Here is a 57,671-nt window from a genome sequence, read left to right on the forward strand (position 1 = left end):
TTTTTTACGATAAATACACGCCCTGCAAGCACAGGAAGCAATGAGTCTCATACAACTTGGGTTGGAACTAACCTCATCTTCTCCCACCCTATTGACGGTACCAGTTATCAACTTTATTACCATATTTCATTAAAAAGCATTATTTTTAATGTCATTAGCTATAACTTATGGCTAATGACTGGCATGCTTATCATGATCTTTTTTGCTTTGCTGATTATGCTCTTTATCCGTAAACGCCTGATTTCTCCCAATACAAATATGCTGCAAGAACTGAATTTTAATGAAGCACTGACTAGCGATATTATCAGTCATATTTCGTACGGCATTTTAGTTTACGACTTTAACACTAACAAAAAAATTCTGAGCAATGATATTGCTAATCAACTATTACCTTCCATGGATCTGGTTCACATTAAAGAAATGGCCATGGAAAATCATGATGTTATTCAAGTTTCTATCGAAAATATTGTCTATGAAGTTGTTCTTGTCGATAACATATCAAAATCCAATACAGTTCTCTTCATTATTACGGATAAAGATAAAGAAGCATTAACCCAAAAACGCCAAGAATTAGCGAATCGCGAATACAAAAAAAATATTCATATGCGTAAAGCTGTATTTGAGAATATGTGTAGTGAAATATTGCCTTCACTAATTAAAGTTGATAATCAATTAACCAAACTATCCGAAATTGCCAATATAAATAATCGTGCATTTATTTTAGAAATTGAAAATCAGCTTTTTCATATTAATCGCTGGTTTAAAAATATTAACTTATTAAATCAACTTGAGTCTCAAACTGACCCCGTAAAAACAGAGAACGTTTCTATCAGTAACCTTGTGAGTCAATTTTTAAAACAAAACTTATCGCAGTGTAATAACAAAGGGTTAGCGCTTTATTTTCATAATAATCTCAATCCAGATTCGCTTATCGTGGCTAATCTGGATTATTTAAAGCAATTAATACAGCTAATTTGGGATTATTCTATTGCAACAACCTCTTTTGGAAAAATTTCATTCACGTTATCTTATAATGCTAGTAAAAATATCATCTTACTGAATATTAGAGACAGTGGGACTGGCGTAAGTAATCAAGAACTGAGTAATTTGCAAAGTCCTTTTACTGGACAGATTTTAAATTCCTCTAACTTTACACGTTCAGGTATAACATTTTATTTATGCAAACTACTGGTAAAAAAAATGAATGGTGCTTTTTCTATTCGTTCTAGTGATGCAATCGGCACTCATTATGAAATTACGCTACCTGCAGCTAAAGAGTTACTAGTTAAAGACTACCCGGCTTTATTGGAAGATGTTTGTATACGCTTAAACATACATAATGCAGATATTTCACGGATTGTTAGGAATATATTAACTAATTATGGAGCAGAATATTTGGACTTAAGTGAGAGTTCCCCTCATACCAACTGGGATCTCTTGATAATTGATAATAATGAGGAATATTTTGAAAATATTGTTAAAGTAAATGGTACTCTTTCAGGAATAAACCAATTACAACCTCATTACATCGAAGCTAACTATAATTTTGCTGATGAATTAATTGATGCCATCTCATTACTGATCGAAAACACGGATCATGAACATGAGCATTCTAATAATCTGATTTTTCACAATGTTGATGACCAAACGGTTTCACGAACCTCGAATGAATCAATAGAAGATGCAATTGCAAGTTATCAATTAATACTAGCAAATAGTGGATATCGAGATTTGTTTATCACAACAGTACCGATAGATATTAATAAACTGTATAATAGTGAAAGTGTTGAGGATTTGACCGAATTGAAAAACACTGCACATCGTTTAAAAGGAGTTTTTGCTATACTCGAATTTACTTTTCTTCATAAGCTTTGTGAAGATTTGGAGCGTTACATAGCAGATGAAAACGGATTGGAAATAAAAAATTGCATTAGCATGCTGGATAATTCAGTCAAAAAACTAATGCCAGAAGGTAACCAATAATATGAATAACCTAAATGTCATTGTTGCCGATGATCACCCTATCGTTCTTTTCGGCATCAGAAAATCACTTGAACAAATTGAATGGGTGAATATCGTAGGGGAATTTGAGGACTCAACCTCTTTGATTAATAACTTAGCACGCTTAAATGCAGACGTGCTAGTTACTGATTTATCAATGCCAGGTGATAAATATGGCGATGGTATTACTTTAATCAAATACATCAAACGGCATTATCCTGATCTATCAATCATTGTTCTCACAATGAACAATAACCCAGCCATTCTTAGCGCAATATTAGAGCTGGATATTGAAGGGATTGTGTTAAAACAAGGCGCACCAGCTGATTTACCTAAAGCTTTAGCCGCTTTACAGAAAGGCAAAAAATTCACGCCAGAAAGTGTGAGTAAGCTACTGGAAAAAGTCAATGCAAGTGGCTACGGCGATAAACGCTTATCACCAAAAGAAAGTGAAGTACTACGTTTATTTGCTGAAGGCTTTTTAGTCACTGAAATTGCGAAAAAACTTAACCGTAGCATAAAAACGATCAGTAGCCAGAAAAAATCAGCCATGCTGAAATTAGGCGTTGAAAATGATATTGCGCTGCTAAATTACCTTTCTTCTGTAAGTATTGATAACTCGCCTTCAGAGTGAGTTTCATTTCAATGATAAGACTACACCAATAAAAACCCAGTTATGGGTTTTTATTTTTGCATTCATCTTTAAGTATATTTAACAGTAGCGCGTCAGGGTCTCTCGTAAAATTGCAATTGTTGTTGGTTTTGACAAACAATCATTCATTCCTGCATTAATACAGCGTTGCTTTTCTTCTGCCATTGCATTAGCAGTTAATGCGATAACGGGTAAGCTAAACTCTAAGCGCCGCAGTTCTTTTGCCAGCTGATAACCATCCATATTTGGCATATTTACATCCGTTAAAACAATATCAACGTGATGATTATTTAGATATTTTAGTGCATCTAATCCATCTATTGCAGTGCCTGTAGTAAAACCGATAGACGCTAATTGTTCACTCAATAATGCTCGGTTAATTGGGTGGTCATCGACAATTAACACATGGTATTCACCAAACGAATTATCAGCAACCAATGGTTGATTTGCTATATTATTTTTCTGCGATTGCTCAATCGTTTTCATGATGACTTTATCAATTAAAACAGGCAACTTATCTAATTGATATGTATTATAAATCCATTGGTGTGATTTTATTTCGTGAAGTTCACCGGCATAAAAACTTGATAACTGGATATGATCTTCACAGGTTATACCTCCGGTATACTCATAATCGGTTATTAGCAGGTCATAATTTTGTGTTTTATCAATCGAGTGATGACCCACAACCGTAAATTGCTCATGACTTAACAAGCGTAAAAGAAAATTCATTAAAAATTCATTTCGGCACGAGATAGCAATACGATAATGTGCACGATATTCTGGAATGTTTTTCTTAATATATTCTTGACCATATAAAGGAATACGAATAGTAAATGAGCTACCAAGCCCAATTTGGGAATTGACCTCAATATCACCATCCATGAGGTTAATCAGTTTTTCACAAATCGCTAATCCTAACCCTGTTCCTTTATGACCGATATTATTTTGGTCATGAACTTGAAAAAATGGGTCAAACAACTGCATGACCACTGCATGGGTCATTCCAATTCCTGAATCACGTATTTCAATCTTTAAATAATTCTCATCTTTCCAAACATACAGCAATACAAAGCCTGATTCTGTAAATTTAATACTGTTATTAACAATATTAGAAACCACTTGTTGTAAACGCACAGAATCGTTCAAAATGAGATCAGGAATGTTAGGTTCAATATAAGAATATAATGATATTTTTTTCTTAGACACTAATGGCAAGTAGTTCGCTAATACGAACTCAAAAACTTCACGACAATTAAACAGTTTGCTTTCTATTTTCAACTGCTTAGATTCAATTTTTGAAAAGTCCAAAATATCACTAATAATCTGTAATAAAAGCGACGATGAGTTATCCATAGTGGAAACCAAACGTGTCGCTTTCTCAGATAACTCATAACGTTGTAGCAATTCTATGTTACCAATAATGCCATATAACGGTGTTCTTAATTCATGGCTTACTGTCGCTAAGAACATCGACTTAGCATGGTTCGCTTGTTCCGCTGCATCGGCTACATCTTGCAACGATTTTTCCATTTGAACACGAATACTGATGTCCACTAATACACAAATAGCGACATCTTCATTCTGATAACGAGAGTTTACAAAGCTAATTTGTAAATGTGTGCCATTGGTTGTCACCACATCAATATAATTGCTCGTTTTTTGGCGAATGATTGTTAATATTCGCTGTTTATCATCTTCATTTAATAGCCGGAAATAGTCATGAGCTAATTCATTACTAAGGATATTACCTCCATCGGTTAATCTTAAAATGATGATACCGACAGGTGCTGATGCCACTATTTTGTGATTGAATTGTTCATGCTCTTCAAGCCGTATCGCGGTGTTCTCTGCAGGTTCTAGCATTTTCCTTTCAAGTAACCAAATTAAAAAGAAAATTAGCCCACCCGTAAAAATATTAAGGACAATACCGTAAAAAATAGTATTTTCTAAACTAGTTAATATTTCAGACGTCGCAATGGAGAAAATGACCGTAATTTGAGAGGGCAGTAAGCGTTTTTTGAAGATTAATTTTGAATAATCTGAGTTAAAACCAAAGAATGAAGGCTCTGAAATATTGAGTAACGCTGAGCTCTTAGGGTTGATATCGATAGGAGAATATAAAACAGGCTGGTTATAGTCGTTAATTATTAGTATTTCGATAGCTTTATTTCGGCGTATATTGAATTGATTCAAGTTAATTGAACGTTCTAACCCAATAAACGCAGGCAGCATGTTATCGTGCTTGATTGCCTGAATTAAGTAAACTTGCCCATAATCTGGCTGTGCACCATGCATAATTGTAAATAAATTGCGCTCTTTTCCTTGTAACCTCAAGCCTTGGTAAGTCCGCACACTTTCATAGCTGACTTTTTTGAGTATTTCGATATCAGATATTGTTGAGCGGATCGGATAATCCACCATACAATAACTTCTTGAACCAACTAAAAAGACATGGTTTAAAGCTTGAGGTGCAGCAATACTCTCTTTCCAAAAGTAATTCAGTTGTTCAAAAGCCTGCAAGTAATTCTCTGCTCTATCCCTAAAATAATCACAATCCGTATTCGGCGTTAATTTATAGAAAGAGTAATTAGATGCGTTCGGTAATTCGAGAAATTTACTTGGAAGATTCTTTACTTCTGTCGATTCTTGTAGCTTTACTCGATATAGCTCAGTCATTGACTGGATAGAATTAAGTGTCGCTCCGGTTTGTTGGATATAGGCTTGCAGGTTTTCATAACCCGAATAGAACTGTTGACGAATGTCCGATTTGTATTCATTAAATTGCGAATAAAGGAAGAATAAAGTAATAAAAACGCCCATACCCCACAACATCAAGCCGAGGATACGAAATAAATCCCGAGAAAGTCTAAGTGATGTTTTAAACGAGGGTAAATATCTCAAGCGCTTTCCTGTATATTCGATACTATGACCGCTAATTATACTCGATTACATGATAAAAAAGCGACTAACATGAAAAGTATTAAAATTAAGACATTAAGGTTAGAAACTAAAACGGGCAGCTAATTACGCTACCCGTTCATTAAATTAAACGCGATGATTACTCTTGATCGTCGATATTTGCATCATCAACACCATTTTCTTCAGTGTTTTCATTTGCAATCTCATCATCATTGTTTTCATCGTCATCTGTTTCAGCAACGCGCTGCAAACCAACAACTTTTTCATCTTCAGCGGTTCTAATCAAGGTAACACCTTGAGTATTACGCCCAACGACGCTCACTTCAGACACCCGTGTACGAACTAATGTGCCGGCATCCGTGATCATCATGATTTGGTCTGTTTCATCAACCTGAATCGCGCCAACTACATTCCCGTTTCGCTCACTCACTTTAATGGAGATAACCCCTTGAGTTGCACGAGATTTAGTTGGGTATTCAGCTTCTTCAGTACGTTTACCGTAACCATTTTCTGTCACAGTTAAGATATGCCCTTCTCCACGTGGAATAATCAAAGAAACGACTTTGTCGTTATCCATTAATTTAATACCACGTACACCTGTTGCGGTACGTCCCATAGGACGAACGGCATCTTCAGCGAAGCGCACAACTTTACCCTGAGCTGAAAACAGCATGACTTCGTTTGAACCATCTGTTAAATCAACACCAATCAGTTCATCACCGTCATTCAAGTTCACCGCAATAATACCGGCACTTCTTGGGCGACTAAACTCTTGTAAAGGCGTTTTCTTCACAGTACCACTCGCCGTTGCCATGAAGACGTTGTAACCCTCTTCATATTCACGTACAGGTAAGATGGCCGTAATACGCTCATCTTGTTCTAGTGGTAATAAGTTAACAATTGGGCGACCACGAGCGCCACGGCTCGCTTCTGGTAATTGGTAAACTTTCATCCAATATAACCGACCACGGCTTGAGAAACACAAGATGGTGTCATGTGTATTGGCGACCAATAATCGTTCAATGAAGTCTTCGTCTTTAGTTCTTGCCGCAGACTTACCTTTACCACCACGGCGCTGTGCTTCGTAATCAGACAGAGGCTGATATTTCACATAACCTTGATGAGATAATGTCACCACTACATCTTCTTGGTTGATCAAATCTTCAATATTGATGTCTGCGGTATTTTCTGTAATTTCTGTACGACGAGGGTCGTTGTAAGTATCACGAATAATTTCTAACTCTTCGCGAATCACTTCCATCAAACGTTCAGGGCTGCGTAAAATAAACAGTAAAGCTTCAATTTGCACTAGAAGTTCACGGTACTCTTCCAGTAATTTTTCGTGCTCAAGGCCCGTTAATTTTTGGAGGCGTAAGTCCAAAATAGCTTGGGCTTGTTGTTCAGTCAGGAAATATTGCCCTTCATGCACACCAAACTGAGGCTCTAACCACTCAGGACGAGCGGCGTCATCACCCGCGCGTTCTAGCATCGCAGCAACATTACCCAGATCCCAAGAGCGTGCAATTAGCCCTGCTTTTGCTTCGGCAGGCGTTGGTGCTTTACGGATCAGTTCAATAATTGGGTCAATATTAGCCAAGGCGATTGCTAATGCTTCAAGGATATGAGCACGGTCACGCGCTTTGCGTAATTCAAAAATCGTACGACGAGTGACAACTTCACGACGGTGACGCACAAAAGCAGCAATGATATCTTTTAAATTCAGTATTTTGGGTTGCCCTTGATGTAGAGCTACCATATTGATACCAAAAGAAACTTGCAATTGGGTCAATGAATATAAGTTGTTTAGTACAACTTCACCCACCGCATCGCGTTTAACTTCAATAACAATGCGCATACCGTCTTTATCCGACTCGTCACGCAGTGCACTGATACCTTCAACGCGTTTGTCTTTAACTAATTCTGCAATTTTTTCAATCAAGCGAGCTTTATTCACTTGATAAGGGATTTCGCTGACAATAATGGTTTCACGACCATTTTTCTCATCGACTTCCACTTCAGCGCTTGCACGGATATAGACCTTGCCACGCCCTGTACGATATGCATCAATAATCCCACGACGGCCGTTGATAATCGCCGCTGTAGGGAAGTCAGGCCCTGGAATGTGCTCCATTAAGCCTTCAATACTGATGTCTTCATCTTCTATATAGGCAAGACAACCGCTAATCACTTCCCCTAAATTGTGAGGTGGAATATTGGTTGCCATCCCAACAGCAATACCTGACGACCCATTAACCAAAAGGTTGGGGATTTTCGTCGGCATAACTTCAGGAATTTGCTCTGTTCCATCATAGTTTGGAACGAAATCAACGGTTTCTTTTTCAAGGTCAGCCAGTAGCTCATGGGCAATTTTCGCCATACGGATTTCCGTATAACGCATTGCCGCTGCGGAGTCTCCGTCAACTGAACCGAAGTTTCCCTGACCATCAACCAGCATGTAACGCATTGAGAAAGGCTGTGCTAGACGAACGATTGTCTCGTAAACAGCGCTATCACCATGTGGATGGTATTTACCGATGACGTCCCCAACAATACGGGCAGATTTTTTATAGGGTTTATTCCAATCATTTCCCAATACATTCATCGCAAACAGTACTCTGCGGTGTACTGGCTTCAGTCCATCTCGAACATCTGGAAGTGCACGGCCGACAATAACGGACATTGCATAATCCAAATACGAACTTTTAAGCTCTTCTTCGATATTAACTGGTGTGATTTCTCTGGCAATCTCGCTCATGGAACCACTGTCCCTCATAACTTCGGATTCAAAGAGTAGAACTATACCACAATTCGCCAATTTAATAAAAATAAGAGACGGGTATTTGTCTTCCAAGCTATGTATAATAGCGGAAAATTAAGTTTATGTGTCCGAAACTTGAGGGTTTATCAATTAATAACTGCAATAATTGCATTGTTGTTTATATTTTAGCCATCAATTCTTATCGGACCGCTATCTCCCCCTACTGAACATAGTTTAAATATAATTATCGTTAATAGGCTTTAGGGAATAGGTTAAAAATAGGAGCTTCTTTGTATGAATGACACCCAAACCCCAACGTACCTTAACGTCGATAAGCAAGAGATCGAGAAATTTGAGTCCATCGCTTCGCGTTGGTGGGACTTAGAAGGTGAATTTGCCCCACTACACCGCATCAACCCTTTACGTTTAGGTTATATTATGCAGCGTGTAGACGGTGTTTTCGGTAAAAAAATTCTTGATGTTGGTTGTGGCGGTGGCATTTTATCCGAAAGTATGGCGCGTGAAGGTGCAGAAGTCACCGGCCTTGATATGGGGGCTGAACCCTTAATGGTCGCACGCTTACATTCTCTTGAGTCCGGTATTCCGGTTGAATATGTCCAAGAAACCGTCGAACAGCACGCAGACAAGCACCCTCAAGCCTATGATGTTGTCACATGTATGGAGATGCTTGAACATGTTCCGGACCCTCAGTCTGTCGTTAGAGCTTGCGCTAAATTAGTGAAACCGGGTGGACACGTGATTTTTTCAACCATTAACCGTAACAAAAAAGCATGGTTAATGGCTGTTGTCGCCGCTGAATATATTATGAAAATCGTGCCTAAAGGGACTCATGATGCCAACAAATTTATTCGCCCTTCTGAGTTAATTGGCTGGATTGACGGAACACCACTGAAAGATAAACATATCATAGGGTTACACTTCAACCCATTAACGGATAAATTCTGGCTAGGGCCAAATGTTGATGTAAATTATATGCTGCATACTGTGAGCGAATAGTCATTCAGTCGTGAAAAGAATAAATCACAAGCAGTACGTTTAAGAAAGCAGCAAACGATCGCAGTTTACAAAATTTATTTTAGTCCTCATGTCGGAAGCATTTTTTTTATTAATGCCTTTTACCATGCAGCTTACCGACATGATCTGTTTTCTTATCCAACCAGTTATCCACAAGATCCCTCTAATTTGTTCACTTGATAAAATCACATATTAACATTATCTTGTTATGGTATTCTAAACAAACTACTACATATAGTGGTACAAGCAAACATAACACTACTAGCCTCATGGCATTACACCATGAGCTTTTTTATGTTTTTTTAACCCATTTGTAGTTCAACCAAGGTGTACTTGCTCATGAACCAGAGTCTGTTAGTCACAAAGCGTGATGGACATAAAGAACGCATTGATCTCGACAAAATCCACAAGGTAATAACCTGGGCCGCGGAAGGCCTAAGTAACGTATCCGTTTCTCAAGTGGAGTTACGTTCACAGATTCAGTTTTATGATGGGATCAGAACTTCTGACATTCACGAAACGATGATCAAAGCAGCAGCAGATTTAATTACGGGTGATACACCTGATTACCAATACTTAGCTGCACGTCTTGCTATTTTTAACTTACGCAAGAAAGCCTATGGCCAGTTTGAACCGCCTGCATTATATAAGCATGTTAAACACCTCGTCGAAATGGGGAAATATGACAAGCATTTGCTGGAAGACTACTCTGAAGCAGAGTTCGAGCAAATGGATAGCTTTATAGACCATTGGCGTGATATGAATTTTTCCTATGCTGCGGTAAAACAGCTTGAAGGAAAATATTTAGTTCAAAACCGTGTTACCGGTGAAATTTATGAAAGCGCACAGTTTTTATACATTTTAGTTGCTGCTTGCCTGTTTTCACATTACCCAAAAGAGACGCGTCTCGATTATATTCGCCGTTTCTATGACGCCGTTTCAACATTCAAAATTTCATTACCTACGCCAATTATGGCTGGGGTACGTACTCCTACACGTCAATTCAGCTCTTGTGTACTGATTGAGTGTGGTGACAGCTTAGATTCCATCAATGCCACTTCAAGCGCAATTGTGAAATATGTCTCACAGCGTGCAGGTATTGGGGTAAATGCAGGCCGCATTCGTGCATTAGGCAGCCCAATTCGTGGTGGTGAAGCGTTCCACACTGGTTGTATTCCGTTCTATAAACACTTCCAAACTGCGGTGAAATCTTGTTCGCAAGGTGGCGTTCGTGGTGGTGCTGCAACCTTGTTCTACCCTATTTGGCACCTTGAAGTTGAAAGTTTATTGGTACTGAAAAATAATCGTGGGGTTGAAGGTAACCGTGTTCGCCATATGGATTACGGTGTGCAACTCAACAAGTTAATGTATGAGCGTTTGATTAAAAACCAAGATATTACATTATTCAGTCCATCAGACGTTCCAGGTCTTTATGATGCATTTTTCGCTGATCAAGACGAATTTGAACGTTTATATGTGAAATACGAACAAGATGAAAATATTCGCAAATCCAGTGTTAAAGCGGTTGAGCTATTTTCATTAATGATGCAAGAACGTGCGTCTACTGGCCGAATCTATATTCAAAACGTTGACCACTGTAATACACATAGCCCATTTGACCCACAGGTTGCCCCTGTTCGTCAGTCAAACTTATGTTTAGAAATTGCACTGCCAACTAAGCCATTAAATAACATTAATGACGAGAACGGTGAAATTGCGCTGTGTACATTATCGGCATTTAACTTAGGGGCGATTGATAGCCTAGATGAATTAGAAGAGCTGGCAATATTAGCTGTTCGTGCTCTTGATGCACTGCTTGACTACCAAGATTACCCAATCATTGCGGCGAAGCAAGGCTCAATGGGGCGTCGTACACTCGGTATTGGGGTGATTAACTACGCTTATTATCTCGCGAAGCACGGTGTTCGTTATTCTGACGGTAGTGCGAACAACTTAACGCACAAAACATTCGAAGCCATTCAGTATTATCTATTAAAAGCCTCGAATGAGTTAGCAAAAGAGCAAGGTGCTTGCCCATGGTTCAATGAAACAACTTATGCACAAGGCGTTTTACCTATCGATACCTATAAAAAAGAGCTCGATAAGTTAACTAATGAACCATTGCATTACGATTGGGAAGCTTTACGCCAAGATATTAAACAACATGGTCTGCGTAACTCGACTCTGTCTGCATTGATGCCTTCAGAGACATCATCACAGATTTCTAACGCAACCAATGGTATTGAACCACCACGTGGTTATATCAGTATTAAAGCCTCTAAAGATGGTATTTTGCGTCAAGTAGTGCCAGATTACGAAAATCTGAAAGGCGCATACGAGCTACTATGGCAAATGCCTTCAAACAGTGGCTATTTACAACTCGTTGGTATCATGCAGAAATTTATCGACCAATCGATTTCTGCTAACACAAACTATGACCCGACTCGTTTTGAGAGCGGCAAAGTACCAATGAACCAATTGCTAAAAGATTTATTGCTCGCCTATAAGTTTGGTGTGAAAACACTTTACTACCATAACACCCGCGATGGGGCGGAAGATGTTCAGGGCGATCTGGAAGAAGTTGTTGAGTCAGCGGATTCCGATTGCGAAGGCGGCGCGTGTAAAATTTAATAGGAATTGTTATGTCACATACATATACAACATTTTCACAGAAAAAAAATGACCAAATGCTGGAGCCGATGTTTTTCGGCCAACCAGTTAACGTGGCACGCTATGATCAGCAAAAGTACCCTATTTTTGAAAAGCTGATTGAAAAACAATTGTCGTTTTTCTGGCGCCCTGAAGAAGTTGACGTATCTCGCGACCGTATTGACTATAACGCGTTGCCAGATCACGAAAAACATATTTTTATCAGTAATCTGAAATACCAAACGCTGCTGGACTCTATTCAGGGCCGCAGCCCTAATGTGGCATTATTGCCGCTGATTTCGATTCCTGAACTGGAAACTTGGGTTGAAACGTGGGCGTTTTCTGAAACTATCCACTCACGTTCATATACACACATTATTCGTAATATTGTGAATGACCCAGCCATTATTTTTGACGATATCGTTGAAAATGAAGAAATTTTAAAACGTGCTAAAGATATTTCTGGTTTTTACGATGACCTGATCGAAATGACCAATTACTATCATATGTTTGGTGAAGGCACGCATACTTGTAACGGCAAACAAGTCACTGTTTCTCTACGTCAATTGAAGAAACAGCTGTATCTGTGCCTAATGAGCGTCAATGCGCTCGAAGCCATTCGTTTCTATGTTAGCTTTGCCTGTTCATTTGCGTTTGCTGAACGCGAACTGATGGAAGGAAATGCTAAAATCATCAAGCTAATCGCACGTGATGAAGCGCTGCACTTAACGGGAACACAACACATGTTGAACCTGTTGCGCTCAGGGCAAGATGACCCAGAAATGGCCGAAATCGCGGCAGAGTGCGAACAAGAGTGTTATGACCTGTTCGTTCAAGCAGCAGAGCAAGAAAAAGAGTGGGCTGACTATTTATTCAGCGAAGGCTCTATGATTGGTTTAAATAAAGATATTTTATGCCAATATGTTGAATATATTACTAACATTCGCATGCAAGCTGTTGGCCTGAAATTGCCATTTGAAGCACGTTCAAACCCAATTCCATGGATCAACGCATGGTTGGTGTCTGATAACGTACAAGTTGCGCCTCAAGAGGTTGAAGTGAGTTCTTATTTAGTCGGCCAAATTGACTCTCAAGTCGATACCGACGATTTGAGCGACTTCGAACTGTAAGTATGGCAAGCCATAAAATCACCCTGCGGTTAACGCAGGGTGTTCAAGTCCCCTACCATACCGAAGTTCACTCCTGTTTGCTGGAAGCCTTAGAAGACAGCCGTATTCCTGTAGAATATCAATGTCGTGAAGGTTACTGCGGTTCGTGCCGAGTGACATTATTGCATGGTAAAGTGGGTTATAAACAAAAACCCATCGCATTTGTACAAGATGGAGAGATCCTTCCCTGCTGCTGCCATCCGCTATCGGATATTGAAATCGGTTAATCTAAAATAGGTGATTGCACAGCGGTTTATCCGTTACCTGTGCAATCACTTTTTATTCACTTACTTTATTGATTATAAATAACCATATAAACCTGCAAATACCCAGCCAAACACACAAGACACGCCCACCCCAATTAACCCCGGAAGAATGAAACTGTGGTTGATAACAAATTTACCAATACGCGTTGTTCCAGAACGGTCAAATTGAATTGCCGCAAGATCACTTGGATAAGTCGGTAAAATGTAGTAACCATAACACGCAGGCGCAGAAGCGATAATATAGGCAGGGTCAACACCAATACCTAATGCAATTGGCACAACAGCGGCTAGTGCAGCGGCTTGAGAGTTAACAAACTTAGAAACTAATAACAAGATGACGGCATAAGCCCAAGGGAAATCTTTCACTAAAGAACCTAACGTTCCTTTAATTTCATCCATGTGTGCGCCGAACATGGTTTCCGCCATCCAAGCGATACCATACACCGCCACGATAGCAATCATCCCTGAACGGAATACTTCATTCTTTGAAATTTGCCCAGGATTGGTCTTACAGATAATGATAATTAGCGCACCCGCTAATAACATAAACATCTGGATGACTAAAACCATAGATAACGGCTTACCATTAACTAGCGGCCTTAGTTCAGAGAATGCGCCAAGTAGTGCAACAACTGCGATAGAGGCTAAAAAAATCCACATCGCGACCCAGTTAATTTTCGGTAACTTTGTATTTAGCAGTGTCACACTGTCACCATAAACATAATCATGGTTTTCAGGGACTGATATAAACTCTTGGAATACAGGGTCTTTATCGAGATCTTTACCTCTAAACCAACTGAAAATACCAATAGCTAAAATACCAATTAACGTTGATGGGATAGTAATTGCTAATAAATCCAAAAATTCGAGTGACTTACCATTGATTGTCACACCATTTAGCATTGCTACTAGTGAAACAACCGCGACTGAAACCGGACTGGCGATAATCCCCATTTGTGCGCCAATACTACTCGCGGCCATCGGTCTTTCTGGACGGATATTATTTTTAATCGCCGCATCGTAGATGATAGGTAAAATCGTATATACCACATGCCCTGTACCACACAAAATGGTTAAGATACATGTCACAAAAGGTGCCACAATAGAAATGTACTTAGGGTTTTTCCGCAGTAGTCGTTCTGCAATTTGCAGCATGACATCTAAACCGCCTGATGCTTGTAACGTCGCTGATGCGGCAACAACAGCAATGATAACAAGCATAACATCAACAGGCGGTTTTCCAGGCGGTAAACCAAAACCAAAAACTAAGATAACTAGGCCAACACCACCTAATAGCCCGAGTGCCATTCCCCCTTTTTTTGCTCCATAGAATAAGCAAACAAGGATAATGGCGAGTTGAATCATAAAGTCCATAGTTCCATCCTTTATATATATGTTTGCATATATTATCGGGATGATTTTCAAGCATTAATTTGATTTATGATAACTTCAAAATCAATTTAGTTTTATTTTTTATGCTTTTATTTTGACCTCATCACATAATTTACATTAAGTAACTGACATACTGTACAGTTAGCTGCCATTTTAATAAAAATCAACTAATTACCACACCTTTTTTAACAAACCACCCCATTTAAATTTACCTTTAGTCACTATAAATCATCATTTTTTCTTCACTTAATTAACCCTGATTATTGTCTTTAGTTTCGCTATCTACTTGATTATCAGTGTAAACTTATAATTACACCAGCTGTAATTTACATTTGACAGCGAACTTTCGATCGCATAATCTGCATCACTTGTTAATTATTGAAATTCAATCAGAGGAACTTGTGAAGAATCGTACGCTTGGCAGTGTGTTAATCGTTGCAGGGACAACAATAGGTGCAGGGATGTTGGCAATGCCACTTGCCGCTGCAGGAGTCGGTTTCACAGGCATCGTTTGCTTGCTTGTTGGATTATGGATGTTAATGAGTTATACCTCATTGCTATTAGTCGAAGTGTATCAGCATAACCCTGCAAATATGGGTCTAGGCTCCGTCGCTAAAAAATATCTGGGTCCTGTTGGCCAAATAGTGACTGGGCTCAGTATGCTGCTATTAATGTATGCATTAACAACCGCTTACATCGGTGGTGCAGGCGTATTAATTTCAGATAGCCTGTCTTCTTGGTGGGGAATTAACATTTCAACCAACACTGCCATTATCGCATTTACTATTATTGGTGGTGCAGTCGTGTGCATTGGCACACATTCAGTCGATTTTATTAACCGTATTTTATTTACAGCAAAAACGATTTTTTTGGTCATCATGCTCGTTGTGATGATGCCACATGCTGAAGCGGTAAACTTAAGCACTATGCCGATTGAAAAAGGCCTTGTTTTGGCCGCAGTGCCCGTTATTTTTACCTCTTTTGGTTTTCATGGTAGCGTACCGAGTTTAGTTAACTATATGAATGGAGATGTACGTAAATTACGTATGATTTTCATTACCGGAAGTGCAATTCCTTTAGTAGCTTATATTCTATGGCAAATCGCTACGTTAGGTTCTATTCCATCACACACCTTTATCGGGATCCTAGCGCAGGAGTCTGGCCTTAATGGATTACTCACCGCAATTCGCGATGTTGTTGCTACACCTCGAGTCAATATTGCCGTCAGCCTATTTATGGATTTAGCGTTAGCCACGTCTTTCTTAGGTGTTGCATTGGGTTTATTTGATTACCTCGCAGATTTGTTCAAGCGTAGCAACCATTTTATCGGTCGTGCACAAACAGGCTTGCTTACCTTTGTTCCGCCATTATTGGCCGCCCTATTCTTTAGTAGTTTCGTACAAGCATTAACTTATGCCGCTGTCGCGCTCTCAGTCTTAGCACTGATTATTCCTGCACTGTTAACCCTACGTGTACGTAAATTAGAAACTCAAGGTGGGTATCAAGTTAAAGGCGGTACACCTATTTTAGCCTTAGTGTTGGCATGTGGTGTGGCAGTAATCGCTATCCAATTTTCGATTGTTGCCGGATTTTTACCAAACGTTGGCTAAACTATTCGCTTATTAATAATATTCTAAAGATATAAAAAAACCGCCAAACGTAGTATTTGGCGGTTTTTTCGAGATTCAAACGGTTAAATCTAATAAATGATAAATTTAACAATCTTAGAATGAAAGGCCAGCCCCTACATACCAGCCATCGGCAACTTTATCGCTACTATTGCCATGAGTTCCTTTCATTTCAATCAAGCGATAACCTGCATCAATAGATAAAGGTTTAAATACGGTATAACGTGCACCCGCTTTCGCTTCGACATAAGACTTGCTACCTGAGGTCAATGACTCAGGAGCACCATAGGCTTCACCATAAATATTTAATGAAGGCATAGCCTGCCAATTTAACCCACCACCAACCGCTAATGCAGCACCACTACTATTGTGATCCGGTGATAAATATAACCCTTTACCCCCGACAAATGCAGAGAAAGGCCCAACAGGTAAACCAAATGTGGCACCAATACTACCCGTTTGCCCATCATGGTCACTACGAGCCCAAGAACCGTTAAATGCTAACCCTGCATTTTGGTTACCTAGCCCTGCAGACAGCTCAGTAAAATGTTCACCCGCTTGTGCACTGACTGAAACTGCATGGGCAGTACCTACGAACAATGGTGACATCGCTGCTGCTAATAATAATAGTTTGCGCATTATTTTATCCTCTTGATATTATTACCTATGGATACTACGCGAATTTCACCCTATTTTCAGCCATTCTTACCTAGATTTACGCTATAGCCTTTATAAAAGCCGACTTTATTCATTACAAAATTTCACAAATCAAAAATTTTAGTGCGAAAAAGTGCGATGAATGCCGTTTTTTTCACGGGTAATCACAGTAATTGGTTATATTAATTAGATAATCAATTCCATAATAACTATACTGAATTACAAGTTTATTGTAGTCCTGTTTTTTATTTTTTACAAAATATTAACTTATTAGTTAGGTTTGTGTAGTCCATTAATCCAAACAAAGGAGCATTGTGATGAAAAAGAAAGGCCTTACTACCGCCTCAGGCGCCCCGGTCGCCAATAATAATAATGTGATGACAGCAGGTAAACGTGGCCCAATGTTATTACAGGATGTTTGGTTTTTAGAGAAACTTGCCCATTTTGACCGTGAAGTGATCCCTGAAAGACGCATGCACGCAAAAGGTTCTGGCGCTTTTGGTACGTTTACTGTAACTCATGATATTAGCCGCTATACTCGCGCAAAAATTTTCTCTGAAATAGGGAAAAAAACTGAAATGTTTGCTCGCTTCTCTACCGTTGCAGGTGAGCGCGGGGCTGCCGACGCAGAACGTGATATTCGTGGTTTCGCATTAAAATTTTATACTGAAGAAGGCAACTGGGATATGGTGGGTAACAACACCCCTGTGTTCTATTTCCGCGACCCATTAAAATTCCCTGATTTAAACCACGTAGTTAAGCGCGACCCTCGCTCTAACCTGCGTACAATGGAACATAAATGGGCCTTTTTCTCTCAGTTACCAGAATCTTTACACCAGTTAACCATTGATGCTAGTGACCGTGGTATACCACAAAGTTACCGTCATATGCACGGGTTTGGTAGCCACACTTATAGTTTCATCAACAGTAATAATGAACGCTTCTGGGTTAAATTCCATTTCCGTTGCCAACAAGGTATTCAGAATCTGTCTGATGAACAAGCAGAGCAATTAGTCGGTAAAGATAGAGAAAGTTCACAACGCGATCTGTTTGAATCCATTGAGAAAGGGGATTTCCCACGCTGGAATTTGCAAGTGCAAATTATGCCAGAGAAAGAGGCCTCTCAAGTTCCTTATAACCCATTTGACTTAACCAAAGTTTGGCCGCACAAAGATTATCCATTAATTGATGTCGGTTATTTTGAACTTAATCGTAACCCAGACAACTACTTTGCTGACGTAGAACAAGCGGCGTTTAGCCCAGCTAACGTGGTTCCGGGTATTGGCTTCTCACCAGATAGAATGTTACAAGGCCGTTTATTCTCCTATGGAGATGCCCATCGTTATCGCCTTGGGGTTAACCACCACCAAATCCCAGTGAATGCCCCACGTTGCCCATTCCATAATTACCACCGTGATGGCGCAATGCGCGTTGACGGTAATAGCGGCAACCATGTGACCTATGAGCCAAATGAAGCCGGCTTATTCCAAGAGCAACCTGACTTTAGCGAACCGCCATTATCTATTGAAGGTGCCGCTGACCATTGGGATCACCGCGAAGACCAAGATTACTTCAGCCAACCACGTGCATTATATGAGTTATTAGATGATGCCGAGCACCAACGTATGTTTAAACGTATTGCGGGCGAACTGATTGACGCGACAGAAGCCACTCAAGTGCGCCAAATCGAGTTATTTAAACAAGTTCACCCAGAATACGGCGCTGGTGTTGAAAAAGCATTAAAAGCACTAAAATAGTGTAATTTATTAAGTGGTGGGAATAACCCCACCACTATTTCACCCTATTCCTGCATTCTAGCTAACAACCACTTTTTCACTTGTTGTCTCGACACTTTTATTCCCCCAGCTTTCAATTCAGGGTCTAAATAATAAAAGGCCATAGGATATTGGTATGGTGCGAGTTTATCTTTTAGCCAATCCGCCAGCTGATGTAAACCTACGGACTCATTTGCTTCAATAACCGCGACAGGGCGTTGCCCAAATTGCACATCATCAATGGGGATAATAAAACTTTGGCTGATATCAGGGTATGAATTGATGACTGACTCGATATCTTCTGGTTGAACACATTCCCCACCACTGATAAATAAATTATCTAAACGACCAAGGATCTGATACTCGCCATCAATAAATGCTCCTTTATCGTTGGTTTTAAACCAGTTATCTAGGCAATTTAAAGGGTGAATTTGCCCATCAAACCAATAACCAAGCGCTTGGCTGTCTGATTGGATTTGAATTTCACCACCCACAAGACGAATTTGCTTACCTTTTAAGGGTAAACCAACGCCTTTCTTGCCATCTGCCCGTTTAGCACAAACTGTAGAAGCCATTTCTGTCATCCCATAGCCACTCCAACACGCAATTCCATGTTGTTGTGCCAAGTCCGTGAGTGTTGAAGGGATACTGGCTCCGCCCAATAAAACGGCTTTCAACGCTATATTCGCCATTGAGTTATCATTCAATAAACGCCATAGCTGGGTCGGCACCAAAGAGGCATGAGTCACCCCATGTAATGCCTGGGCTAAAGGGAGATTTTTTACCGCAAGTGCGCCGCCTTGCAAAAGCCAACGCCAAACAATACCCTGACCAGATACATGGAATAACGGCAGCGAGAGTAACCAACAATCATCTTGCTGGTAATTCATCATATTAACAACACCGGCAGCGCTATTGAGGTGAGCTGCAACACTGTGAACGGCGGCTTTAGGTAGACCTGTCGACCCCGATGTTAAAATCAACGTAGCAGGCTGCTGAATAGCCTCTTGAAAAACAACCGGAGCAACCTTTTCATCACCAATAAAATGATAATAGAGTTGATAATCTAAATGGCGATAATTGGCTAATAAATTTGATTCATCAGTAAAATCAATGGCTGCGCTAACATTAAGATGAGGCAGTAATTCTGCTAATAACCGTTCTGGGAGGCGGGGATTTAACGGTAAGACACGAGCGCCACACGCAATAAGTGCCAGTTGACTCAATAATAATTCAACTGAATTTTTCCCACGCAAAACGATACACTGCCCTTGTGTTACACCTTGCATTAAAAAGTAAGTTTTAAGGTCAGTAACTTGTTGGCTTACGCTTTCCCAAGTCATACTTTGGGACTCAGTTACAAGGGCGATCGCATTGGGACGAAGATTGGCCCAGTGTTGCCAAGGCCAATCTTTAAAGTTATCTAGTTCTGCCATACAAGCGTTAAATCATCTAACTGCTGGAGCGGAATATCACATTGAGGCCAAGGCCGTATCAATTGAGATTGAATAAGTGATACCGTATCTAAGCCTGGAATGGTATTTGGCGTTAGCCAATGTGCTACACGAGCAAGTTGCGTTAAACCAAAGCTACTTTCAATGGATGAACTGATCACGGCTTGTAATCCTAAGCGATGCGCTTCTTCTACTAAGTAGCGGCAATAAGATAAGCTGCCTGTCAGTGTTGGTTTAATTACAATCGCAGAAACGCCTTCCTGCGCCTCAACCATAAAGCCTTCTTCTCGTACACTTTCATCCCAAGCGATACTAATGCCGGTATCCGCTGCAAATTGCAGTGACTCTTCACGGGTTTTGCACGGCTCTTCTAAGAATGCGATACGGTCACGGTAGTCTGGGTTAACATATTTAGCAAAACCGTCAGCTTTTGTTCGAGTCCAACTGCGATTCGCATCCAAGCGCAGTTTCAGTTCTGTAACGGCCTCTAGTAATAAGTTAACCACCATGCCATCACGCACAGCTTCATAGAGCCCAACTTTTACCTTTGCAACCTTTTCGCCTTCCATTGCATCAAGGCTCAAAATGAGGTCATCAGGGTCACCACTGCACAGTGGTGCTTTGCGATAATCAGCCTCTTTCGGTAGCTCCCCTGTTAACTCCGCTAGAGCACAGCTACAGCCAAAAGCAACAGAGGGTAGTAGACTATTAGAAATTTTGCCTTCTTTCACCCATTCATTCATTCGCTTAATAGTTTCGGCGGTTGCTTCTTCTAATGTTTCACGACTGAATTCAGGTAGAGGCGAAATTTCTCCCCAACCTTCATTATCCCCATCTTGTAAACACACTAAAAGCCCATCACGAGTTTTTAGTCGCTGATAACGAAGGATAACGCCTGCCTCCATTGGCAGGCTGAACGAATAAATACGGGCTTTACGCATTATGGATTACGCTTATATTTAGAGAAGTCTGGAGCACGTTTTTCATTAAAGGCATTACGACCTTCTTGCCCTTCATCTGTCATATAGAACAGCATAGTGGCATTACCGGCTAATTCTTGCAGGCCAGCCTGACCATCACAATCCGCATTTAATGCCGCTTTTAAGCAACGTAATGCCATTGGACTATTTTCTAGCATTTCACGGCACCAACGCACGGTTTCTTTTTCAAGATCTGCGTATGGGACAACTGTGTTAACCAAGCCCATATCTAATGCTTCTTGTGCATTGTATTGGCGGCATAAAAACCAGATTTCACGCGCCTTTTTCTGTCCAACGATACGCGCCATATAGGATGCGCCCCAGCCGCCATCAAATGAACCGACTTTTGGCCCAGTTTGACCAAATATTGCGTTATCCGCAGCAATAGTCAGGTCACACATCATATGTAACACATGGCCACCACCAATTGAGAAACCTGCGACCATCGCAACCACAGGTTTTGGGCAAGTCCGAATTTGGCGTTGAAAATCTAATACGTTAAGGTGATGCGTACCGCTTTCATCACGGTACCCGCCGTAGTCACCACGGATTTTTTGGTCGCCGCCTGCACAGAAAGCTTTTTCGCCCTCACCCGTTAGAATGATAGTACCAATGTGGTCATCATAACGTGCATCTGACAGTGCTTGGATCATTTCTTTCACGGTTTGTGGACGAAAAGCATTACGCACTTCTGGACGGTTAATCGTAATTTTAGCAATTCCTTCAGGAGATTTATGATAGCGAATATCTTCAAACCCTGTAGAGCAATCTTGCCATTCAATTGGTGCGTATAATTTTTCTTCGCTTGGATAAATCATTATCAGATTCCTTTAACCACAGTGTGATAAAAAATGGTGTAGTGCAGTTGCAAAGCCCATGGGGTTTTCCCGATGTGCATTATGCCCTGCATTTTCAATCAGCGTTAACGGCAAAACATATTGTTGCGAAACGCTTCGAAACTTTTGATCCTTTTCGCCACAAAAATAACGATAAGGACAGATTAATTGATGCAATTTGTCCGCCAAAAAAGGTTGCTTTGCTAATGATGTGTTTTCTAGCATAGCAGCAATGCTGTGCGGGTTATTTTGTCCACGTAACTGAATTAACTGTTGGCGCTGAGTGGCCGACAAATCAGCAAATACAGTTTGTTGATACCAGTCATCTAACACTTTTTCAATGGGTTCTGAACGAAAACGTTGCGCCCATGCCTCATCATTAGCAGCTCGAGCAACACGTTCTTGTTCATTGGCTAACCCCACATTCCCGCCTTCAATTACTAAACCTAATAGCCCGTTAGGCTGATAGTGACAGGCAAAATGCATTGCGAGCCGAGCACCGAGTGAATAGCCAACCAAGTAGTATTCATTAATTTGATGATACTGTAAAAGCTCGCTGAGTTGTTGATCAAAATGTGAAAAACTCTGGCATGGCTCTGAATGAGAACCGCCATGACCTGGCAAATCCACAGCTAATGATGGAAAAGTCCGTGTTTGATCAATCACGGGTGACCAGTCATCCGCACTGCCTAACAAACCATGCAACCAAATGATCCAAGGAGCCGATGAGGTAGAATGATGTCGATGAGCGGATAACATTACAATTCCACAACTTCATTAAGCAGCTGTTTTAAAGTACGCGCGCCTTCATCGCTTGCCACCTGTAATTCCACCAACAATGTTCCTTGCTGACTATGCCAAAATTGTTGAACAGTATTTTTTAGTGTTCCCCAATCTGTCGGCGCACAATATTGTAAGCCAAACATTTTCGCAGCAGGCTCGAAACTGACATTTTGCGGCATACAGTAATAATTTTGCCTTGCTTCGTCTGGTGTGGGGAGCATAGAGAAAATTTGCCCGCCATTGTTATTCACGATGATTAGGACTGTCGGTGCTGAAGGTTCTCGCAACAGCGCCAAACTATTCAAATCGTATAAGGCAGAAATATCCCCAACAATAGCTAATGTTGGACGAGCTGTTGCTCGTTGCACTCCCGCCATGGTAGAAATCAGACCATCAATACCACTTGCGCCGCGGTTGCTATATACCGGATAGCCTAATGGAAGTTGTGCGAGTGCATCCACCAAACGAACAATTAAGCTATTTCCAACAAATAGTTGACCTCGTGGTGAGAGTAGTTCTGGCAATTGAAATGCAACCGCCGCTTCGGAAAACTGGTCATGTAACTGTTGGTGTACATGGTGTTGGGCTTTTTGCGCTAACGTCTGCAGAGATTCACACCACAAACTTCTCGGCTGTGCAGGATGGTTGTCCAGCCAACCTTTAATTGAACAGGTTAACTTTCTTCCCCTATGATTAGCTGGGTCTAGCCGTTGAGGTATCGAGTCGATAATCCAATACTCTTGCGGTTCACAATTGGCTTGCCATTGTAATAGCCGTTTTCCTGTTAAGCTTGAACCAAACTGGACAACTAATTCTGCATGTTTTAAAACCTGTTGAGCATCGGGATGCTGAAGCCATAAATCTGCGCAAGGGTATGGCTGGCCTGTTTGAGATAACACATCACCTATAACTGGCCATCCGAGTTCTTGAGCCCATTTAGCAACGAGCTCCCCTTCACTCGCACTCATTCTACCGGCAAGCACAACGCCTTTTTTTTGCCGCCAAAAATACCAATCTGCCACTAGAGCGACAGAATGAGTTAACGGTTCAGTGAGCCACGGGTGGCTCGAATTCCACCATTCCCCAAGGGTTTTCTGCCATTCATGTTCCCCATCCATATCACCATATAGTGGCTCAGCAAATGGGCAGTTGATATGAAATGCACCATGGCGTAACTGGTTCATGCCATTATCAATAGCGGTTACCAACCATTTAGCTGAAATATCTTGTGTCGGCCTTGGCAACATTAATGATTGAGCAGGATGAGATGCAAAAATATGCGTCTGCCGAATAGCCTGATTAGCACCGCAATCAATCAATTCAGGGGGCCTATCTGCGGTGAGAAAAATAACTTTTTCTCCAGTTAGTCCAGCTTCTATCAATGATGGATAAAGGTTTGCAACCGCAGTCCCTGACGTCACAATGACACCTACTGGCTCATTGCTGGCTTTTGCCAATCCAAGTGCCAGATGACCCAAACCACGCTCATCGAAATGGGTGTGACAATGTAATTTGGCGTTATTGATGGCAGCCAGAGTCAAAGGCGTCGAACGAGAGCCTGGCGCAATACAGATATGTTTCATTCCGTGGCGAGATAGTGCTTCAATAATCACTTCAGCCCAACGGAGATTAAAAGCAGAATTCGACATAATATGCTCAGCAAATTATTAGTTATCAACTAGTTTAGACTGGCTGAAATAAATTTCTTGATCTCAGAACAATTTTTGGTGAACTAATTGAAATAAAAGAAAATAACCATTTTAACTTTATGGTTTTTCGTTATTTCCAAACAAAGATTTAAGCCCCGCCGCTTTATTTTCAATTTCTATCCACTCTTGCTCTGGGTCTGAGCCACTGACAATGCCCGCACCTGAATATAATGAGACATGCGCACCTTCTATTTGTGCACAACGTAGAGATACCGCAAATTCACTTTTATTTAAGCTAATAAACCCGCCAGTTCCTGCATACCAGCCACGAGAAAAGGGTTCATTACTTGCTAAAAATTGCCGTGCAACTTTGCGAGGTAAACCACATACGGCAGCGGTAGGTTGAAGACGTTGTAAGCAATCGCTATCAGAAGGATTGATTAATGTCGCAACAATAGAGCGATAAAGGTGTTGGATTTTTCTCAAGCGGATCACTTTTGCTGATGATACGTCAACTCCCGTCACTGCACCTTGTAATTGTTGGCAAATATCATCCACAACGACTAAATTTTCGTGTTGGTTCTTTTTATCTTCCATCAACCACTTAGCATACTCCGCAGCGACGGCGTCATCAGGGTCATTAGCGACAGTTCCCGCTAAGGCCTCAGAATTCAGTTGTTCATTTTGCCGTAAATATAAACGTTCCGGAGTCGAAGAGATGAACCCTGACTGTGCGTTGAAGGCCATCATAAAATGGTAACAATGATGATTCACCTGCTGGCTTTGGGCTAAAAACTCAGCAACCGCAATGGGTTTAGACAGGGTGAGTTTTGTTTCCCTTGCCATCACCACTTTTTCCATCTTCCCTGACTTCATGTCATCAATAGCGCAATTTAATAAACGACACCATTCATCATGCGTAGGAATATGTTCTTGTGCAGTAATATTGGCATTCAATGTCAATCTCACATGAGAAGCCGGCTTCAATTGCTGTAAAAGATGAATAGCATTCAAGCGGTCTTCTTCCCCCTCAATATTGACGCTAACACTAATTGTCGAACGTAATCGATGAATTTCAATGCGGGGCAAAAAACAAAAAGTTGCTTGGCGTTTTATCTCTTCAGGAATGCCCGTTCCAACCGCATTCCAGCCATTAAGCCCCCATAGGCGCATCTCTGGCATATCAGGATACTGGGATAAAAAAACTTGTGCCGTATCTATCGAATCAAAGGATTTCACCATACCAAGAGCACTGCATTCCTCGGCACCAGTGCGTTGATACCAATAAAATTGAGGATAACTTTGCTGTGCCGACATCCATGAAAGTCCAGGAAAGGAGGTTTGTGCATCTAATTGCCAAACTAAACGAGTAAACTCTTGATTTTTTAGTGTCAATGTAGACAAATGGTCCAAAATTTCAGTTATCAATTGATCAATTTTTTTATAGTTCACTTTAGATTCCCACTGCTACATCACACAAATTCACTACGGTTATTATATAGCGCAATACAATTTTTTAATACATTGATGACTAACAGTAAATGCTATACCGCCCATTCAGCACTAAAAGTAGATTACCTGCAATTAAGAGATTGCTTTTAGTACTTCGCTATAATTATTTTTTATGGCTCAAATGACGATAGCCAAGAGCAGCTGTGTCAAAATAAACCTGTTATCACTCACTAATAGTGACCTTCAGGCTGTTGATAGTATAGCTTATTATGTATATTACATAGCACTCCATTCATTTAATTAATAGAAAATGTGATTTTATCCCCTTTAATCTTTGCTTCTTTCTCGAAACTGCATCATTTTTACCCAATGAAAATTTCATTTTGAAACATAGTGATATGTCAGCTTTAAACCCATGTTCCATTGCAAGCCTTTTTAATTCAAAACAAAAAAATTATCGTATATTTTAATTAATATCATATTCTTATTAGTTATTTTATTTAGCACCACTATAGATAATTTTCAAATAAAAATAATAGAGAATAATATTTAAAACACATATTAAATTATTCAAAATGCTATTTTTTAGCTCTGATTTTCATTTTTTAATATAAAACTTTCAGTCAATTTCTAGTAGGTTAACAAATATGAACTTTATATTTTTATTTGCAATAAATAGGTAATTTAACCATGCAACAGTACTAAGAAAAATAAGCATTCAATCTTTAACTTAATCAATGTGGAATTTAAAATGAATACAAAAGATAATTACGATAGAATTATTGAAAAAGAACATATAGGCCATACAACCTTAGCTTTATTAACTAATCAAGACACACTTTCAGCCCGTGAAGTCGGTATTTTCACATTAGATGATTTAATTAGCATACATCGCCACGTTTACTTTTCTCTTTCTTTGCCTTGGAAAAAAAATGATATTCTAAAATGGTTTGGTATTACCTCATCAACAACCTTGCCAATCGATACAAATGAACTAATTGGTACCATTATCAATATTCGTGAACATGCCAATAGCTGGGATAACGTTGAACAACATGTTAAAGAACAATCTGTCAATCTATCTCTAGTTAGCCGAAACATTATACAAACAGGTGGGCAAATTATTGAATATATAAACCATATGCCTATTTTGAAAAAAGTGTCTGAGAGTTTGAATGATTTTAGTGAACATGAACTAGATGAAATATATTATCAAAATGATGACCAGCAAATAGCTACCGAGCTAACTAATATCTTACAATTAATTAGGGATGATATTAAAGACCAATCTATTAAGACAAGTAATATTAAAAATATCATTTCTGATTTCCGCGTACATATTACAGGAGGTTATTTATCTAATTATCAACATGTTGAATCATTGCTATTCAATGTTAAAGGGTTATATAAACAACTTGATCCCACTAATAATGAAACAACCGATTCCTATTTACAAGAATCACTTAAAATAAAAAAACAAGAACTCCAGCAATTAGAACTCGAGTATTCACACTTTGTGAAACTCAGTTTTACGGGTTTAGTTGGTGGTGTCATCGGCCTCATTATCACTGGAGGGATTTTTGGCTCAAAGGCTGAAAAAATTCGGGCAAAAAAGAATGAAACATTAACAGAAATAAAATCAATTAGTGACCAAATCAACAAAGAAAAATTTGTCCAAAAAGTTATTTTTGATATTCAAATCAATCTCCATAAAATTGATAGTTTATTTAAAGATGCCCGGTTAGCCGTTGACCACTTAGATTATATGTGGCTAGTCCTCCTAACCGAAATAACTCAATCAATCGAGGTTTTCAAAAAAATCAATAACGCTGAAAAACTTATTCAGTTCATTACTCATTTTAAACGTGCTATTACATCTTGGTATACCATTCAAGAATACTCGACACATTTAATAAAGTTATTTGATGAAATTCAACCAAATAACACTCCCCCTCAATAAAAGGTACTAATATGCAAGATAAGCTTGATTTACCCATACTCCCCCCTATTGATATTTATCAATTGAGGCATATGTCAAACGAAATTTCCGCATTTAATAAAAACATAATACATTATGATTTTATTATCCATGGAAAAATACAAAAAATAGCCAGTAAATCTTTTAATATCAATGAAATAATCAGAAACTCAATACCGAAACTTAAAATAAAATTAAATTATATTTTAAAAAGCGAATTAAATAATGAAAATATCAACATACCTGATGAAATCTTAGTTAAAAGCTTCATTGAAGATTTAATTGATTTCAAGTTAGAATTAGAAAGAATAATTACCAAATTCAGTTATACCACTGATTCTTTATCACTCATTCATTTAGAAGAAAGCAATCAGCACAAACTACATCAATATACTGAGCAGAAAGAACTTCTAGTCACATCCAAAAATAGCAAAACTCTAAAAATAGATGAAATCAATCAACAGCACTCCGTTATCATCGCAGCAGAAGATATTATATTAAAATCTAAAATTACCGATTTCTTAAAGAAACATTTGTTAAATGACGAATTAATTGACTCAATTGATATGCCAACAAATAAAAAACAAATATTAAAATCAGCCGTTGCCTTTATTAAAAATTTATTATCAGTCATTGATGATGGTTTGGAATTTGCGCAACTTGTCGAGGTCAGATTAGATTTAGGTAATCAAATTTTAGAATTAAAAGAAGAAGTTAACCATATTGATAAAACAATATTTAAGCTTTCTCAGCTCATGCTATTAGCTGACCAAATAACCACTATAGATTCGCATAAATTGTCAATTATTACTCAGATAAGCTTAATTAAAGATTATTGGTTGCAATGGTGTCATTTTATTAATGAAAAATCGTCTGAAAAAATGTTGAATATTCAAAAAATTAACTTAGCAAGTCAGGTACTCATGTCTTTCTTAGACGATATGGAATATCAATATCAACGCCAGTTACCCGATTAAAAAAAACCGGCTACTTAGAAGTAACCGGTTTATTAGCAATAGGAAATTTTGGCCTATTAGTTAATCACAGCAAGCGCTGTTGATGTCATATCAATAAGTGGTTGTGGCCATACACCAAAGACGATAACAGCAATGGCGCAAATAACAGCAACAACAGTTCCTAACGTTGCTTTTTCAGGGCCTGTATAACGTTCTGCATGTTCTGCATCACGACTATATAGGCTAGCCATAAAGCTTAGGTAGTAATATAAACCAATAGCACTACCTACCACTACAGCCCCCGTTAGCCACCATAACTCTGCATTCACTGCGGATGCAATCACATAGAATTTACCAATAAACCCTAATGTAATTGGAATACCAGCTAATGAAAGCATCATTACCGTCATTACCATTGCAAGAATTGGCTTATGCCAAAATAGCCCGCGGAATGCACTAAAGTCATCCTGATCATCACCACGGTAAGGGCTTGAAACGATACTCACAACACCAAATGCCCCTAAACTCGCAAACAAGTAACCCACTAAGTAGATTGCGATAGTGACTTGTGACGCAACAGGGTCGATACGTAACGCAACAGGGTCGATACGTAACGCAACAAGAGCGACCAGTAAATAACCCATATGTGAGATAGATGAGTAACCCAGTAAGCGTTTTGCACTTTTTTGTGTGATAGCCAGTAAGTTACCAAACAGGATAGATGCAATAGCAATCACAGAAATCACAATCGCTAACGTATTGCTATTGGCGATTGGTGCTTCCAGAAAAATACGCACTAATACTGCGAAGATAGCGATTTTACTACCGGTTGCTAAGAAGGCTGACACTGGTGCTGGCGCACCTTGGTAAACGTCTGGTGTCCACAGTTGGAATGGAAACAGTGACAGTTTAAAGCCAAAACCTACAATCAGCATACCGAAACCAATCATCACCAATGGTGCGTGAATTTGGCTATCGGAAAGGCTTTGACCAACAGCAGCAAAGCTTAAACTACCCGATTCTGCATACAGTAACGCAATCCCGAATAACAGGAATGAAGACGCGGCTGCAGATAACAGCATGTACTTGATCCCGGCTTCTAATGTGCGACTGCGCTCAAAGGTATAGGCAACTAGACCAAACAGAGGCAATGAAATCAGCTCAATACCGATAAACATTGATGCCATATGGTTTGACATAGATAACAGCACACCGCCCGCTACTGCGATAGCAACAAGTAAATGGAACTCATCTCTATTATCACCAAAACCTTCTAACCAGTGGTAAGCAAAGATAGACGTTCCAATACCTGCAATCAGGACTAATGCGCTATAGAACAGTGCAAAGCCATCAACACGAATAAGCGAAGTCACATCCATTAGGTAGCCATCGGCTACCCAAATGAGTGAAAGCAACGCAATAATAAAGCCTGATACTGTCAGCGCGGCACTAGTCAGGTGATCGCGTCGCCACGCAATGGACAGCATCACAACCACCGCCGTCAACCCGACGATCATCAGTGGTAGTATTGCGATCAGTTCTTGAGGAGTTATTGTCATGGCGAATTACAGCCCTAATGTTGTAAGTGAAGCAGAATACAGGTTATGCAATGTTTCCATCGAACCAATTGAGGTATCTAAAATTGGTTGTGGGTAGAAACCGATAATAACCAGTAAAGCAGCCAGAGCCAGCAGCACACCAAATTCACGTGCCGTTAACCCTTTCATTTCTTTTTCAGACTTAGGTGTACCGTAGTAGGTCTGTTGCATCATCCACAGTGAATAGATAGACGCAAACACCACACCAAAGACCATAATGCAGGTCACTAACGCGAATTGGCTGAAGCTACCGAACAGGATCATGAATTCACCAATGAAGTTACCTGTACCTGGCATTCCTAACGTTGCCGCAGCAAAGAACAGGGACATTCCTGGTAACCATTTAATGCGTTTCCATAATCCACCCATCATGCGCATATCACGAGTTTGTGTACGTTCATACAGTTGACCACTGATGATAATCAGTGCCGCACCGGACAAACCGTTGGTGATCATTTGAATCACCGCACCTTGGTAAGCCAAGGTTGAACCCGCGTAAATAGCGACTGTCACAAACCCCATGTGGGATAAGCTACTGTACGCCGCCAGACGTTTGATATCCGTTTGTTTGAACGCTAACCATGCCCCGTAGAAAATACTGATCACACCCAGTGTCATCGCTATTGGAGTGAACTGGATAGACGCTTCTGGGAACAGAGGCAAGGTAAAGCGTAACAGACCGTATGCTGCGGTTTTTAGCATGATACCGGAGATATCCACTGAACCCGCTGTTGGCGATTGCTCTTGGGTATCTGCCATCCAACCATGGAAAGGGACCAGTGGCATTTTAACGGCAAAGGCGATAAAGAAACCTAACATCAACATAAACGCGACATTGCTAGAGAGTTCTGCACCCAGCAATTGGTTATAGTCGAATGTTAATACACCTGAAGTATTGTAGTTCGCCAACGCTAGGCCAATGATGGACACTAGCATGATCAAACCACTTGCTTGCGTGTAGATGAAGAACTTAGTCGCGGCTTTGATATGTTGTCTGTTTTCTGACCCTTTGTGTCCCCAATTGGCAATTAGGAAATACATTGGGATCAGCATCATCTCCCAGAAGAAGAAGAATAAGAACAGGTCAACCGCGGTAAAAATCCCCATCACACCTGTGATAATCCACAACAGGTTAAAGTGATACGCACCTTGGTTTTTCTGGTTTTCACTCCAAGAGCTCAGAATTGAGAAGCCCCCCATGATAGCCGTTAACACGACCATCAGCAGTGATAAACCGTCAATTGCTAAATGAAAGTCAATTCTCAGTGACGGGATCCACGGCATAAAGAAAACAGATTGCCATTGTGGAATACCTTGTGGATTGACAAGGGAGTAGCTCCCTTGTAACCACAATTGTACGGAAAGTATCAATGTTATTCCCATCGTTGCCAGTGCAATCCAACGCGGTGCGCGATGACTGAACCGGTCAGCCTGCCAGCTTAGCAGGCCTCCGATGAAGGGAATGAGTATTAGCCAGGGTAATAGCATGGCGCAATGTGTCCCTTAATTAAACCAAAAGCAGCAGAGCAAGAATCAGCACTGCACCCAGCCCCAACGAGGCAACATACCAACGAATTTGGCCGTTTTCACTCACTGCAAGCCCTTTATTTGCCCAACGTGAAAGATGTGCAGGGATATTCATCAGAGAGTTAACCGGATCGCTTTCTAGTAGCCATGCTATACCTTTAAATGGCTTAACAAAGACTACATCGTACAGCCAATCGAATCCCCACGCTTGGTACCACCATGCGCTGAAGAAACGACCCACTGCAGTTTTCGCGATAGCATCGACTATTGAACGTCTGAACAGATAGAGGAATACCGCAATTAATAGACCTGCGATAGCAAACCCGCCAGAAATCGCTTCGAGTAAGACTTTACCGTCTTCACTGCCTGCGGCTTCGGCTGGGAAAACCCCTTCGAGTGGTTGGTGGATTAATGCACCAACAAACGTTGCAAGAATAGCCAAAATGCCCAGTGGTAATGTGTGAGTGATGCCTTTAACCTTGTGCGCTTTGAGTTTCGCTTCACCGTGGAACACGATGAAAATCATACGGAAGGTATAAATTGCGGTCATTAATGCACCGAAGATACCTGCCCACAACAACACAGTTTGTCCATCAAGCTGTGCACCCCACAAAATCGCATCTTTACTGTAGAAACCTGCGGTAAACAGTGGCAATGCTGCCAGTGCGCTTCCGCCGATTAACATCACAGCGTAGATGAATGGAATTTGCTTACGCAGCCCACCCATCTTGAAGATATTTTGTTCGTGGTGGCATGCCAAAATGACTGAACCTGCTGACAGGAACAACAACGCTTTAAAGAAAGCATGTGTCATCAGGTGGAAAATGGCTGCATCCCATGCTTGTACACCTAGTGCCAAGAACATATAACCGATTTGGCTCATCGTGGAGTATGCAAGCACACGTTTGATATCGGTTTGCACCAGTGCAGCAAACCCAGCCAGTACTAATGTCACAGCCCCCACAACGCCGACTAAATGTAATACTTCAGGCGCTAACAGGAACAGAACATGGGTACGAGCAATTAAGTACACACCCGCGGTTACCATGGTTGCGGCGTGGATCAGTGCAGAAACTGGCGTTGGACCCGCCATCGCATCTGCCAACCACGTTTGCAATGGTAACTGTGCTGATTTACCGACTGCACCACCTAATAACATCAAGGTTGCCCAGTTGATCGCACTTGAACCTTCCGCAAATTTTTGAGGTGCTAACACCGCCATTTCGCTGAAATTCAGTGTGCCAAGCTCATTCCACAGAATAAACATACCAATTGCGAGGAACACATCACCGATACGCGTTACAAAGAACGCTTTCATCGCCGCTTTGCCGTTTTCTGGATTGGTATAATAGAAACCAATCAACAGGTAACTGCACAGCCCTACCCCTTCCCAACCGAGATACATCAGCATCATGTTGTCAGCGAGGACTAAAACCACCATGCTTGCGATAAACAAGTTAGTGTAAGCGAAGAAACGTGAGTAACCTTCCTCGCCACGCATATACCAAGATGCATATACGTGGATAAGGAAGCCCACACCCGTTACCACACCTAACATGGTCAATGACAGGCCATCTAACATTAGAGTGAATGGGATATTAAAGGTACCGACAGACATCCAAGTCCAAAGTGGCTGGATGAATACGCTACCTGCGTCTTGAGCTAAAAATTCATTGCCAGCATAGAATGCGACGACGGCCGCTAAGCCAACCGACCCCGCACCAATAATGGCCGAAACGTTTTCTGACCAGCGTCCACGAGAGAAGGCTAACAGCACCGACCCCAGTAAAGGCAACAGAATAGTTAAATAGAGTAGGTTCATCCGCGCATCTCACTGACTTTATCAATATTCAGGTTCTGACGATGACGATGGAGTTGCAGTAACAACGCCAATCCAATACTCGCCTCCGCTGCAGCCAATGCGATTGCCAAAATATACATAATTTGGCCGTCTGGCTGCCCCCAAAAACTCCCTGCAACCACAAATGCCAGTGCAGTTGAGTTAATCATGATTTCCAGTCCGATCAGCATGAAAAGCAGATTACGGCGAATAACAAGGCAACTGAGCCCCATCACAAATAAAATCGCCGCTAAAATCAGACCGTGTTCTAGAGGTATCATTTTTGTTCCTCCGCCTTCTCGATGCTGACAAGGTCAGCGCCGTTTTCTTTACGGTCACGTCCAACGTGGAATGCTACCACTAAACCTGCGAGTAATAACAAAGATGCCAATTCGACAGCCAGAACATACGGCCCAAATAGGCTAATTCCCACTTCTTTCGCCCCAATGATGGTTCCCTCAATGCCTTCTTGATAAGACAACGAGGTAATGCCGTAAACTAAGATAGCCAATAAAACCGCGGATAACACCGCAGGGCCAATCCAGTTTTTCGGCGTCAACCAAGCGCGCTCTTGTTCTTGAACAGAACGCCCTAAGTTGAGCATCATCACGACGAACACGAACAGGACCATAATGGCACCTGCATATACGATGATTTCCAACGCCCCAGCAAAATACGCGCCGAGGGAGAAAAACACCATTGACAGAGCCAGCAGAGAAACAACCAGATACAACAGTGCATGCACCGGATTTGTATTCGTTATCACCCTTAAAGTTGCTAAAATGGCAACTAGACCGGCGATATAAAATGTAAATTCCATGAATATCGCTCCTTATGGCAACAGGTCTTTGACGTTAATCGGTTTCGCTTCGTTATCCGCTTCACCTTTGTCTTTACCTGCAATCGCCATACCCGATTTACGGTAAAAGTTATAATCAGGATATTTACCCGGACCTGAAATCAACAGGTCATTTTTCTCGTAAACCAGATCCTGACGTCTCCAATCGGCCATTTCAAAATCAGGTGTTAATTGGATTGCCGTGGTTGGGCAAGCCTCTTCACACAGACCACAGAAAATACAGCGCGAAAAGTTAACGCGGAAAAATTCAGGGTACCAGCGGCCGTCTTCATGTTCAGCTTTTTGCAGTGAGATACATCCCACAGGGCAAGCAACCGCACATAAGTTACACGCAACACAACGCTCTTCACCGTCAGGGTCGCGTGTTAACACGATACGCCCACGGTAACGGGGTGGCAGATAAACCGGCTCTTCTGGATACATTTGCGTTTCGCGTTTATCGAACGCATGCAGGCCGACCATCCAAATACTACGTACTTGGGTGGCGAAACCGACCAATAACTCTTTCAATGTCATGGTTCAATCACCCCTTACTGAGCGTTGTATAAAATCACTGCTGCAGTACCCAGCAGATTAAGCAGTGTCAACGGCAGACAAATTTTCCAACCGAAAGACATCACTTGGTCATAACGTGGACGCGGTAAAGAGGCACGGATCAAGATAAACATCATCATGAAGAAGCCAGTTTTGATAGCAAACCACAAGAATGACGGCAGGAATGGACCATGCCAGCCACCAAAGAACAGCGTCACAATCAGTGCAGAAACCGTTACGATACCGATATACTCACCGACGAAGAACAAACCAAACTTCATACCTGAGTATTCAACGTGGTAACCATCCGCAATCTCTTGTTCTGCTTCCGGTTGGTCAAACGGATGACGGTGACATACCGCAACGCCCGCTATCGCAAAAGTCACAAAACCAAAGAACTGCGGAATAATATTCCACATGCCTTCTTGGGAGTTCACAATATCAATCAGGTTGAATGAACCTGCTTGTGCAACCACACCCATTAAAGAAAGGCCTAAGAACACTTCGTAACTCACGGTTTGTGCTGACGCACGCATCGCACCTAATAATGAGTATTTGTTGTTACTTGACCAACCTGCGAATAACACCGCATAGACAGCGAGACCCGCCATCATCAGGAAGAATAAAATCCCGATATTGAGGTCTGCAACATGCCAAGTCGGGCTAACAGGGACGATGGCAAATGCTAAGAACAGTGAACAAAACGCAATCACTGGTGCAAGCGTAAAGATTTTCTTGTCAGCAAACTGCGGGATCCAGTCTTCTTTAAACAGCATTTTGAACATATCCGCGATTAACTGGCCCATCCCAAACGGACCCACGCGGTTAGGGCCATAACGGTTCTGGAACAGACCGAGAATACGGCGCTCTCCCAGACTCATGTATGCCCCACAAGTCACAACAACCAATAATATGACGACAGATTTAAGGATGGAAATTAACACTTCCATCACTTCAGGAGAAATCCAATCCATCATGCTCCCCTCCGCAGATTATTGACTGACACGCCAGCCATTGAAGGTGCGATACCTGGCATTCCTAACGGTAAGCCAATTTGACCTGTAGACAGGTGATTACTTAGGCGGACAGTCAAGTTAAACACTTGACCTGCATGGCTAAACTCCGCTTTAGTTCCTGCTGACAGGCCGAGTGACGCAGCATCTTGCGTGTTCAGCATGATATAAGGCTCAGGCATACGCTCTTGAATTACTTCTGACCGCTGTGACATTTCATCACTGCCGAACAGGTGGTAATAAGGTGCGACAACCCACTGAGCTTCATTGGCTTGATAAGCCGCTGGAATTTCAGTGAAGTAAGCCAATTTGCTCTGTGTTGAATTGAACAAACGGATACCCGGGTCACCAAATAACAGGTGCCCCCCCACTTCGGCTTGGAATTTGTTCCAGGCTTGTGGTGAGTTCCAACCCGGCGCCCATGCAAATGGAATTTGCTGGCGTGGCGCGGTTGCGCTGTTGTTCCCTTCCATTGAGAAAGCAAATGGAGAGTCAATATCTTGCGGTTGACGAGGTTCATGAACAGATTGATTTGCTAGCATCGCTGTACGACCACTGTAACGATGTGGTTCACGCGCCAGTTTTTGACCACGAATACGGAAAGACGCTTTTGGTGCAGCATCTACCATACCCGAGAATTGTGGCATTGCGGCAACACAATCTGCGATAACGTGATCAAGTTGCGACCAATCCGCATCACGCTCTTGCGCTTCAGTTTGCAGTGAATGCATCCAGCGCCAGCTTTCGTTCATCACGATAGCTTTGTCGTAATAAGTTGGGTCAAAGGCTTGGAAGAAACGCTGCGCACGACCTTCTTGGTTAATCAACGTACCGTCTGCTTCAGCAAAGCTTGCTGCTGGCAGAACCAATGTTGCTTTATCCATGATGTCGGTTTGCTGATGATCTGCAACAATCAAGTGGCTCAATTTCGCTAATGCGCTATTGACAGCATCCACGCTGCTGTGACGGTACAGGTCATTTTCGATAACGATAGCCACATCCGCTTCGTTCGCTTCAATGCGAGCTAAAGCGCTGTCTAATGGCTGTGCGTTCATCATTGCCAGACCGAAGCTATTGGCATGAGATGCTAAGTAAGATAACCCAACATTCGCGCCTTTGGCTTTTAACGCAAATGCCACGTTAGCGGCCGCTTGGATCATTGCCTCGCTGGCACTATGGCTACCACTAATAATTAATGGTTTTTTCGCGCCAGCTAATGCCTGAGCAATGGTTTCAACTTTGGCTTTTAAGTCTGCGGGTAAATCATTCACCGCAGGGGCTTCGCCGTTAATCATATTGGCGATAGCAAAACCGAAACGTGCTTGGTCAGCTACTGGTGCACGATAATTAAAGGCAGCCACATCGTCTAAACGCGTATCATCAACGTTGGTAATAAACAGCGGATATTTTGCATGTTGACCAATATTCATGATTGCGGCGATTTGCCAGTCAGCGACTTTTTGCGCTGCGGCCATTTCACGTGCTTTACCTTTCACCGCTTGGCGAACAGATAACGCCATACGTGCACCTGTCTGAGTTAAATCTTCACCCAGTACCAGTACCGCATCATAGCCTTCTATTTCACGCAATGTTGGCGTATAGATACCGCCGTTTTGCAGGATGTTTTGCATCAGCGCTAAGCGGCGTTGCTCTCCCGCAGAAATACCTGAATAGAAGTTATCTGCTCCGACTAATGCGCGCAATGCATAGTTGCTTTCAACGCTCGCGCGTGGAGAGCCGATACCAATCACTTTTTTCGCTTGATTGATAATTTGCGCACCACTTTGCATTGCTTCGATAGCCGAAATGACTTGTTTGACGCCATTTTTATTGAGTACCGCTTGACGAGGACGATCTTTACGGTTGACATAACCGTAACCAAAACGACCACGGTCGCACAGGAAATAGTGGTTTACCGAACCGTTATAACGGTTTTCGATACGACGGATTTCACCATAACGCTCACCCGGACTCGTGTTACAACCGATACTGCACTGTTGGCAGATACCGGGTGCAAACTGCATATCCCACTTACGGTTATAGCGCTCTGAATGTGTTTTATCAGTGAATACCCCAGTAGGACAAACTTCAACTAAGTTACCGGAGAACTCACTTTCCAGTGTACCGTCTTCAGTACGACCGAAATACACATAGTTATGTGCACCATACACACCCAAGTCTGTGCCATCTGCGTAATCTTTGTAGTAACGAACACAACGATAACACGCGATACAACGGTTCATTTCATGACTAATAAATGGACCGAGGTCTTGGTTAATGTGAGTACGTTTCGTAAAACGATATTTACGCATGTTATGACCGGTCATCACCGTCATATCTTGTAGGTGACAGTTTCCCCCTTCCTCACAGACTGGACAGTCATGAGGATGGTTGGTCATCAGCCATTCCACAACACTTTCACGGAATTGTTTGGCTTCTTCATCATCAATAGAGATGTAAGTCCCTTCCGTTGCGGGTGTCATACAAGACATTACTAGGCGACCGCGTGTGTCATCTGCGTTCTGATACTGCTTAACCGCACACTGGCGGCAAGCGCCAACGCTTCCCAGCGCCGGATGCCAGCAAAAATAAGGAATATCTAGCCCTAGAGAAAGACAGGCTTGTAACAGGTTTTCAGACCCGTTTACGTCATATTCTTTGCCGTCTACATATATTGTAGCCATAGTCAGCATGCTTCCCAAAGGCCCGCATAAAGCAGGCGTTAATCAAAAATACGTTCTTCGTGAAAAATCTATTTAGCGGTTGCTCAATCGCTAAACAATTACCAGCGCTGCTTCAGCAGGTTGGGTTGGATACCCGCAATCTGCACAATGTTACGCAGATCTTTTTGCGAGATACCCGCTTCGAATTCATCACGGAAATATTTGATGGCACTTTGTAGCGGTTCGACCGCACCCGGTGCGTGAGCGCAGAAAGTTTTACCCGGCCCTAAGAAACGGCACAGCTGCTCTAGGGTTTCAATATCCCCCGGTTGCCCTTCGCCTTTTTCCAGCGCTTGTAAAATTTTCACACTCCATGGCAGACCATCGCGGCACGGCGTACACCAACCACAGGATTCACGGGCAAAGAAGGTTTCTAAGTTACGCACTAAAGAAACCATGTTGATTTCATGATCAACCGCCATCGCTAATGCAGTACCAAGACGGCTACCTGCTTTAGCAATATTTTCGAAATCCATCGGTAAGTCGAGGTGGTCGTTGGTCAGGAAATCTGTCCCTGCCCCACCTGGCTGCCATGCTTTTAATTTCAGTCCATCACGCATACCACCTGCGTAATCTTCCAACACTTCACGTGCCGTGGTACCAAATGGCAATTCCCATAAACCCGGATTTTTCACGCGGCCAGAGAAGCCCATCAATTTCGTGCCCGCGTCTTTACTCTTACCTGCGCTTAAATCGATATACCATTGGTCGCCGTGCTCTAAAATTGCTGGCACGTTACAAATAGTTTCGACGTTATTGACACAAGTTGGTTTACCCCAAGCACCTGATGTTGCAGGGAATGGTGGCTTAGAACGTGGGTTAGCGCGACGGCCTTCTAAGGAGTTAATCAGTGCAGTTTCTTCACCGCAGATATAACGCCCAGCGCCGGTGTGAACAAATAGTTCGAAATCAAAACCTGAACCGAGGATATTTTTGCCTAACAGGCCCGCCGCTTTGGCTTCTTCGATGGCACGGCGCAGATTTTGCGCAGCTTCAACATACTCACCCCGTAAGAAGATATAACCACGATAGGCTTTAAGTGCATAAGCGCCTGTGATCATCCCTTCAACTAACAAGTGAGGGAGTTGCTCCATCAATAAACGGTCTTTATAGGTGCCCGGTTCCATTTCATCCGCATTACATAAGAAGTAACGCAGTTTCATGTTTTCGTCTTTTGGCATCAGGCTCCATTTCAGACCCGTTGAGAAACCCGCACCGCCGCGCCCTTTCAGGCCAGCGTCTTTTACAAGATTCACAACTTCATCGGGAGCCATGCCTTTGAGCGCACGCTCAAGACCTTTGTATCCGTTCTTACTGCGATACTCATCTAACCAAACAGGCTGATTGTCATCACGCAAACGCCATGTTAGAGGATGAGTTTCAGCAGTACGGATCACTGGATTAACAGAATTTGTCATGGATACTGCTCCAGTAATTTTTGAATATTTTCAGGCTGCACGTAGCTGTGAGTGTCCTCATCGATCATCATCGTAGGACCTTTGTCACAGTTACCCAAGCAACAGGTTGGCAGCAACGTAAAGCGACCATCGGCTGTTGTTTGGCCCGGGCGAATATTCAGCTGTTTAATGATTTCAGCTTCTAAGCTCTGATAACCTGTAATATGGCAAACAACACTGTCGCAATAGCGAATAATGTGGCGACCCACTGGCTGGCGGAAGATTTGGCTATAGAATGTCGCCACACCTTCAACATCACTGGCTGGGATGCCTAAGACGTCAGCGATAGCATGGATCGCACCATCTTCAACCCAACCGCGGTTTTTTTGCACAATTTTCAGTGCTTCAATTGAGGCAGCACGTGCATCTTCGTAATGGTGTTTCTCACCTTCAATCTCTTCACGCTCTTTCTCTGTTAAGACAAAGCCATGATTGACTTGCGGTTCAAACACATTCACGACATTGAGCTCATTGTGCTTCTCATTTTCGTTATGTTCATTATGCATGGTTAGCGATCCACATCCGACATTACAAAATCGATACTACCCAGATAGACGATTAAGTCTGAAACTAAACTACCTCTGATCACCGCAGGAATTTGCTGTAAGTGCTCATAGCTCGGGGTACGAATACGCGTACGGTAGCTCATGGTGCTACCATCACTGGTTAAGTAGTAGCTGTTGATACCCTTCGTAGCTTCAACCATCTGGAATGACTCATTTGCTGGCATCACCGGCCCCCAAGACACTTGCAAGAAGTGGTTGATCAAGGTTTCGATGTGCTGCAACGTGCGTTCTTTTGGTGGCGGAGTTGTCAGTGGATGGTCAGCTTTGAATGGGCCTTCTGGCATATTCTTATAGCATTGCTCAAGAATACGGATACTCTGACGCATCTCTTCCACTTTGATCATCACGCGGTCATAACAGTCACCGTTATGAGCGATAGGAATATCAAACTCGAAGTTTTCATAGCCTGAATATGGACGCCATTTACGTACGTCAAAATCAACGCCTGTTGCACGTAATCCAGCTCCTGTCACACCCCATGCCAACGCCTCTTCTTTTGAGTACATTGCAGTACCGATAGAGCGACCTTTTAAGATGGAGTTTTTCAGTGCAGAAGTTACATAAGACTCTAAACGTTTTGGCAACCAGTCTAATAACTCACGCAGCAGTTTTTCCCAACCACGCGGTAAGTCGTGCGCAACACCACCGATACGGAACCATGCGGGGTGCATACGGAAACCGGTAATTGCTTCAATGACGTTGTAGACTTTTTGACGGTCGGTAAACGCAAAGAAGACCGGGGTCATCGCACCAACGTCTTGGATATAGGTACTGATATACAGTAAGTGGCTGTTGATACGGAATAACTCAGACAACATGACACGAATGGTTTTCACGCGATCCGGCACTTCAATACCAGCCAGTTTTTCAACGGCCAACACATATGGCATTTCATTCACACAACCGCCGAGGTACTCGATACGGTCAGTGTAAGGAATGTAGCTATGCCACGACTGGCGTTCACCCATTTTTTCAGCGCCACGGTGGTGGTAGCCGATATCGGGCACACAGTCGATAATTTCTTCACCATCCAATTGCAGCACGATACGGAACGCACCGTGTGAGGATGGGTGGTTTGGCCCCAAGTTCAGGAACATGAAATCTTCGTTTTCATTTCCACGTGCCATGCCCCACTCTTCTGGTTTGAAAGTCAAAGCTTCCATTTCCAGATCTTGTTTCTGCTTAGTCAGCACAAAAGGGTCAAACTCAGTCGCACGCGCAGGATAATCCTTACGCAGCGGATGACCTTCCCAGCTTGGAGACATTAAAAGGCGGCGTAAATTTGGGTGACCTTGGAAGGTGATACCGAACATATCCCACACTTCACGTTCATGCCAATTCGCATTCGGGAACAGTGAAACGATCGAAGGCACGTTTAAGTCTTTCTCATTAAGAGCGACTTTTAACATGATATCGCGGTTACGATCGATAGAGATGAAGTGGTAGAAAACACTAAAGTCTGCTTCTGGCAGACCTTGACGGTGAATTCGTTGACGCTCATCTACCCCATGTAAGTCAAATAACATGACATACGGTTTTGGTAATTTCTTTAGGAAATCGACCACTTCCAGTAACTGTTCACGACGCACCCAAACCACTGGCATGCCAGTACGAGTTGCTTGAACAGAAAAGGCATCCGGCCCAAATTGATTGCGCAGTTCCAGAAGCACAGGGTCGTTTAAATGATCCTGTGTCTGCCATCCTGGCTGGGTACTACTCGCTTGCGCTATCTGATCTGTCATCATTCTTCACCATAACGCTTGATCAGGTTTATTATTTCGCAACAACATTGCTCTGTTACGCTGTATGGCTTTAAGCCTTAAATTTCGTCTGGTGTACGCAGGTTAGTCACTGCAATACGTTCACCGTGCTTTCTTTCTCTTTCTGATTGCATATTGGCACGGTAAACCCCTTGGTCTCCAACAACCCAAGACAGCGGTCGACGCTCTTTACCGATAGATTCTTGCAACAGAAGCAGAGCCTGCATATAGGCTTCTGGACGCGGTGGGCAACCTGGAATATACACATCCACAGGAATAAATTTATCGACGCCTTGTACAACAGAATAAATGTCATACATGCCACCAGAGTTGGCACATGAACCCATGGAGATTACCCATTTTGGTTCAAGCATTTGGTCATACAGACGTTGAATAACAGGCGCCATTTTAGTGAAACAGGTACCTGCTACTACCATGAAATCGGCTTGACGAGGTGAAGCACGCAGTACTTCTGCACCAAAGCGGGCGACGTCATGAACAGCCGTGAACGAAGTCACCATTTCTACATAGCAACATGAAAGACCAAAGTTATATGGCCAGAGAGAGTTTTTGCGCCCCCAGTTAACCACATCGTGAAGTGCATGAGAAAGTTTCCCCATGTAAACACTGTTTTCAACTTGCTGCTCCAGTGGATCAGTGACGATTTCCTGGGTTTGCAGTGGGTAACGGTCGTTCTCACCGTTCGGATCTATGCGGGTGAGCGTATAATCCATTGTATAATGCCTCGCTTTTTACTGCGGATGACGATTGCTGATTTTAATAACTTCACTAGGATGCTTAACTTTTCCGCGGGAACGGACTGGAGTCCAATCCAATGCTCCTACGCGAACGAGATAAAACAGTCCCGCCAACAATACCAAAATAAAGATCGCGGCTTCGATGAAACCTACCCAACCGGCTTCGCGGATGGCAACTGACCATGCAAATAAGAACATGGCTTCAACATCGAAGATAACGAAAAACATGGCGACTAAGTAAAACTTAGCAGACATGCGGAGACGTGCACTACCGACCGAGTCGATACCGGACTCATAAGGAACATGTTTTGTTCTGGCTTTGGCGCGGCTACCTAAAAAGTGACCTGCGACCAACATGAAAGCACAAAGACCGATAGTGCCGATAAGGAATATCGCAAACGCCCAGTTATGGGCTAACGCTAGGATTGATGTAGACATACTCGTTGCTTACTCATTACTTATGGTGTGTTAACTGCTCTTTTTTACATCACGGCAGAGTTGCACCACAATTGCCCAGTTAATCGAGAAGAAAGACCAAAATTGATCACAAACTAAAATATCCCCAAACTTAAATCAGTCTGTTGACTGCGTTTGGTTTGTCCTCTCTCATTACAATTTATTTTACTTAAATTAAGTAAAATAACCCGTATTTGTTACAAAAACTTCACACTTTGAAAACAACAGAACAACAAAAAGTAACCATAATCTGCTAAAACGTGTCAGTGTAATGATACTCAAGTAAACACGCAAACTAGTTTAACTGATTATTCGTTTTTACTACACCATTATCTCAGGAAAAACCTGTCTTAACAGATGAAAAATTGCGCTTTTTATTTGATCTAACGCACACTTTTATTGAAAAAGTACTCAATTTGTTTACATAGCATTCAATTTCACTTTAAGTCTTTGTAACTCTTTTTAACGCATAACTTCAAGTAACTAACTGACATTCAAGCGCTATTTTATCTCTTCAATAAAAAAACATTGTTAATAACATAACAAACTGTTAACTAAACAATGAAATTCAGGTTATGCCAGCTACATCACAATTATTTCATGGTCTTTCACATTTAACCATACTTATTAAGTGGTTAATTGCTTTTTTTATGAGCGGATATTGATAAAAAATCGATAAATTTGAATTTGATAACCGATTAAAAATATCACTGAGCATTATTTAAACATGTATAAAAACCAATTTCTCGATACCGATCCCCAATATTGAAAAATGAGTTCCATACTTTGAAATAATCGTTTCAGTCATCCGTATCAATTCACATTATCTGTTATCTAACCGCTCAATTAGTCTGTACGTTAGCCATTTAATTGAGATAACCACCTCAACCGCTGCTCACGTCTTATTTAGACTGCGATTAACATGTTGATTTTATTTGTACATAGCCAATAACTCATTGATCACAAACAAGTGATCCCGTAATAGATTGGCAAAAATGACATAAAAAAACGGTAATCCCAAACGTATTGGGATTACCGTCATTACAATAAATTAATTAAGTATTGGCGTTAAGATAACCAGATGAATCGATTAACTTAATTACCTTCCTCGCTGCTATCCATCAACTCACTTGCTGAGGCTGCAACATAAGGGATTTTTTTGTTTTCAATCGCACTGAATACTGTCAGAACAAAATCTTTTTGCTCGTCTGCATTCTTATACAACCAATACTGAATATCTGGTAAGCGTGGTAGCCCATCTGATTCATTCAAAATACGTAAATCTGCATTTTGCATTTCCATTGGTCTAGCGGTTACCCCAACCTCTGCATTGACTGCCGCACGAACAGCAGGTAAAGAAGCTGCTTCATACGCAACATGCCATGACAAACCTGCATCATCAAGAGCACTAGTACAAAGTTTACGATATGGATTGGTTTCATCCATCACAACTAATGGAACTGGCTCATTGGGACGCAATTGAAAATCAGGTGCACTGTGCCACAAAACAGGCACTGTTCTTAACGCTGTTTTAGGGTGGTGACTAATTCTTGCTGTTGTTAAAGCAAGGTCTATCTCATGATTATCAAGCATTGACTCAATAAATTGTGCTCGTTTAATGCGCACTTCTACGGCAATTCTTGGATAAACAGACGCGATACGATTAAGTAAGAAAGGTAATAAGATATCGACGGTGTCATCGGATGCGCCAATACGCAATTCACCATCAGCGTCATTATAAGTTAATGACGCTGTAGCATCATCATTGGCGCGAAGTATTTGCCTTGCGTAGCCAAGTAATTGTAATCCGTGCGCGGTGAGCAGTTTATTTCGCCCATGGCGAGCGAAAAGCTCACGGCCGACTAATTGCTCTAAACGTTGCATTTGCTGGCTCACAGCAGATTGTGTTCGACAAACGGCTGCAGCTGCGGCTGCAAATGTGTTAAGATCTGCGACAGCGACGAAAGTACGTAGCAAATCAAGATCTAGGTTCATGATGGGACGATTGGAATTTATCATCGTTCATTCTCTTATATAATTTTATGTTACCTGGTGTTTCTGCTCTCCTCCATGAGAATCAGCGAGTTTATAGCGACTACTAAGACTACTAAGTGAGTGCATTTCTAATCCATAGATCTGCAATGACTTCTCATTATTTTACTTTTTTGCATCCAGCTCATTAATCGCTAACGATAGAGCAGGGTACAAATAGCATACTTCCAAAAATCAAATAATTTTAATAAAAGTGGGATGATTTCCTAAAAAACACGCTAAAACGCACTTGATAGGTTACGCTTAAATAGTAACATATTTAATGTAATCACAATTATTTTAATGTAAGCACATTATAAAATTCGTTTCACTATTTTTATATAGTCAAAAATATCAAATGGTTATAATTTTAAGCAGCACTTTTGGTTAAAGAAAGCAGCTTGAAACAATCAATATTACTAACAAAATCGCCCTGATTATTATAAAAAAAGGCTATTACAGCAAAAAAATCATGTCTGATTTAATGATTCAATGCTTAATATTACATTTTGATACAATTTTCTTTTTTTCCGCTATTTTTATGCTTTTTTACTTTTTATACTCCAAAACATCAAAGAATGTCGATATTATAATTCAACCAGTTCAATATTATAAGAATATACAGCCAGCCTAAAATAAATAATAAGATACCAAACATTACATTTAAGCGTAAACCAACCTTTTACACCAAAAATAACCTTGCATCTTCAAAAGCTTCTGAGGGAGGAGTACAGTAAAGGAATAACGTCGGCCCGACCAATGCAACCCTTAGGGTAATGAGAGAACTATGAATAATCTAACTAAATCCAGTAAGCTCGATAATGTTTGCTATGACATTCGTGGGCCCGTATTAAAAGAAGCGAAGCGCCTAGAAGAAGAAGGCAACAAAGTCCTCAAACTCAATATTGGTAATCCGGCCCCGTTTGGTTTTGAAGCTCCAGATGAAATCCTTGTGGATGTCTTGCGTAATCTGCCAAGTTCTCAAGGTTATTGCGACTCAAAAGGCTTGTATTCTGCCCGTAAAGCGATTGTGCAGCATTACCAAGCTCGTGGCATTCATGAAATGACAGTAGAAGATGTCTACATTGGTAATGGTGTTTCCGAATTAATCGTACAAGCCATGCAAGCACTGCTTAATAATGGTGATGAAATGTTAGTACCAGCGCCTGATTATCCATTATGGACTGCTGCAGTTTCCCTTTCGGGAGGAAAAGCAGTTCATTATATGTGTGATGAACAGCAAGGTTGGATGCCTGATATTGAAGATATTCGCAAAAAAATCACACCAAGAACACGTGGTATTGTGGTCATTAACCCCAATAACCCAACGGGTGCGGTCTACAGCAAAGACCTATTAATGGAAATTGTCGAATTGGCTCGCCAGCACAATCTTATTATTTATGCTGATGAGATTTACGATAAAATTCTTTATGATGATGCAGTGCACCACTCTATTGCCGCCCTCGCCCCTGATTTATTAACCATTACATTTAATGGATTATCTAAAACGTATCGCGTCGCTGGCTTCCGCCAAGGTTGGATGGTATTAAACGGCCCGAAAAAACATGCGAAAAGCTATATTGAAGGTTTAGAAATGCTAGCCTCTATGCGCCTATGCGCAAACGTGCCGATGCAGCATGCCATTCAAACTGCACTGGGTGGCTACCAAAGTATTAGTGAATTCATTCAACCAGGCGGCCGTTTATATGAGCAACGTAATCGTGCATGGGAATTGATCAACCAAATACCCGGCGTTTCATGTGTAAAACCACAAGGTGCCCTGTATATGTTCCCGAAAATAGATATTAAACGATTTAATATCTATGATGACCAAAAAATGATTTTAGACCTGTTACTACAAGAAAAAGTGTTGTTAGTTCAAGGTACCGCATTTAACTGGCCTGAACCTGACCATTTCCGCATCGTTACGCTACCTTATGCGGATGACCTTGAAATGGCGATTAATAAATTCGGCCGCTTCCTTGAAGGCTATCGCCAATAAAAATTTATTCAAAATAATAAAAAGCCTCCTAATTCCGGAGGCTTTTTTTATTCTAAATTTAGCCATCATTAATAGACTGTATTATTTTGATAATCAAAGAATAGAAATAAAATAAATTGCCACAAGGAAAAAGCCCAATAATATAAATGGAAAATATTTCATATTGCCTCTTTATTTCCGGATTGAACATCCATTATATTTTTTTGATTACATAATTCAACACAATTAAAATAGCAGTTAAGTTATAATCTAAAATTGATTATATTATTATGATTATCTTAATATGCAAAATAGATATTAGAACATAATTACTAGAGAGTAACTTATTAAAAAACAATAAAATTATATCGCTGCTACATTATTTCCGTTATAATTTTTTTCGTTTGCAGACACTAAAGAAGAGGACTTATGAGCTACTTTTTCGCCCATCTTGCTAGAATGAAGTTAATCCACCGCTGGCCGTTAATGCGTAATGTCCGAACAGAGAATGTCTCTGAACATAGTCTCCAAGTAGCTATGGTTGCCCATGCGCTCGCTATCATTAAAAACCGTAAGTTCGCAGGGAACGTCAACGCAGAAAAAATTGCTTTGTATGCGATGTACCATGATGCTAGTGAAGTGATTACAGGGGATTTACCAACCCCAATTAAGTATCACAACCAGCAAATTGCTCATGAATACAAAAAAATAGAAAAATTCGCTCAGCAAAAACTACTCGATATGCTCCCAGAAGAACTACAAGCGGATTTTAAAGCGCTACTAATTGAAGATATACAATCAGAAGAAGAGCATTTTATTGTTAAACAAGCTGATACGCTGTGTGCCTACTTAAAATGTTTAGAAGAGCTATCTGCGGGCAATAGTGAATTTAAATTAGCCAAAAGACGGCTAGAAAAAATGCTTGCCGAAAGAAATAGTCCAGAAATGGAGTATTTTATGAAAACGTTTGTGCCAAGTTTTACCCTATCATTAGATGAAATTAGTAATTAATTTAAAATAAGGAATGGGCGTATCGTTCCTTATTTTAACACTCGATAACTTTATATTTTTATGTAATTATTCAGTTTTTTATGCCGAACTGATACCCGTCGAACAATCTGAAGATGAAGAAAAATGTGCGTATAGTTTTCTAGACTCGCCATTAATTCCTAATATAACTCCACCACCATCCCCAGATGTTATATTACAACTAACATCATGTTTACATTCATAAACCTCACGTTCGTAAGTCCAAAATTTAATATGCCAAATATCAGACCCTACACCTATATAGTATTTGAACCCAAAACAATTTTCTAAAATACCTTTATTCGGTACATGTTCAATATGTTACTGATCTTTCGTATTCATCCAAAGAACAGACGCGAGATGTGTTAGAGTCACATTTTTATATCTTTTCCCCAAAAATTCTCAAATGTTGCATAACCATAATAATACCTTTCTTGTATATTTTTGACTTGAACCATAAATTCACCTCTTAATAATTGAATTAATATTATGTATTTTGATTCGAAATTAATGGTAAGTTAAAATACAGGAGAGTAAATTATAATTAATATCGTTTAATTGATAAATAAAAGAGGAATGGTTAATTAAAAATATCAATTAACCATTAATGTAATTTCTTAGAATGGAAATAAAATAGGCACAACTGCAATACTAATAAACATCACAATAATAGTGAATGGCACACCCACTTTCAAAAAGTCCGAAAATTTATAACCTCCAGGCCCTAAAACTAAGGTATTAACTGGTGATGAAACGGGGGTCATAAAGGCTGCGGATGCGGCAATGCCAACAATCATCGCAAAAGGCAACGGTGAGACATCCATTTGGCGAGCCGCAGCAATGGCAATCGGAGCCATTAGCACTGCAGTTGCGGTATTAGAAATAAATAACCCAATAGAGGCGCACAGAATAAACAGGCACAATAGCATCACATGTGGCCCTAACCCACCAGCAACTTTCATTAACGCATCAACGGCAAGGGCAATCCCTCCCGTTTCTTGCAGTGCTAGTGCAAAAGGCATCATCCCAACAATTAATATAATACTCGGCCAGTGAATTGACTTATAGGCACTTTCCATATCAATACAGCGAAATTTCCCCATTAACAAGCAGGCAATAAGTGCTGCAATAAAGTTAGGAATTTCATTGGTCACCATCATTGCGACCATTAATGCCAAACAAAATAAGGCATGAGGAGCCTGAGATGCAGCAGGTGCCACCGCCTCTACTTCAGCAGCCAGATTCAATACAATGAAGTTCCGTGGCTTAGTCGATAAAATGCGAATTAATTTCCAATCCCCAATGACTAATAAAATATCACCCAATCGAAGCGGTTCATCTACCAACTTGCCGTCCAACGCCCCGCCATCTCGACGAATACCAACCACGTTCAAGCCATAACGAGTACGGAATTTAATGTCTCTTAAAGATTTACCCAAGAGTTCAGAATCTGGATTCATCGATACTTCAGCCATTCCCACATCACGTGATTGGTCTGAAAAATAATCTCCCCGTAAAATCATCGGTTCAAGGAGTTGTTCGCTACAAAATTGGCGTAAATCGTCATCACTCACCGAAATATCGACTAATAAGACATCTCGCTCGCGTAACTCTGTTCCCCCAGTTGCACTCACCATCACTCGACGAAATTTACGCCAACGCTCAATCCCTACCACGTTGGCCTCATAACGGGAACGCAAGTGCAGTTCGTCAAGTGTATGGCCAATGAGTGGTGACCCCTTGCGGATAGCAAGACGGCGAGCTCTACCTGTCAATTTATAATCACGAATTAAGTCACGGAAAGTGCGTCGATAGCGCTCAGGGAGTTTGTCTGGTTCGTTACTGCCTAGCCAACGCCTTGTCAGCCACATGTAGGCAATACCTGCGAATAAAATTAAAATACCAATCGGGGTAATAGAGAAAAATTGGAAGCCTTTGATCCCTTCACGTACCAATTCACTGTTCACCACCATATTAGGTGGCGTGGCCACTAGTGTCATCATCCCACTGATGAGCCCCGCGAAGCCTAGTGGCATCATTAACCGACTAGGCGATGTTTTCATCCGTGATGCGACACTTAAAACGACGGGAATAAAAATAGCCACCACGCCAGTGGAGCTCATAAAAGCGCCTAACCCAGCGACGGTGAGCATTAGGAAAACCAGCATTTTGCTTTCGCTGCTTCCTGCAACGCGAACAAGCCAGTCTCCCATTTGGTAAGCGATGCCTGTGCGAACAAGCCCATCACCAATAACAAATAATGCTGCAATTAGCAGAACGTTAGGATCTGCAAAACCTGCGGTAGCTTGCTCTAATGTTAAGGTATCACTCAACACAAACGCGACAATGACAAGCAATGCGACCACATCCATGCGAATCTTATTTGTGGTAAACAGAACTATCGCAATTAATAGGAGGGTTAAGACCCACAGCAATTCTCCGTTCAAAATATCCCCTTTCGACGAAAAAAAACATTGCTAAGAATTTTATTCAGTTAAGCATGTTTTACGGAGAATTTCTTTGATTAAATCACCATTAAGTCAAATTAGACACGAAAAGTTCATAATCACCATTATTGTCAGGCCCCATAACAGAAATTTGAGCCAATGAACTTACAATTACTTGAATTTCATCACGACGTGGCATGCCTTCTGGTGCATGGACTGCGACCACTTGGCAACCTGCCGTTAATGCAGAATGGATACCTGCCTGCGCATCTTCAAAGGCAATACAGGATTTTGCAGGAAGCGAAAGTGCTTGGGCTCCAAGCAAGAACGGTTCTGGGTCCGGCTTTCCTTTCGTAACTTTTTCAAATGTCACCCAATGTTTAGGTTCTGGTAAACCCGCCGCTTGCTGGCGTCCATGGGCAATCGGTACGGTGCCAGAAGTGACAATTGCCCACGGTGCCCCAATTTCATTTAAACGTGACAGCAAGGCAATCGCGCCAGGCAGGGCAACCACGCCCTCCACATCTTCGCTTTCCATTTTTTCTAACCAGCGAAAATACCCCATAATTTCTTCATCACTCGCCTCGGGTAAAAAGTGACGCAAACTGGTTAACGCGGGTTTTCCATGAATAAAATTAATGACTTCGGCTGAGTCTACACCAATTCGTTCGCCAAACTTACACCAACAGCGCTCAACCACAGCCAAGGAATCTGCCAATGTGCCATCTAAATCAAATAGAAACCCTTTTGCCTTTAATTTCACGTCTACCCCTTTATTTGCTATTCACACAATAATTGAATCGATTCTGGCCCACTAGTTAACGCTAAATAGACGCCAATGCGCAACCTCAATAACAAAAATAATCAAGATTTGCGTTAATAACTTAGATTTGAATGCACTTGAGAGTTAAAACAGGAAAGGAATGTTGATTTAAAATTGGGATTTTTTAAAACTTTATTTACTTTTTATACTCTATTTGCTCTAAATAATTCGCGTTGTCGCTAAGCGACTAGAGAGGATATCTCGGGGAGCATACAAAAGTATGTGACCCGAGTAGCCGAACGCAGCCAACAACGAGACAAGGTGAAGTATGACGAGCAAACTTGCTCTAAATTATTCGCGTTGTCGCTAGGCGACTAGAGAGGATATCTCGGGGAGCATACAAAAGTATGTTACCCGAGTAGCCGAACGCAGTCAACAACGCGACAGCGCGAAGAATGACGAGCATTAGGCGTTTAAGATCTGGGAAATCTCCACCGCTGATAAATGATACTGACGCGGGCACGCATGCCAAATCGCTAACATACGATTGTATTTTTCCCACATCGGTGTTTGCGAATTAAAGCCATGCGTTCCACTGTCGAAGTGGGTATAACGCCCTTCTGTGTTAACCATAAAGCGAACGTAGCTCAAATAACGTGCTTCTGTTGCAGCATCAAAACCTAAAAATTGCACGCGTCGGCCATCAATGTCTTCCTTGTTAGCCATGTTACTGTAGGAGACTTGCAGTGCATGGTACATTTCCATGATATCAATAACAGTACGGCAGGTGTCTTCACTTAAATGACCGAAGTCTCTGTCTAACTCACGCATTTGTAAACCAAAGCCACGTTCAATAATGATTTGTAGGCGGCGATAACGTTCTGCATTATCGGGGTCAAGCATGGTCATCATTTTATATTGATTAGATAAGATCAAGCGTTGTGCGTTAGTCATTTCCATCATGGTTCTCCCACTAAAAAGTATGGCTTATCTTCGCATTCAACACCAATCATAGACAGTGAAAACATCGCTTTTATTGATCTAAACATGCTTTTTGCATTACTTATTGTTAAATCTACCTTTTAGTGGAAATCATCCCTTAGATATCTTCCATAAAAGAGCGGTCTAGCTGGTTAAATGCACGTTTTAGCAAGTCAGCTAACGCCATATAATCGGGTTGGTGCTCAACCGGCGCCATAGCGATCCCCGCCTCTGTAAACTTATCACGGATCTCATAAAACCAGCTCAATAAGCTAGATGGCAGAGGCGTCGAAGCACGCTTTCCTAACCACCATAGACCTTGCATTGGCAAACTACAGGCAAAAAGTGCCGTAGCAATGGCGGGTCCCAATTGCCCACCTAACGCGATTTGCCATGCTAATGTGAAAATTGCAATCGGTGGCATAAAACGAATACCAAAGCGGACAGCTTTGTTGATGCGAATTTCGGGGAAGATTGGCGACAGTTTTTTTTCCATAGGAAAGGTCTTCAGATAGCGGTTACCTAATCTAAAGCGTTTAAAAAAACCGGGCGGTGTACTTTGTAATGTACTCATGAAACGTTTCCTATCGACTTCTTAAAAACTGAGGCAATAATTTATAGATTGCGCCATAGTAAAATGATAGCACATTTAAGATAACGAAATTATTTCATTACATTTACCTTAAGTTAAGTCACTTTACTAAATATCAGCTATTCTAATAGCAATGTAACCCTGTGCTATAACACCACTTTATACGTCACTTATGATTTTAATCAATCAAAGTCCCTATTTTTAAAAAAAACGTATAAAATATAAAATATTTTTAGTAGAATCTGCCACATTTAGAATTGCTGTTGCATTTGTTACTTTGTAGCTTTATCCATTTTCGAAACTGAAGATAGACAACAGTTATATATATTGGGGTTTTTGGTCGTTATTTCAACACTAGGTGCGAAGGTTTACTTTTATATACCTTGGCAAAAAAGATAGCGCCTGTTTTATCAAACCCCTAGAGGTCTCACGATCTTTAACTTTTTCGCCTTTAACATGATATCAATCATGATGTTTCAGGTCATAAATACGCTAGGCTCTAGCAGTATATTTTTAATCTGAGTCTTTTCATGTTGTTTAAAAGGCTTCACAACAACAATTAACGATAGGTATTTCCATGTCAAGTAAGCTGGTACTGGTTCTAAACTGCGGTAGCTCCTCACTGAAATTCGCCATCATCGACCCAACTAATGGCGATGAATTTTTATCTGGATTAGCTGAGTGCTTTAACCTCCCGGAAGCCCGTATTAAGTGGAAAATGGATGGTGCTAAGAAAGAAGCGCCTTTAGGTGCTGGTGCAGCGCATAGCGAAGCATTGGATTTCATTGTTAACACTATTCTTGCTGAAAAACCTGAGCTATCAGAGCAAATCACCTCCATTGGTCACCGTATTGTTCATGGTGGTGAGAAGTTTACCTCCTCTGTATTAATTACAGACGAAGTGATCGAAGGCATTGAAGCGGCTATTCCATTCGCGCCATTGCATAACCCTGCTCATCTCATCGGTATTGAAGAAGCAAGAAAATCCTTCCCGCATCTGGTCAACAAAAATGTCGCTGTCTTTGATACCGCATTCCATCAGACCATGCCTCAGGAAGCTTATCTGTATGCACTGCCATACGAATTATATTCAGAGCATAGTATCCGTCGCTATGGTGCGCATGGTACAAGCCATTACTATGTTTCCCGTGAAGCTGCGAAAAAGCTTAACAAACCTGTTGATGAGCTCAATGTTATCACTTGCCACTTAGGCAACGGTGGTTCTGTTACTGCCATTGTTAACGGTAAATGTGTTGATACTTCAATGGGCTTAACGCCATTAGAAGGCCTGGTAATGGGAACACGTAGCGGTGATATCGACCCTGCAATTATTTTCCATTTACATGATTCTTTAGGTATGAGCGTTGATCAAATCAACAAAATGCTAACCAAAGAATCGGGGTTATTAGGCTTAACTGGTGTAACAAGCGACTGCCGTTATGTTGAAGATAACTACGGCGCTAAAGAAGACGCAACTCGCGCAATGGATGTTTTCTGCCATCGTTTAGCGAAATACGTTGGTGCATATAGTGCACTGATGGAAGGCCGTCTTGATGCTATCATCTTCACCGGTGGTATTGGTGAAAACTCAGCACAAGTTCGTGAAATCACCTTGAAGAAACTGGCTATCCTTGGTTTCGAATATGACCACGAACGTAACTTAGCGGCACGCTTCGGTAAAGAAGGTTTAATCACTACCGATAATAGCCGTCCAGCGCTGGTTATCGCAACCAATGAAGAGTTGGTTATCGCCCAAGATACTGCGCGCTTAACCGCATAAGTAACTTCTACCGCCAGCAACTTGCTGGCGGTATCGTTTTGTCATTAGAGTAACCGAAAGAAAGAGGTTCCCGTGTCCCGTACAATTATGTTAATACCTACTGGCACCAGCGTTGGCTTAACTAGCGTTAGCCTAGGTGTCGTTCGCTCAATGGAACAAAAAGGTGTTCAATTAAGCGTTTTCAAACCTATCGCACAGCCACGCGTCTCTGGCAATAAAGACCAAACCACTGAAGTCCTGCGTTCTCATTCAAGTATTACCACCATTGTTGAACCACTGACAATGGAATACGTTGAATCGCTACTGACCTCTTCTAAAAAAGATGTGTTAATGGAAGAAATCGTAGCTCGCTATCATGACCACACAAAAAATGCGGAAGTAATTTTAATTGAAGGTTTAGTGCCAACGCGTAAACACTCATTTGCTCAATCATTAAACTATGAAATTGCCAAAACATTAGGTGCAGAAATTGTTTTCGTCACTGCACCAGGCAACAGCTCTATCCCACAAATGCAAGAGCGTTTAGAGTTAGTACGTAACGAATTTGGTGGCCAACGTAATAAAAATATTATTGGTGTGATCATCAACAAGGTGAATGCCCCTGTTGATGAACAAGGTCGTACTCGCCCTGACCTATCTGAAATTTTTGACGATTCAACTAAAGCGACTGTGGCTAACCTCGATACTAAGCAACTTTCCGCGCTGAATCTGCCTGTACTGGCATCGATTCCATGGAACTTCGATTTAATTGCCACCCGTGCAATTGACATGGCAAAACACTTAGGTGCAGAGATTGTTAATGAAGGCGAAATCAAAACTCGTCGCGTTAAATCTGTGACTTTCTGCGCACGTAGCATCCCGCACATGCTTGAACACTTCCGTCCAGGCTCATTATTAGTGACCTCAGCGGATCGTCCTGATGTATTAGTTTCTGCATCACTGGCGGCAATGAACGGAGTTGAAATCGGTGCAGTTCTACTAACTGGTGGCTATAACATCGATGCGCCTATTCGCCAACTTTGTGAACAAGCCTTCGAAACTGGCTTGCCTGTTTTCATGGTGAAAAGCAATACATGGCAAACATCGCTGAATTTACAAAGCTTTAGCTTAGAAGTTCCAGCGGATGACCATGAGCGTATTGAAAAAATTCAAAACTATGTCGCTCGTCATATTAGTAGCGACTGGATTGAATCATTGGTTGCAGACTCTGAACGCCCTAACCGCTTATCACCTCCTGCATTCCGTTATCAGTTAACAGAGTTAGCTCGTAAAGCGGGCAAGCGTATTGTTCTTCCTGAAGGCGATGAACCACGCACAGTTAAAGCTGCATCTATCTGTGCAGAGCGCGGCATTGCAACTTGCGTACTGTTAGGTAACCCAGAAGATATTCGTCGTGTTGCTTCCGCACAAGGTATTGAACTCGGTACCGGCATTGAAATTGTTGACCCAGTTAAAGTACGCGAAGAATACGTTGCTCGCCTTGTTGAATTACGTAAGAGCAAAGGAATGACAGAGGTTGTTGCTCGTGAGCAGTTAGAAGATAACGTCGTATTAGGGACATTAATGCTGGAAAAAGGCGAAGTTGATGGCCTAGTTTCTGGTGCTGTTCATACGACAGCAAATACCATCCGTCCACCGCTGCAATTAATTAAAACAGCGCCGGGCAGCTCATTAGTTTCTTCCGTCTTCTTTATGCTATTACCTGAACAAGTATTTGTTTATGGTGACTGTGCTATCAATCCAGACCCAACTGCAGAGCAATTATCAGAAATCGCTATCCAATCTGCTGATTCTGCAAAAGCATTCGGTATTGACCCACGCGTTGCGATGATTTCTTACTCTACAGGAGATTCAGGTGCTGGTAGTGATGTTGAGAAAGTGCGTGAAGCAACCCGTTTAGCTCAAGAAAAACGCCCAGATCTGATGATTGATGGCCCATTACAGTACGATGCCGCGGTAATGGCTGATGTAGCTAAATCCAAAG

The 57,671-nt window shown here is 41.5% G+C and carries 42 protein-coding genes (2 of these 42 cut by a window edge); 14 read left to right on the forward strand and 28 right to left on the reverse strand.

Annotation, left to right across the window (positions count from 1 at the left end; genetic code table 11):
- Together rcsD and rcsB are read left to right on the forward strand one after the other, a co-directional pair.
- On the forward strand, window positions 1-1,983 hold the 3' portion of the coding sequence (gene rcsD / locus PR767_RS09370; RefSeq protein WP_272520211.1) for a phosphotransferase RcsD. Its footprint begins 717 nt before the window's first position; only the last 1,983 of its 2,700 coding nucleotides appear in the window; its start codon lies beyond the left edge, outside the window; its stop codon occupies window positions 1,981-1,983.
- Between the two features lies 1 nt (window position 1,984).
- A complete protein-coding gene (rcsB, locus tag PR767_RS09375) occupies window positions 1,985-2,635 on the forward strand; it encodes a response regulator transcription factor RcsB (RefSeq protein WP_004259923.1) in 651 nt (216 codons plus the stop codon).
- A gap of 78 nt (window positions 2,636-2,713) precedes the next feature.
- On the opposite strand, the gene rcsC is transcribed toward rcsB, so the two are convergent.
- Entirely contained in the window at window positions 2,714-5,500 is a 2,787-nt protein-coding gene (gene rcsC / locus PR767_RS09380) for a two-component system sensor histidine kinase RcsC (RefSeq protein ID WP_238562683.1), read from the reverse strand.
- Window positions 5,501-5,714: 214 nt separating this feature from the next.
- Window positions 5,715-8,330 carry a DNA topoisomerase (ATP-hydrolyzing) subunit A gene (gene gyrA / locus PR767_RS09385; protein WP_272520212.1) on the reverse strand — a complete coding sequence of 872 codons (2,616 nt, stop codon included), beginning with the start codon at window positions 8,328-8,330 and terminating at the stop codon, window positions 5,715-5,717.
- 297 nt (window positions 8,331-8,627) lie between these two features.
- Here gyrA and ubiG point away from each other — a divergent pair, with 297 nt between their 5' ends.
- The 4 genes from ubiG (at window position 8,628) to yfaE (ending at window position 13,413) form a co-directional block, all read left to right on the forward strand.
- The gene (ubiG, locus tag PR767_RS09390; RefSeq protein ID WP_004912192.1) at window positions 8,628-9,350 is read left to right on the forward strand and encodes a bifunctional 2-polyprenyl-6-hydroxyphenol methylase/3-demethylubiquinol 3-O-methyltransferase UbiG; all 723 of its coding nucleotides are present in this window, start codon (window positions 8,628-8,630) and stop codon (window positions 9,348-9,350) included.
- Window positions 9,351-9,707: 357 nt separating this feature from the next.
- Window positions 9,708-11,999 (forward strand): class 1a ribonucleoside-diphosphate reductase subunit alpha, encoded by a 2,292-nt coding sequence (gene nrdA / locus PR767_RS09395; protein WP_004912194.1) that lies wholly within the window; start codon window positions 9,708-9,710, stop codon window positions 11,997-11,999.
- 11 nt (window positions 12,000-12,010) lie between these two features.
- Window positions 12,011-13,147 carry a class Ia ribonucleoside-diphosphate reductase subunit beta gene (gene nrdB / locus PR767_RS09400; RefSeq protein WP_004912195.1) on the forward strand — a complete coding sequence of 379 codons (1,137 nt, stop codon included), beginning with the start codon at window positions 12,011-12,013 and terminating at the stop codon, window positions 13,145-13,147.
- Between the two features lie 2 nt (window positions 13,148-13,149).
- Entirely contained in the window at window positions 13,150-13,413 is a 264-nt protein-coding gene (gene yfaE, locus PR767_RS09405) for a class I ribonucleotide reductase maintenance protein YfaE (RefSeq protein WP_109911563.1), read from the forward strand.
- A 72-nt stretch (window positions 13,414-13,485) separates the two neighbouring features.
- Here the strand turns inward: yfaE and PR767_RS09410 are convergent, their stop codons facing one another.
- The gene (locus tag PR767_RS09410; RefSeq protein WP_109911562.1) at window positions 13,486-14,826 is read right to left on the reverse strand and encodes an anaerobic C4-dicarboxylate transporter; all 1,341 of its coding nucleotides are present in this window, start codon (window positions 14,824-14,826) and stop codon (window positions 13,486-13,488) included.
- A gap of 479 nt (window positions 14,827-15,305) precedes the next feature.
- On the opposite strand from PR767_RS09410, the gene tyrP reads away from it, so the two are divergent.
- Window positions 15,306-16,454 carry a tyrosine transporter TyrP gene (gene tyrP, locus PR767_RS09415; RefSeq protein ID WP_231136507.1) on the forward strand — a complete coding sequence of 383 codons (1,149 nt, stop codon included), beginning with the start codon at window positions 15,306-15,308 and terminating at the stop codon, window positions 16,452-16,454.
- Window positions 16,455-16,568: 114 nt separating this feature from the next.
- Here the strand turns inward: tyrP and PR767_RS09420 are convergent, their stop codons facing one another.
- Window positions 16,569-17,111, reverse strand: a complete 543-nt coding sequence (locus PR767_RS09420) for a YfaZ family outer membrane protein (RefSeq protein ID WP_004912202.1) — start codon at window positions 17,109-17,111, stop codon at window positions 16,569-16,571.
- A gap of 335 nt (window positions 17,112-17,446) precedes the next feature.
- Between PR767_RS09420 and PR767_RS09425 the strand changes: the two genes are divergently transcribed.
- Complete coding sequence (locus tag PR767_RS09425; RefSeq protein WP_162598830.1) at window positions 17,447-18,886, forward strand: catalase; 1,440 nt, start codon at window positions 17,447-17,449, stop codon at window positions 18,884-18,886.
- 44 nt (window positions 18,887-18,930) lie between these two features.
- Here PR767_RS09425 and menE read toward each other — a convergent pair whose 3' ends face one another.
- The 6 genes from menE to PR767_RS09455 form a co-directional block, all read right to left on the reverse strand.
- Window positions 18,931-20,340 (reverse strand): o-succinylbenzoate--CoA ligase, encoded by a 1,410-nt coding sequence (gene menE / locus PR767_RS09430; protein ID WP_117162382.1) that lies wholly within the window; start codon window positions 20,338-20,340, stop codon window positions 18,931-18,933.
- Window positions 20,328-21,299 (reverse strand): o-succinylbenzoate synthase, encoded by a 972-nt coding sequence (gene menC / locus PR767_RS09435; protein WP_272520213.1) that lies wholly within the window; start codon window positions 21,297-21,299, stop codon window positions 20,328-20,330. Before menC ends, menE begins: the two co-directional genes overlap by 13 nt.
- Window positions 21,299-22,156 (reverse strand): 1,4-dihydroxy-2-naphthoyl-CoA synthase, encoded by an 858-nt coding sequence (gene menB / locus PR767_RS09440; protein WP_004912212.1) that lies wholly within the window; start codon window positions 22,154-22,156, stop codon window positions 21,299-21,301. Before menB ends, menC begins: the two co-directional genes overlap by 1 nt.
- Before the next feature lie 12 nt (window positions 22,157-22,168).
- The gene (gene menH / locus PR767_RS09445; RefSeq protein ID WP_123382590.1) at window positions 22,169-22,933 is read right to left on the reverse strand and encodes a 2-succinyl-6-hydroxy-2,4-cyclohexadiene-1-carboxylate synthase; all 765 of its coding nucleotides are present in this window, start codon (window positions 22,931-22,933) and stop codon (window positions 22,169-22,171) included.
- The gene (gene menD / locus PR767_RS09450; RefSeq protein ID WP_109911558.1) at window positions 22,933-24,606 is read right to left on the reverse strand and encodes a 2-succinyl-5-enolpyruvyl-6-hydroxy-3-cyclohexene-1-carboxylic-acid synthase; all 1,674 of its coding nucleotides are present in this window, start codon (window positions 24,604-24,606) and stop codon (window positions 22,933-22,935) included. The genes menH and menD overlap by 1 nt, the downstream gene beginning before the upstream one ends.
- 117 nt (window positions 24,607-24,723) lie before the next feature.
- Window positions 24,724-26,058 (reverse strand): isochorismate synthase, encoded by a 1,335-nt coding sequence (locus tag PR767_RS09455; protein WP_272520214.1) that lies wholly within the window; start codon window positions 26,056-26,058, stop codon window positions 24,724-24,726.
- A gap of 751 nt (window positions 26,059-26,809) precedes the next feature.
- On the opposite strand from PR767_RS09455, the gene PR767_RS09460 reads away from it, so the two are divergent.
- Both PR767_RS09460 and PR767_RS09465 read left to right on the forward strand, forming a co-directional pair.
- Window positions 26,810-28,018, forward strand: coding sequence for an alpha-xenorhabdolysin family binary toxin subunit A (locus PR767_RS09460; RefSeq protein WP_272520215.1), 1,209 nt, complete (start codon window positions 26,810-26,812; stop codon window positions 28,016-28,018).
- Window positions 28,019-28,029: 11 nt separating this feature from the next.
- Window positions 28,030-29,013, forward strand: coding sequence for an alpha-xenorhabdolysin family binary toxin subunit B (locus PR767_RS09465; RefSeq protein WP_164528669.1), 984 nt, complete (start codon window positions 28,030-28,032; stop codon window positions 29,011-29,013).
- A 56-nt stretch (window positions 29,014-29,069) separates the two neighbouring features.
- Here the strand turns inward: PR767_RS09465 and nuoN are convergent, their stop codons facing one another.
- The 14 genes from nuoN to PR767_RS09535 form a co-directional block, all read right to left on the reverse strand.
- Window positions 29,070-30,551, reverse strand: coding sequence for an NADH-quinone oxidoreductase subunit NuoN (gene nuoN, locus PR767_RS09470; protein WP_272520216.1), 1,482 nt, complete (start codon window positions 30,549-30,551; stop codon window positions 29,070-29,072).
- 6 nt (window positions 30,552-30,557) lie between these two features.
- Window positions 30,558-32,078 (reverse strand): NADH-quinone oxidoreductase subunit M, encoded by a 1,521-nt coding sequence (nuoM, locus tag PR767_RS09475; RefSeq protein WP_117162386.1) that lies wholly within the window; start codon window positions 32,076-32,078, stop codon window positions 30,558-30,560.
- A gap of 19 nt (window positions 32,079-32,097) precedes the next feature.
- Entirely contained in the window at window positions 32,098-33,939 is a 1,842-nt protein-coding gene (gene nuoL, locus PR767_RS09480) for an NADH-quinone oxidoreductase subunit L (RefSeq protein ID WP_272520217.1), read from the reverse strand.
- A complete protein-coding gene (gene nuoK, locus PR767_RS09485; RefSeq protein WP_004912233.1) occupies window positions 33,936-34,238 on the reverse strand; it encodes an NADH-quinone oxidoreductase subunit NuoK in 303 nt (100 codons plus the stop codon). The genes nuoL and nuoK overlap by 4 nt, the downstream gene beginning before the upstream one ends.
- The gene (gene nuoJ, locus PR767_RS09490; protein ID WP_004912236.1) at window positions 34,235-34,777 is read right to left on the reverse strand and encodes an NADH-quinone oxidoreductase subunit J; all 543 of its coding nucleotides are present in this window, start codon (window positions 34,775-34,777) and stop codon (window positions 34,235-34,237) included. Before nuoJ ends, nuoK begins: the two co-directional genes overlap by 4 nt.
- A gap of 12 nt (window positions 34,778-34,789) precedes the next feature.
- Window positions 34,790-35,332 (reverse strand): NADH-quinone oxidoreductase subunit NuoI, encoded by a 543-nt coding sequence (nuoI, locus tag PR767_RS09495; RefSeq protein ID WP_004259834.1) that lies wholly within the window; start codon window positions 35,330-35,332, stop codon window positions 34,790-34,792.
- Window positions 35,333-35,346: 14 nt separating this feature from the next.
- Window positions 35,347-36,324, reverse strand: a complete 978-nt coding sequence (gene nuoH / locus PR767_RS09500; RefSeq protein ID WP_004912244.1) for an NADH-quinone oxidoreductase subunit NuoH — start codon at window positions 36,322-36,324, stop codon at window positions 35,347-35,349.
- Window positions 36,324-39,056, reverse strand: a complete 2,733-nt coding sequence (gene nuoG / locus PR767_RS09505; RefSeq protein ID WP_272520218.1) for an NADH-quinone oxidoreductase subunit NuoG — start codon at window positions 39,054-39,056, stop codon at window positions 36,324-36,326. Before nuoG ends, nuoH begins: the two co-directional genes overlap by 1 nt.
- Before the next feature lie 89 nt (window positions 39,057-39,145).
- Window positions 39,146-40,504, reverse strand: coding sequence for an NADH-quinone oxidoreductase subunit NuoF (gene nuoF, locus PR767_RS09510; protein WP_004259820.1), 1,359 nt, complete (start codon window positions 40,502-40,504; stop codon window positions 39,146-39,148).
- On the reverse strand, window positions 40,501-41,049 hold the full coding sequence (gene nuoE, locus PR767_RS09515; protein WP_272520219.1) for an NADH-quinone oxidoreductase subunit NuoE: 549 nt from the start codon (window positions 41,047-41,049) through the stop codon (window positions 40,501-40,503). Before nuoE ends, nuoF begins: the two co-directional genes overlap by 4 nt.
- A 2-nt stretch (window positions 41,050-41,051) precedes the next feature.
- Complete coding sequence (gene nuoC, locus PR767_RS09520) at window positions 41,052-42,854, reverse strand: NADH-quinone oxidoreductase subunit C/D (protein WP_375372756.1); 1,803 nt, start codon at window positions 42,852-42,854, stop codon at window positions 41,052-41,054.
- Between the two features lie 74 nt (window positions 42,855-42,928).
- Window positions 42,929-43,603, reverse strand: coding sequence for a NuoB/complex I 20 kDa subunit family protein (locus PR767_RS09525; protein ID WP_004912254.1), 675 nt, complete (start codon window positions 43,601-43,603; stop codon window positions 42,929-42,931).
- 18 nt (window positions 43,604-43,621) lie between these two features.
- Complete coding sequence (locus PR767_RS09530) at window positions 43,622-44,065, reverse strand: NADH-quinone oxidoreductase subunit A (RefSeq protein ID WP_004259806.1); 444 nt, start codon at window positions 44,063-44,065, stop codon at window positions 43,622-43,624.
- A 1,113-nt stretch (window positions 44,066-45,178) separates the two neighbouring features.
- Window positions 45,179-46,102, reverse strand: coding sequence for a LysR family transcriptional regulator (locus PR767_RS09535; protein WP_004912258.1), 924 nt, complete (start codon window positions 46,100-46,102; stop codon window positions 45,179-45,181).
- A gap of 799 nt (window positions 46,103-46,901) precedes the next feature.
- Between PR767_RS09535 and PR767_RS09540 the strand changes: the two genes are divergently transcribed.
- Both PR767_RS09540 and yfbR read left to right on the forward strand, forming a co-directional pair.
- Window positions 46,902-48,116, forward strand: coding sequence for a pyridoxal phosphate-dependent aminotransferase (locus PR767_RS09540; protein ID WP_004259802.1), 1,215 nt, complete (start codon window positions 46,902-46,904; stop codon window positions 48,114-48,116).
- A gap of 408 nt (window positions 48,117-48,524) precedes the next feature.
- The gene (gene yfbR, locus PR767_RS09545) at window positions 48,525-49,106 is read left to right on the forward strand and encodes a 5'-deoxynucleotidase (protein ID WP_109911551.1); all 582 of its coding nucleotides are present in this window, start codon (window positions 48,525-48,527) and stop codon (window positions 49,104-49,106) included.
- A gap of 635 nt (window positions 49,107-49,741) precedes the next feature.
- On the opposite strand, the gene PR767_RS09550 is transcribed toward yfbR, so the two are convergent.
- The 4 genes from PR767_RS09550 to yfbV all read right to left on the reverse strand — a co-directional run bounded on the left by PR767_RS09550 (window position 49,742) and on the right by yfbV (window position 53,889).
- Window positions 49,742-51,571: an SLC13 family permease gene (locus PR767_RS09550; RefSeq protein ID WP_109911550.1), complete on the reverse strand. Its 1,830-nt coding sequence runs from the start codon at window positions 51,569-51,571 to the stop codon at window positions 49,742-49,744.
- An 88-nt stretch (window positions 51,572-51,659) separates the two neighbouring features.
- Window positions 51,660-52,334, reverse strand: a complete 675-nt coding sequence (locus tag PR767_RS09555; protein WP_004912267.1) for a sugar phosphatase — start codon at window positions 52,332-52,334, stop codon at window positions 51,660-51,662.
- A gap of 465 nt (window positions 52,335-52,799) precedes the next feature.
- On the reverse strand, window positions 52,800-53,294 hold the full coding sequence (locus PR767_RS09560; RefSeq protein ID WP_272520241.1) for a YfbU family protein: 495 nt from the start codon (window positions 53,292-53,294) through the stop codon (window positions 52,800-52,802).
- A gap of 139 nt (window positions 53,295-53,433) precedes the next feature.
- Entirely contained in the window at window positions 53,434-53,889 is a 456-nt protein-coding gene (gene yfbV / locus PR767_RS09565; RefSeq protein ID WP_004912272.1) for a terminus macrodomain insulation protein YfbV, read from the reverse strand.
- 595 nt (window positions 53,890-54,484) lie between these two features.
- On the opposite strand from yfbV, the gene ackA reads away from it, so the two are divergent.
- A complete protein-coding gene (gene ackA / locus PR767_RS09570; protein WP_004912276.1) occupies window positions 54,485-55,687 on the forward strand; it encodes an acetate kinase in 1,203 nt (400 codons plus the stop codon).
- A gap of 87 nt (window positions 55,688-55,774) precedes the next feature.
- Window positions 55,775-57,671, forward strand: the 5' portion of a protein-coding gene (gene pta, locus PR767_RS09575; protein WP_181937056.1) for a phosphate acetyltransferase. It continues 233 nt past the right edge of the window; only the first 1,897 of its 2,130 coding nucleotides appear in the window; its start codon is at window positions 55,775-55,777; its stop codon lies beyond the right edge, outside the window.

The sequence above is a fragment of the Providencia sp. PROV223 genome (assembly GCF_028479245.1).
Lineage (GTDB): Bacteria > Pseudomonadota > Gammaproteobacteria > Enterobacterales > Enterobacteriaceae > Providencia > Providencia rettgeri.

Coding starts and splice junctions, on each gene's coding strand:
- rcsB (WP_004259923.1), top strand. CDS start 1,985: ATGAATAACCTAAATGTCATTGTTGCCGATGATCACCCTATCGTTCTT.
- gyrA (WP_272520212.1), bottom strand. CDS start 8,330: ATGAGCGAGATTGCCAGAGAAATCACACCAGTTAATATCGAAGAAGAG.
- ubiG (WP_004912192.1), top strand. CDS start 8,628: ATGAATGACACCCAAACCCCAACGTACCTTAACGTCGATAAGCAAGAG.
- nrdA (WP_004912194.1), top strand. CDS start 9,708: ATGAACCAGAGTCTGTTAGTCACAAAGCGTGATGGACATAAAGAACGC.
- nrdB (WP_004912195.1), top strand. CDS start 12,011: ATGTCACATACATATACAACATTTTCACAGAAAAAAAATGACCAAATG.
- yfaE (WP_109911563.1), top strand. CDS start 13,150: ATGGCAAGCCATAAAATCACCCTGCGGTTAACGCAGGGTGTTCAAGTC.
- PR767_RS09410 (WP_109911562.1), bottom strand. CDS start 14,826: ATGGACTTTATGATTCAACTCGCCATTATCCTTGTTTGCTTATTCTAT.
- tyrP (WP_231136507.1), top strand. CDS start 15,306: ATGTTGGCAATGCCACTTGCCGCTGCAGGAGTCGGTTTCACAGGCATC.
- PR767_RS09420 (WP_004912202.1), bottom strand. CDS start 17,111: ATGCGCAAACTATTATTATTAGCAGCAGCGATGTCACCATTGTTCGTA.
- PR767_RS09425 (WP_162598830.1), top strand. CDS start 17,447: ATGAAAAAGAAAGGCCTTACTACCGCCTCAGGCGCCCCGGTCGCCAAT.
- menE (WP_117162382.1), bottom strand. CDS start 20,340: ATGGCAGAACTAGATAACTTTAAAGATTGGCCTTGGCAACACTGGGCC.
- menC (WP_272520213.1), bottom strand. CDS start 21,299: ATGCGTAAAGCCCGTATTTATTCGTTCAGCCTGCCAATGGAGGCAGGC.
- menB (WP_004912212.1), bottom strand. CDS start 22,156: ATGATTTATCCAAGCGAAGAAAAATTATACGCACCAATTGAATGGCAA.
- menH (WP_123382590.1), bottom strand. CDS start 22,933: ATGTTATCCGCTCATCGACATCATTCTACCTCATCGGCTCCTTGGATC.
- menD (WP_109911558.1), bottom strand. CDS start 24,606: ATGTCGAATTCTGCTTTTAATCTCCGTTGGGCTGAAGTGATTATTGAA.
- PR767_RS09460 (WP_272520215.1), top strand. CDS start 26,810: ATGAATACAAAAGATAATTACGATAGAATTATTGAAAAAGAACATATA.
- PR767_RS09465 (WP_164528669.1), top strand. CDS start 28,030: ATGCAAGATAAGCTTGATTTACCCATACTCCCCCCTATTGATATTTAT.
- nuoN (WP_272520216.1), bottom strand. CDS start 30,551: ATGACAATAACTCCTCAAGAACTGATCGCAATACTACCACTGATGATC.
- nuoM (WP_117162386.1), bottom strand. CDS start 32,078: ATGCTATTACCCTGGCTAATACTCATTCCCTTCATCGGAGGCCTGCTA.
- nuoL (WP_272520217.1), bottom strand. CDS start 33,939: ATGAACCTACTCTATTTAACTATTCTGTTGCCTTTACTGGGGTCGGTG.
- nuoK (WP_004912233.1), bottom strand. CDS start 34,238: ATGATACCTCTAGAACACGGTCTGATTTTAGCGGCGATTTTATTTGTG.
- nuoJ (WP_004912236.1), bottom strand. CDS start 34,777: ATGGAATTTACATTTTATATCGCCGGTCTAGTTGCCATTTTAGCAACT.
- nuoI (WP_004259834.1), bottom strand. CDS start 35,332: ATGACATTGAAAGAGTTATTGGTCGGTTTCGCCACCCAAGTACGTAGT.
- nuoH (WP_004912244.1), bottom strand. CDS start 36,324: ATGGATTGGATTTCTCCTGAAGTGATGGAAGTGTTAATTTCCATCCTT.
- nuoG (WP_272520218.1), bottom strand. CDS start 39,056: ATGCTGACTATGGCTACAATATATGTAGACGGCAAAGAATATGACGTA.
- nuoF (WP_004259820.1), bottom strand. CDS start 40,504: ATGACAAATTCTGTTAATCCAGTGATCCGTACTGCTGAAACTCATCCT.
- nuoE (WP_272520219.1), bottom strand. CDS start 41,049: ATGCATAATGAACATAACGAAAATGAGAAGCACAATGAGCTCAATGTC.
- nuoC (WP_375372756.1), bottom strand. CDS start 42,854: ATGATGACAGATCAGATAGCGCAAGCGAGTAGTACCCAGCCAGGATGG.
- PR767_RS09525 (WP_004912254.1), bottom strand. CDS start 43,603: ATGGATTATACGCTCACCCGCATAGATCCGAACGGTGAGAACGACCGT.
- PR767_RS09530 (WP_004259806.1), bottom strand. CDS start 44,065: ATGTCTACATCAATCCTAGCGTTAGCCCATAACTGGGCGTTTGCGATA.
- PR767_RS09535 (WP_004912258.1), bottom strand. CDS start 46,102: ATGATAAATTCCAATCGTCCCATCATGAACCTAGATCTTGATTTGCTA.
- PR767_RS09540 (WP_004259802.1), top strand. CDS start 46,902: ATGAATAATCTAACTAAATCCAGTAAGCTCGATAATGTTTGCTATGAC.
- yfbR (WP_109911551.1), top strand. CDS start 48,525: ATGAGCTACTTTTTCGCCCATCTTGCTAGAATGAAGTTAATCCACCGC.
- PR767_RS09560 (WP_272520241.1), bottom strand. CDS start 53,294: ATGGAAATGACTAACGCACAACGCTTGATCTTATCTAATCAATATAAA.
- yfbV (WP_004912272.1), bottom strand. CDS start 53,889: ATGAGTACATTACAAAGTACACCGCCCGGTTTTTTTAAACGCTTTAGA.
- ackA (WP_004912276.1), top strand. CDS start 54,485: ATGTCAAGTAAGCTGGTACTGGTTCTAAACTGCGGTAGCTCCTCACTG.